We start from the raw sequence: 57,671 nt of genomic DNA, 5'->3' as shown, positions 1-57,671 counted from the left end.
GAGAAAGAGTGAAAACTTTGCTGCTGACAGATGCGCCGTCTTCTCTTTCGCTGGTGACTCGATAAGGAATGCGAACACCGGGCTTTAAATTGGGGACTTCTGCTTCGTGCCGCCAGATGTCGCGGACAATTGGATTGCTGTCAATTATGCTTTGTTTGATTTCATCGGAAATGCGCGAGTCTTTGTCTTCGCGAGTGCGACTTAGCTTAGTAGTATTGGCGGTCGTAATTTCATTCAAATTTTCGCCGTAATCAACCGTGTTGCGAGTCCCAGCAAACTCGGTAAACCAAACAACTCGCACCGAGCTTGCTGTTGGGGATTGCAGAAACGGATCGGTTAAAAGCTGAGGTTTGTTAAGGTAAGATTGCATCATGAAACCTAGCAATAGGACAATCAAAATCAAAACAGCAAAAAACCAGGGATTACCAGAATAACCTTGAGAACTTTCTACTTTATTAGGCAAAGGAGTTAACATAAGTCATTAGTCATTAGTTTGTAGGGGCGGGTTTCACCAGCAAAATAGAACTCCCAACCCAAATACATATAAACCCGCCCCCGCCAACTTTGAATTTTAAACTACCAAGGTTATCAAAAAGTTAAGAAATTAGTAAAAAATCTCACATATAACAAACCTCAACCATTTTTTGACCTCTTCTTATCTCTGAATTCTCTTTCTCTGCGCCCTCTGCGCCCTCTGCGGTTCATTAAAAAAAATCTCAAAAATGATTGAGAGTTGCGATATAACATTCTTAACACCCTTCCTTCAATCTAAAATCTAAAATCTAAAATCTAAAATCTAAAATCCCATGACTCGCCACCTTCTCAAAGCTAACTGCAAAACCGTACACTTAGGCGGTTTTTCTCCCAAGATCGAACCTGCTTTAAGGGTGGATTCGGGCGATCGCATCGATATCGAAACCTATTCAGGATATTATGTTGCTGACAAGGCGCCGCCCGAATTTCTCACCCCCGAATTTTTAGATATTTGTCAGAATTTGCCTCCCAACCGCAAAGTTGGCCCCGGGCCCCACTTGCTAACAGGCCCGATTTATGTTAACAATGCCGAACCGGGAGACGTTTTAGAAATTCACATTGAGGATGTTTACCCGAGTTTACCAGTAGGATTTAATGCAATTCGCGCCGGATGGGGAGCTTTGCCTGAATATTTCCCCGAACCTAAATTGCGGTTTATTCCGCTAGATTTAGAGCAAAAAATTGCTGAATTTCCCGCAGGTAGCGGCATTCGGATTCCCCTGCATCCTTTTTTTGGAATTATCGGCGTTGCCAATGCAGAAATCAACCGTTCTTCTATTCCTCCAGAGCGCTACGGCGGCAATATGGACAATCAGGAACTCCAACCAGGAACGCGGTTATTTTTACCTGTTTTTCTTCGCGGCGGTTTACTGTCCATCGGCGACGGACATTCGGCACAAGGAGATGGTGAAGTTGACGGTACTGCGATTGAAACTTCGATGAACGGCACTATTCAAATCATCTTACGCAAGGATTTATTTCTGATATTTCCGTTTGCGGAAACGCCCACTCATATTGTGATTATGGGATTTGGTAGAACATTAGATGAAGCGTTTGAGATGGCGGTAAAACAGACGGTTTATTGGCTGCAAAAGTTTGCAGGTTTCAAAGAAGAAGATGCTTATGTTTTCTGTTCGCTTGCGGTAAATTTTCGGATTACGCAGGCTGTCAACAATCCCCAAAAAGGAGTTCACGGAATGATGCCCAAGTGTATTTTGCCGGAGGTGAAAATTCTGGGTCACGGAGTTTGATGTGTTATAATAACACGGAAGCGACAAAAAAATTAGGATCGCGATCGCAAAAACTACACAAATTTGTCACTGCGGTGGGTCGATCGCGATCGCCCTCCTGTTTAAAATTAAGCTTAAGATAGGATAAGTTACAAATTCTACCTAAATCGACCTCAACATGAAAAACCAGACTGACGATGTTGCCAAAAAAGATTTAGTCGATCGAGCTTTTGGAAGTGCAGCAATACCCGATCCGACAGCGTGGGTGCACGAACATTATTTTCTGGCTAATTTCGCAGCTACTCTCGCCCACCTCCGAGAACATTTGTCTGATGAGAGTTGCGAAATCGGCGAGAATGGCGACTCGGGCGAGGGGATATTATCGATCGATGGTAAAATTAGAGATATTTTGAGAGCTACTTTTAGCGACGACTGCTGGCAGTATGTCGAAAGTTTATTGTGAGTTTGGTAAAATCCCTAAGTATTTGTACATTAATAACTTTAGATCGTAAATCATATTTGTTTCAAAAAAGAATGCAACTGTAGGCCCGCGATCCAAACCCTTAGATCGTCTGTCATTCCCAATTCTTCAATTTTTTAATCTCAAATCTCAAATGGTATCTGTTTCCTCCCCCAAAACTGACTCGCAACTCAGAGTGCCTGCGTGGATTTCCACTACAATTTGACGTATTTGTGATGCAGGATACTTTAGAGTCGCCGGGAATTACTGTCGCTAGGAATTTCGATCGATCGCAAAAATTCCGCACTTTCTTCCGGCAAAGCAGTATTGATAAACATCCCGCTGCCCAACTCAAACCCAGCTTGCTTGGTGACTCTGGGAATAATTGCGATATACCAGTGAAAGTATTTTGTCCCCTGTTCCGCTGTCGGCACAGAGCGGATAGTATAGTTGTAATCGGGATTGTTCAATCCGTAATAAAGCTTAACCAGTACAGTTTTCAAAGTATAAGCAAGATCCGTAATTTCCGCATCGGTAATGTCATCAAACGAAGAAGAATGCCGGCGCGGAAAAATCCAGATATGAAACGGCGAAAGTGCAGCATAAGGGATAAAAACTACAAAATGTTCGCTCTCGAAAATCACTCTTTCACCCGCCGCTAACTCATCTTCCAAAGTGCGGCAAAACAGACATTCTCCCGTGTCGTCAAAATAGCGAACTGCTGCATCAATGCGGCTGCGAAATAGGCTGGGTACAACTGGCGTAGCTGCTATCTGCGAGTGAGGATGTTCGAGAGAAGTTCCGGCACTCTCCCCGTGATTTTTGAAGATAATAATTGTTTCAATATGAGGATATTTTCTGATTTCTAAATAACGCTGGCGGTATACTAAAAGTATGTCCGTTACTTCTTCAACGCTCAACAAAGCTGTCGTCAAATCGTGTCGCGGGTGTTCGACAATTACTTCGTGAACGCCGATTCCCGCCATCGTGCGGTGAATTCCCGATGATATTCTCATCCATTCTGCTGTCGGGGAGAGGGCGGGATATTTGTTGCCAATGGCCCTGACTTTCCAGCCGGTGCGATCGCCCAAACGGCAAGTTTCTAAGGTTCCGTCTTCCTCATTTCCCACGCAAAACGGGCAATCGGCACGGTGCGGTGGCACTGCTGCTGTCCACTTTTTTTTGTTGGCGAATTGATCCGGTCTTGTCGCCCGTTCGGTGGCGATGATTACCCAATCTCTGGTAATTAGATTTTGTCTAAGTTCAGACATTTTCTTACCTTCAGTTTTCGGGTCAAATTGTCTCTTATTTTAGATACATGATTTGCGATTTGTCATCGCTTTATTGTAAAATCTTAATAAATCTTGACTTTTGAATTTCCGGCTTGTAGTCTGCTAGATACCCGAATTATTCAATAATTCTGGTGTCTAAAGTGGGTAAAGCTAATAGCAGTTTGAACAAGTGAAAAAGAATCGTAAAATCGTTGCTAAATTCAAATCATCCGCGTGGATCAGCGGTTAAATTTTCTCACCAAGCCATTCCCTCCCCCTCGCCAACAACTCGTCCAAACTTTCGATCGGCCAAAACCGCACCTTTCCATCCTGCGAACCAGTTATTAAAAACTTCCCGTCCCGACTAAAACAAATACTATAAATCGGACTTTTCAACTCCACAAAATCAGCCTCACCTTTGAGCAAATTGCCTTTATAGCCGCTAAAGTCCGCCAGTAAACTCCCCCGCAAGTCCCACAATTTGGCAGTGCCGTCTTGTGATGCAGTGGCGATCGTATCTCCTGTGCGGCTAAAACAGACACTTGTTACCGAGTCATTATGTCCGGTGAATGTTACCAAGCAGTTGCCTTGCAAGTCCCACAATTTCGCAGTTTTGTCATCTGAGGCAGTGGCGATCGCCTCTCCATTCGGGCTAAAACTGACACTCCATACCGAGTTATTATGTCCGGTGAATGTTACCTTGCAGTTGCCTTGCAAGTCCCACAATTTGGCTGTTTTGTCAGATGAGGCAGTAGCGATCGCATCTCTTGTCGGGCTAAAACTGACACTCCATACCGAGTTATTATGTCCGGTGAATGTTACCTTGCAGTTGCCTTGCAAGTCCCACAATTTGGCTGTTTTGTCAGATGAGGCAGTAGCGATCGCATCTCTTGTCGGGCTAAAACTGACACTTCTTACCCGGCCATTATGTCCGGTGAATGTTACCAAGGAGTTGCCCTGCAAGTCCCACAATTTGGCAGTTTTGTCAGATGAGGCAGTAGCGATCGCATCTCTTGTCGGGCTAAAACTGACACTATTTACCGAGTTATTATGTCCGGTGAATGTTACCAAGCAGTTACCCAGCAAGTCCCACAATTTGGCTGTTTTGTCATCTGAGGCAGTGGCGATCCTATCTCCTGTGGGGCTAAAACTGACACTCCATACCGAGTTATTATGTCCGGTGAATGTTACCAAGCAGTTACCCAGCAAGTCCCACAATTTGGCTGTTTTGTCATCTGAGGCAGTAGCGATCCTATCTCCTGTGGGGCTAAAACAGACACTTGTTACCTGATAATTATGTGCGGTGAATGTTACCAAGCAGTTGCCCTGCAAGTCCCACAATTTGGCTGTTTTGTCATCTGAGGCAGTAGCGATCGCATTTCCAGTCGGGCTAAAACTGACACTCCATACCGACTTATTATGTCCGGTGAATGTTACTAAGCAGTTACCCTGCAAGTCCCACAATTTGGCCGTTTTGTCATGTGAGGCAGTAGCGATCGCATTTCCAGTCGGGCTAAAACTGACACTATTTACCAAGTCATGATGTCCGGTGAATGTTACCAAGCAGTTGCCCTGCAAATCCCACAATTTCGCGGTGTTGTCATCTGAGGCAGTGGCGATCGCCTCTCCATTCGGGCTAAAACTGACACTCCATACCGAGTTATTATGTCCGGTGAATGTTACCAAGCAGTTGCCCTGCAAGTCCCACAATTTGGCCGTTTTGTCATATGAGGCAGTAGCGATCGCATTTCCAGTCGGGCTAAAACTGACACTCCATATCGACTTATTATGTCCGGTGAATGTTACCAAGCAGTTACCCTGCAAGTCCCACAATTTGCCTGTGCCGTCAATTGAGGCAGTAGCGATCGCATTTCCAGTCGGGCTAAAATAGACACTATTTACCGATCCCTTATGTCCGACAAACTGGTACTCTTCGCGGATTTTAGCAAGAATATTCTGCAAAACTAACAGAGGATTGGTAACGGGATATTCGGAAAGCGGCGGATTATCTGGGATCCAGTTCTTTAAATCTTCTCCTGCTTTGATAGCTGCCCGCAAGGCTTCTATTTGCTGTCCCTTCGACTGAAAAAGATTTAACGCCATGCGTCCAGCTTCTTCGATTTTGAAAACTTTCCTGAATTGTTTACGGAATTCTCTTAATGATTCATTACTTTTTTTCAGTTCTTGCAGTTCATCAGCTCGACTGGCATCTAAAAATTTATCATCCTCATCGCTTAAACGTTTCCCCACTTTCCACTGCAACGCATCCTGCAACGCTTGGCCGCGCAACAGTCGGGAAGTATCTTGACAATCTGAGGCTATCCAAGCGGCGAAGTTTTCCTGGTAGGGGCGGAGTTTTGCTAATTCTTTCTCTACCCAATCGAGGTTAAATATTTCTCGATAAATAGGGTTGTAAACTTGCAGTTGACCGTGTTTTTTAACAACTAACCCCGATAACTGTAACTCCATTTGGCCGGGACAGTTATCAGCGGCGACCCCCCCCAGCCCCCCCTTAGCAAGGGGGGGAGTAAGATTGTCTTTTTCCTCCTCTGCTAAGGGAGGATTAGAGGTATCTTTCCCAGCCCTTACTAAAGAAGAATTAGTGCTATCTTTCCCCCCCCTTAGCAAGGGGGGGTTAGGGGGGGTAATAATTTGCTGATAGATGCCGAGGAGTTGGCTGGTACGCTGTTGATTGCTGAGGATGCGATCGCGAATTGTTCCGAGGTGTTCGGGATTGTCGTTTTCTTCCCAATTGTTAATAATGTAAGCTTGTACCAGTTCGGCAATCTCAGGATTGCTGGTTTCTGCTTGTTCTAGGACAATTTTACAAAGTTTTTGAGTCAAAAAAGGCTGTCCGCCCGTCCAGTCTATAATCTCATTTAAAACCTGAATGGGACGATCGACTTTTCCTTCTAAGCCTTTCGCTAAAGGTGCAGCTTGTTCCTTAGTAAAACCTTTTAATTCAATAGCTTGACCGATATTAAAGGGCGTGCGTTTTTTATCTTGAATCAAATCTGAAGGTGTTGCGACGCCCAACAGACAAAATGTTAAGCGTTGATAAGCAGGATTTTCACCGCTCTGACCTTGATTGTGACAAGCACGAATATAAGCAAAAAAGTCATCAGTCGGAAAGTTTAAACTAAGAACGCTATCAATTTCATCAATAAAAATTACAATGTTTTGAGAAATGCGTTTCAGGAGGATAGAATCGATAAACTCTGCCAAACGATCCTGCGGTGACAGCCAATCACACTCGCTCAACCAATGTTTTAGATTGACATCCAGCGATAATTTGCGATTGAGATTTAACAAAATACTGTTGTACCACTTTTCCGGGGTAGTTAACTGAGTTCCCTTTCCAGAAAAATCTATTTCAACACAAGCTATTTCCTCTTGTTTCAGGCGATTCATCACTTGTACGCGCAAGCTGGATTTACCTGTTTTGCGCGAATTTAAAACATAACAAAACTTACCTTTTTTCAGTTCTTCATACAGTTGTTGGTCAGCTTCTCGCTCGACATAAGTTTGGGTATCAACGCCCAAAGTAGCTTCACAAATATATTTGTAAGTCATTTGTTCCCCCGATTAATTGGGATTTAGGCGAACGAAAAAATATTGCCGATACAAATCGCACCGAGGCAAACAATTATTTAGATCGACCAGCACCAATCCCATACCTTGCAATTTAAAAGTTGCGTTGGTGTCAAGTGGCACGGGCTGTGTTTCATTGACAACTTGATAGTAAGCAGTTTCTAGTTGAGGATTTTTACGGAGTTCTTCCAACTGTTCTCGTAAATGACTGATAAATGGACTTGCTTCTGTAGCAGCAATTTCCAAAAGTCTATCGAGGGAACATTGCTCTTTGCGGAGAAAAACAAAAGCTTCTTGGATCAGATAAGGATGCCCGCCAAAAATTTTCCTAAATTGCTTAAATATATCTGAATTCAACCCCTGAAGTTGATAGCACTTTGCTAAATAATCAACTTGAGCGGGAGTGAAATCGAGTAAAGTTTTAGTTAAGCCCACACCGCTAAGAGGAGAGTAGTTAATATCTAAGGAACCGTAAACATTGGTTGAGTGAACAATGATCAACCGCAATTTTTTCCAAAGTTCAGCAAATTGATTTCCCTCAAGGTGCAGTTGACTCCAACATCTCAATAATTCACAAAAATCAATTCGGAAAGATTCTTGATCAAAAACCCGATCGACATTTTTAAAAGCCAGTACCAAAGGTTGAGTCTGATTTTTTAACAAATAGTCCTCAAAGTAGGTTTGAGTATTCGTGTGTTCGTCAAACTCATCGCTATCCCAATATTCAGCTAATTTGTTTTCTAAACCCAAACTTCTACCAACTCGTTTACACAGCCATTTTAGTAATTCCTCATAACTTGAGAAAACACTACTACTTGCTTGGTTAAAATCCAAAGTAACGGCTTGATATTTATGACCTTTAGCACGCTCGATAATTCGGTTCAACAGTAAAGTTTTCCCCGTATATTTAGGTGCTTTAATCCGAATCACTGCTCCAGGTTCCAAGATTTTATCACAGCATTCAGATTCTATCGGATGACGCTCTACATAGTAAAAATTCAATTCTTCTCTATCGTCAGAGGAGATTCCCGAAGCTTTTATTAATTTATCGCTAACTAATTCACGTTTATACTGAGCAAATAGCGGGATTAATTGATCGCGCTGTCGGAAGCGTTCGCCCGGTTCATTTTTAAAACCAAATAACTCGCAGATATTTGAAATATGGTATCTGACACCCGATGAATCATTAAGTTTGAGGGATTTAGCGATCGCTTCCTCTGACTTCCCTTGCAACCACATATCTAATACCTCATGCTGTAGGGGTTTTAGCTTTTTTGGATAAATGGCGTCAAACTCTTTTTGATTCATGATCCGCATACCTGCCTTAGCGCTTTACCTACCACTCTTACTAATTTACCACAGTTGTCAGCTTCAGCCCCGATAGCCAGTTTAATTTCACAAATTTACAAACACCAGCTCATTTGTGAATATTTTTTCACAAACCCTTCTACTCCCTTGTCAAAAAAAGGGGTAATTCCCCGGCAATTGACAACTTTGTTGAATTTATTTAGCAATCAAATAATAGTAAGAAAGTTAGTTTATTATCGAAATTGTAGATATTGGAATTAACTAAATGAAAAATTTAAATCGGCTACCCCAGAACAAGAGTACATCAGCTAAAAAGGTAAATCAAGTGAAAAAATCTGACAATTCAGACACCAAGTGGTCGATCCAGGTAGTTGTAGTACCGATCGCCATCGCCCTAATTCAGTTAGCAACAACGTACATCAGCACTCAAAATACCCAACAACCGCCAAATCCACCGATCGAGCACAGGACTCCACCCTCACAATAACATCCGATGCGATCGCCCTTATTAAGCCAACTGCACATTCTGCAACTTGCAAATAGCTTTCAACACTTGCGCCAACAAGAGCGATCGCTCCATATCAATCAAATTGAATTCTGGTAAAATCTGATACAGCGTATTCCAGTTTTGTGAAGTATAGGGACACGGCTTGGCCTAAGTCCCTACGGGGAAGCTCGCGATAGGCGGGTGTACTTCATAAATGTAAAATCTAATAAGTACAAGGATTTCCCCGCGTGAGATGAATAAACTGATATCTACTTTAATGTTCCGCTGTCAAAAGATGGAATTGCTCGGTATCAATGCGATTTGCTCGATACAAAATTTCAGCTATTTCCGAAAGCGCTAACACAGAATGGGCGCGATAACCGTTAGCCTGCAATTTATCTTTGACTCCCTGTTCGTGGTCGATCAATACCACGATATCTTCCACATTTAACCCAGCAGATTTTAACTTAGCCGCGCCTTCCATCACGCTTTTGCCGCTGATCAAAATATCATCGACTACGACAATCGTTTCTCCAGCCTGAAAATGCCCCTCAATTAACTTACCTGCACCGTAAGTTTTCACCTCCTTGCGCGGGAAAATCATCGGGCGTTCCATCCGCAAAGCTAAACCCGTTGCTGTGGGTAAAGAACCGTAGGGAATTCCGGCAATGCGATCGAATTTTAAATCCTTGAGAATGTCTGCATAAGCGCTGACAATTTGATGAAAAATCTGCGGAATAGAAATTATTTTCCGCAAGTCGATGTAATATGGAAATACGGCTCCCGATGCTTGTACGTGGTCGCCAAAAACTACGCAGCCGATGTCATAAAGTTGCAATATTAAATCGCGGTGAGGTTCCGGTTGTAAAAAGCAAACATCGGGCAGCCACAGTTCGCAAGTGGGACTACCTGCGATCGCCCGCAGCCTCTGTTTATTAATACTATCCCGCAATTTCTCAATTTCTCGGCGCGGCTCTTTCCCCGCTAATAAACTTGGGGGGACTGGCAGCAATAAATCTTCACCATTCTTGCTTAAACCGGCCGCCAGTAGTTGTGCGAGGTCGTTTTCTTCTGTGATGTCATTTTCTGCGGGGATGTCTCCTTCGACTAAAATTAGGCGCTCAGGAGCTGCTTGGCGGATGCGCGCCAACATATCCGGCATTACTCCTACTTCTAAACCGACTTTTTCGGGAGTTCCCCAAGTTTGAGAGAGTCGGACTAATTGCAAGTAAAAAGGGTTGTTTGGCGTCGGGTATTCTTGCACAGCCTCCGCTGAGGGGTTGGCGGTGGCACAGAGTACAAAAACAGTTTTTCCGGCGTATAACAAAAAAGGCGCTACTTGGTCTAATCCGGCATAGGGGCTTAAAGTAATAGCGTCAACTTGCCAGTCTTGAAATACAATTTTGGCAAACACTGTGCTGGTATTTAAATCGCAGTGTTTCGCATCTAAAATTACTGGCAGGTGAGGGGGAATAATTTTTAAAATTTGTTGCAGCAATTCCCAACCGGGAATACCGAGAGATTGGTAAAAACCGAGGGTGATTTTGCAGGCACAAATTAAATCGGCTGTTTGGTCGATCGCACTTTTTAGCTTTGACAACAAATCAGTTACAAAAGTTTGAGTCTCTTCCCCAGTCATGGAAACCAGCGCGGGCAAGGTTTCCGGGTCGGGGTCGAGGGCTAAATAAAGCAAACTTTGATTGCTTTCAACAGCCGCTAACAGTTTATCGAAAAAGTTGGTTCGATCCGTCATAGTGTGTTAGGGAGGTAAGGGAAAATTAAAAAATTGCCGATCGAAGTGGGAGGGGTGTTGTGCCGGAAGAAACCGATCCCCGTTGAAATTGAAATTAAGAATCTTTTAAAATTGTAGAAGGTAAAGAGCAGGAAATTTGTAACTTTGGGAGCAGTTTCATTGGGACTGATTTTCGGGTTGGCTGCACCGGTGATTGCAGCTAACCCCAGCAAATCAATTAGTTGCGGTAAAATAACCATTGTCAGCGCGGCGATTTTATCGGCATTCCCCTGCCGCACGCGAGTTTAGCAAATGCGGATTTGCAAGGGGCAGATTTGAGAGGATCAAATTTTAGGGAAGCTAATTTATCCGGGCTTCTTGGCGGCAAGCTAATTTATTTACAAGGCGCTAATTTGAACGAAGCTAATTTAATCCAGAGCCCGTTTGACGGGGCTAATCTAAAAAATGCTAAGGTGGCAGGTGTTATTTCGGTTGAAGGTAGTATTAAATAGAAGCAGAAGCTAAACCAATGCCCGCCTTTTATTAAGGATAGTAATAAATGATCGGTACGATCGACTTTACGATTTGGGACGAGTTGCTGCAACGCTACGTTGACGATTTCGGCCGCGTCAATTATCGGGGCTGGAAAGCTGAGGGGGCGGATGTTTTGAGGGCGTGGCTGGAAAGTTTGGCGGATGTGGATTTGGCGGATTTTACTGATGCGGATGCGCGGCTGGCGTTGTGGCTGAATGCGTATAATGCGATCGCAATTTCTCAAGTTCTCGAAGTATATCCGATCGCGTCCATCCGTCCCAAAGTTTTGGGAATTCCCAACTGGCTGAGTTTTTTGGATTTTTTCACCCGTTCAAATTCGATTATTGGCGGCAAAAAGTACAGTCTCAATCAAATCGAACACGCAATTTTGCGGCCGGAATTTGCGGAACCGCGCATCCATTTTGCATTAGTTTGCGCTTCTGTCGGGTGCCCGCTGCTGCGTCGCGGGGCTTATTTCCCGGAGTCGGTGCGGACTCAACTAGAAGCAGATGCCAGCCGTTTTATTCACAATCCTGATAAGGTGCGATATGATGCCGAGAAAAAGACTCTTTATTTGAGCAAGATTTTTAAGTGGTACGGCGAGGATTTTGTAAAGGCGGCGGGTTCGGTGGCTGAGTATGTGGGCGGTTATTTGGGACCGGAGGCGGCTGTGGGTGATGGATGGGCGATCGTTTTTTTGCCTTACGACTGGAATCTGAATCAGGTTGATGGATAAAATTTGCGCCTAGGGGTAGGTGTTTTATTAAGGGGGTGATTTTTTTCGGCTGTATCAGTTGCGTAGTATGGGTTTAAGGCACTTTATGAAAAATCAGACGGACGCAAATGCTGTATTGCTTGCTGTCAAAGGTTTTGAGGTTTGTTGAAAATTTTGCCTTTTGACAAATCGGTATTAAAATGGTACTGGTATGATTAAAGTTGCAACGATCGTAAAACCCTATCAGGGATTGAAAAACGGTGGCAGTAACAGCGCATGAACTGGCAGCATATCGTTGCGATCGCCAAAAACCCCAGATCCAATAACTTTAAGTACAAAAATATGACCCAAAAACAATGGATGATTAGCCGGATGACGATATCGGAACTTAATTTAGCAGTAGATTGGGCAGCGGCAGAAGGTTGGAACCCCGGATATTATGATGCCGAATGTTTTTTTCAAACCGATCCTCAAGGATTTTTCATGGGTTATTTGAATGATGAACCTATTGCTTCAATTTCTGCCGTTGCCTATGATTCCAGTTTTGGTTTTATTGGTTTATATATTGTCAAACCTTCCTTTCGGGGCCAGGGATGGGGAGTAAAATTGTGGCAAGCCGCGATCGAATATTTAGGAACGCGAAATATTGCTTTGGATGGCGTTATTGCCCAACAGGAAAATTATCAAAAATCTGGTTTTAAATTAGCTCACCGTCACATTCGTTATCAAGGTCGAGGATTTGGAGTTATTCCTGACGAGTTGATTCCACTTTCAACCGTTCCTTGGGAAGAAATTCTAGCCTATGATTCTCAACATTTTCCTGTTCCCCGTCCGGTTTTTTTAAAGCATTGGATTCAACAACCTAAAATAATCGCTTTAGGTGTCAAACATCAGGGAAAACTAAGCGGTTATGGCGTTTTAAGAGTTTGCCGTCAGGGGTATAAAATTGGGCCATTATTTGCCGATAATGTCGGTTTTGCCGAATTATTATTGCAAGGATTAATGGCAAAAATACCCGATTTTACTGTATTTTTAGATGTGCCTGATACCAATTTAGAAGGTATTAATCTGGCTGACAAGTACGGAATGAAACCAGTTTTTGAAACTGCACGAATGTACACATTAACGCCACCAAATTTACCCATAAATCAAGTGTTTGGGGTGACAACCTTAGAACTCGGTTAAACATCAGTTAACAGCACAAGCTGATGGGCCACCATTGCCGATCGCCAAACAGTATTGCGGTGATGGTGGCTAGTACGGCTATTTTGCCAGCACTTGCTTCACCGATCGCCAACCCCTCTCATATCAAATCCGGTAGCATCGGAATTAATATAACCCGCAATCAGGACACGGCAGTGCCGTTTCCCTACAATAAATCTGGCGTAGGGAAACGGCACTGCCGTGTCCTCTATATCATTCCGGCGCAGCCGGAATTGATATCACATTTCCAGTCCGCAGGCGATCGCCAGTTCGATCGACAAAACGAAGTAATTCCGGTTGCAATTACCATAAAACCCTATGAGGGATTGAAACATCGAGGATTGTAATCCTCGACAACAAATGATTCATAGTTGCAATCAAACTAAATCCCGATCGGGGATTGAAACAAAATTCTGCGTTACTAGGAAAAGTGACAGGTTAGATGAATGCTAACCAATTAGCTATTGATCCGCCCTTAAACCTCTCCACTCAAAATCTGTTGAACCGTCAAACTTAGCTGTGGAAACATCGGAGATACGATCGCCTCTCCATCCCGAAATACCCCAACCTCAACATATTGCCCATCCTCAAGCCGCAAAACCGTCACAACTTGTTCAATTGGATCGATAACCCAATACTCTGCAATGCCCCGCGCTGCGTACTGAGCTCGTTTGCGTTGGCGAAGCCCTCGAAGAGGATCGTAATCCCGATCGCTCGCTGCCCACTCTACCCGGACTGACTACCTCCACAACAAACCGAGGAGGCAGCATATCGAAAGTGATAGTTAGCCTGGTTGCTGTCAGCGGAATGTGTTCGGGTTCCAGAATTATCAAATCGGGGTAGCGGTTGGCCGCATCTCCCGATCCTCTTCGAGGGCTTCGCCAACGCAAAACGGCAACTTGAACCTCGCAATTATGCGTTTTAATCAGTCTAAGTGGCACTAGCCCGCTGCTAGCAAGATAGAAAAATAGATAGTTAGCAATGAAATTATTAGGTTCAGATTCTGGTGGCAAAGCTATTAACTCCCCATCTATTAACTCATAGCGTTGACCCGTATCATTTGAGTAATTAAGGTACTCGTCAAAAGTTAATTTTTTAGATTGAGCTTGTACCATAAAATTACATTCCTTGATTTATTCGTTCCTTTCTGCTGGGAGTTTGTTTATGTAGAAACGGTTTCAACAGCCGAAGGATATCAATCAAAACTGCTGTGCTAGTTCAGCAGGTGTCCCAGCCTCCATCGACAATCGACCCACAAGTGACATATTAAAAACTATCACAGTTCAAATCCTCTGGAATATAAACAATGATTTCAGATAAATTTCGGCGCGAGTTGCGGGATCAAGCCAAACTCTGGCAAGCAGAAGGACTCATCGATACTTCATTCTACCAACAACTTTCGGAACGCTACCAATTCAACACACTCGAAACCGCCTCCCGCAACCGTTTCCTCAGCATTCTCATCAGTCTCGGCGGCATTCTCCTCGGTATAGGAGTCATCACCTTTGTAGCCGCAAACTGGCAAGTTTGGTCGCGCGAAGTGAGAGTTGCACTGCTGCTAAGTCTTTTCGTAGCAGTCAATGCAGCGGGTTTCTATCTGTGGCGAATTCCCCCATCCCGAAGCAAAAACTCCCATCCCAATATGCCCTTAACAAAAGGGCGAAACAAACTCCTAGGTGAAGGATTGTTGCTGTTAGGTGCTCTGATTTTAGGAGCAAATATGGCATTGATGGCGCAAATGTTCCATATTGGCGGTTCTTCCTACGGACTTTTCCTTGCTTGGGGAATCGGCGTGCTCGGAATGGCTTACAGTTTGCGGTTGACTTCCTTGGGCGTTTTGTCCGCACTTTTAATCGGTTTGGGCTATTGGCTTGCCGTGTTAGATTGGTCTTCTAAAGTCGAGTTTTCTTGGCTGGAAGTTTTGGTGCGGCAAATGCCGATCGCAGCCAGTATAATGTTTGTGCCGCTGGCTTATTGGTGTCGATCGCGTGCTATTTTTGCCATAGGTGCGATCGCGATAATTTTTTCCCTACAAGTTTCCATTGCCCAAGGGTTAAATCCAACCTGGGGTGTTGCAATTTTTTGCGCCCTACCGCCCGCTTTGCTGTGGGGATACGACGATGCAATGTGGCCGAAGGTACACAGCAGGCTGTTTCAACCTACCGCCCGCAGTTTAGCACTGCTGTTTCTCGCCGGTTTGTTTTATCTTCTTTCTTTCTACGGGTTGTGGCAAGATTCGCCGAATCCTGCGCCAACTGATCCGGATTGGGTTTTGCTGGCAAATGTGGCTGTTTTGGGCGGTTTCACGGTGTTTGAATGGCTGCGTTTGGGACGTTTGGAACTGCGGCGGCCGAAACAAAAAGGAGTGAATTTGACCACAGGTGCGATCGGAATTTTAATCCTCGCCAGCGCCTTTATACCGCTTTTTCACCTCAGTTTTACTCCCATTCCTCAATTAGCGACTTTTCTGTTCAATGTTTGCTTATTTTTGCTTGCTGTCGGCTTAATCCGAGAAGGTTTAGCATTAGGAAACCGCCAGACTTTTTGGGGAGGCATGGTATTAATTACCCTGCAAATAATCAGCAGAGTGTTTGAATACAATACAGGATTGTTGCTCAAATCTTTTGTCTTTGTTTTGTGCGGACTTGGCGTAATTGCTGCGGGTTTGTGGTTCGAGCGCCACTTCGCAAAAATCAAAGATGAATAGAAATTATTCATCTCTCTGTTCTCTAACTCTGCGCCCTCTGCGGTCTCTGTGGTTTAATCATTCCGAAACAACCCTAAACAATATAACCCATACCTAACATGAACACAAACAACATTGACTTATTAGTTGAAAATCCAGATACAACAAATCTGTTTCAGCTTCCCCCCGCGGCGAAACGCCTTCCCGCGTGGCGGCTGTGGGGTCCTTTGCTCCTGCAAATCGGACTAATTGCCGCAGTACCCGCCACCGCAGTTTACACTTTTATTACTGGCAAAACAGTTGTCCTGCAAACAGTACCGGTAGACCCTTACGATTTGCTGCGCGGATATTACCAAGTTTTGAGCTATGATATTTCCGATCGCACAAATCTCGAAAAACTCCCCGGCTGGAAAGATTTACCTGCGGAAAAAATCTCTTGTCCGCCCGGGGTTGTTTGTCAACAAACTACGCACAATCCCAAGCCAAAAACCAGTTTTTATGTAATCTTAGAAGCGCCAAAAGCGGCGACTAATTCCGGCCGCCCCCAAGCTTGGAAACCCGTCCGCGTCAGTCTCAAAAATCCCACCAATTTGCCCGCCAATCAAATCGCTATTAAAGGCAAATATAACAGTTGGCAGATGGAATACGGCTTAGAAACTTATTATATGCCAGAGGATGAAAGGGAAAAAGTCAATCAGGAGATTAGCGAAGCTCAAAGGAACCAGCGACAATCTTTTTTGGTAGAAGTAAAGGTTGACAAAACAGGCCATGCTGTGCCTGTGAGTTTGTGGGTGCGCGATCGCAATTATCGATTTTAGCCAAACAGGGCAAAAGGTCGATCGGTCTTTTGCCCTTGTTTTGAGTATTTTTGCTTAGGGATGGGGTCGAGTCCGGGCGATTCCCTCCGGGATAGCTTCGCTTCACGACATTTCAATTGCCGACAACCCAGGAGAATCTATTAAGATATATAAGACTTGCGCAAATCTTGCCAATTCAAGGGCGCAAGTCATGACTCTACTGGAGCTTCTCATGTTAGCCGAGCTAATCTCTGCCAGACGCATACTCAAGACCAAACTCCTCGAATTTTTAGGACTTCCCGAAAATTGCCCAGACAAAACAGATCACCTCGTCAGCCGAATTGTATCCGTGCTGGAAGTAAATGCAGCCGAACAAGAAAGATTTTGGGAGACATTCAAAAGTGAATTAGCCGTCGATCCCGTAGAATTAGAAGAAATACTCAAGTGTTCGCCAGCAGAACGCCAGCAGTGGATTGAACAAGGCAAACTCCCTATTCTAGAATACCGCTCTTTCCGCAAATCAGGAATCCATTTAGAATATCCCGTTCACGACAGAAGATTCATCTTAAGTCTAACGCAAACCGATATTAATAATTGGCGCAAAGAACCCAAAGGGCTGATTCAAAATAATCGCCCAACAGCCTTCCCAATCAATACAGAAAACCGCGCCGAAAACGAACAATCCCGAGGAGCTTTTAGTTCCGCTTGGGAAAAAATTATTGCCGACTGGAAAGAACAAGGTTCGGCGGAAATTTCAGCAACCTTCCAGCTAGCTTACTGGACAGTTTGGGCGTCGCGGTGGGCCAAAGAAAATCAGCTCAACAGCTTTAAAGCAATAAAATATAAGGAAGTCTACGAAACTCACCAGCAGGAATGGTATCAGCGAAAAAATCAAGCAGTCAAGTTACTGATTGAAATGCCCTACGCCATGCTTTACTTCTACCGTCCGGCGGATTCTGACAAATTATATCTCGAACTGTGCGACGACCACCAGGAAATGATGAAAGATGGCTACTATTGGGACAAGTGGGAGTTTTTCTATCAGAACCGCAAATTGGTAAATAAGTGCCGCGAATGCGTGTACTCCGAAACCAAAGATTATTACTCGCTTTACTACCTGGAAATCAAGAGCGACAAGTTTCCAGATTTTAGTTTTTCTTTCCACACGCCGTACACCATCGGCAGAAAATTTTTGCCGCATCCAGAAACGCTGCCTTATGTAGACCACGTAGAACAGGACGGCATTTTTCGCTTTGGTCGCCCCCTGCTAGAACAAGAGAAAGTTATTCACACAGAAAAGGATGTATTGCTAAAGTTTGAGGCGGCTTTGGCCGAAGCGAAAAAGTTTTTTTAGTTATGAGTAATTAGGTGGCTGTTGGGGCGGGTTTCACCAACCATAATTGCCAATGATTGAAGATATATAAAACCCGCCCCAACCCAACCGTAAATCGAAATGTACATTTTTCCGATTCTTTACGAAGTCAGAGTTCATGTAGACGATCCGTTGGGTGGGGGCGAGTTTACAAGATTGTTGGTTTTAGGCAGTTATTGTTGGTGAAACTCGCCCCTACAAAATTTGGTCGATCGCAATTGACTTGCATCCGCATCCGATCGACCTGCAAACGGATTCATCCGTGGGGTCGCCTCTAAAATCTAAAGCTAGTTGGCCCAAACGAGCCTCGCCGCCTACCCTCAAAGCAGCCAGACGCGCGATCGCATCGTAGAGCCACTGATACCGATAACTTAAATCTCTAAAAATTGTTGCCACAGTCAAAATTATGTATACCTTGCTATCGACTTAATATATTATTAAGTTATATGATAAAGATAAATAACAGAACTGAGACGATGGGAGAGCTGTAACCGCTATGGGTCGTGTGGGAGTATTGCTATTAAACTTGGGCGGGCCAGATCAAATCGAGGATGTCCGCCCTTTCCTGTTCAACTTGTTTGCTGACCCGGAAATCATTCGCATTCCGTTTCCGTGGATGCAAAAACCGCTCGCCTGGTTGATTTCGACCCTGCGCTTTCAGAAATCTCAGGAAAACTACCGCCAAATCGGGGGCGGCTCTCCTTTGCGGCGGATTACCGAAGAACAAGCCGCTTCGCTGCAAGAACTCTTGCAAAAAAAGGGACAAGATGCTCGAGTATACGTGGGGATGCGCTACTGGCATCCTTTTACCGAAGAGGCGATCGCCAAAATTAAGCGCGATCGCATCGAACACTTGACAATCTTGCCGCTGTATCCTCAATTTTCGATCAGCACCAGCGGTTCTAGCTTCCGGCAGCTAGAAGAAATGTGGGGCAAAGATCCAGCCCTCAACGAGATCGAATATACCGCTATTCCTTCTTGGTATAAGCGGCCAGGCTACATTCAGGCAATGTCGGAACTGATAGCCCAAGAACTAGACCACAATCCTCATCCCGATCGAGTTCACATCTTTTTCAGCGCCCACGGCGTCCCCCTCAGCTATGTAGAAGAGGCTGGAGACCCCTATCAGCGCGAGATACAAGATTGCACTCGTCTGATTATGGAACATTTGGATCGATCGAACGAACACACTCTAGCTTATCAAAGTCGGGTTGGCCCGGTGGAATGGCTCAAGCCTTACACCGAAGACGCCATTACCGAATTGGCAGAAAATGGAGTCCAAGATTTGTTGGTAGTTCCGATTAGTTTTGTTTCGGAACACATCGAGACTCTGCAAGAAATTGACATGGAGTATCGAGAATTAGCAGAAGAATCGGGAATTCAGAATTTCTACCGAGTGCCCGCCCTGAATACTCATCCGGTGTTTATTGAAGCCTTGGCTGATTTAGTCATCGAGTCTATCGAATCTCCCAGCGTAAAATTCTCTGATGTTATACGCCCTTCCAAGATAGTGAAAATGTACCCTCAAGAGCAGTGGGAGTGGGGTTTGACCACGGGGGCCGAAGTCTGGAACGGTCGTGTGGCGATGATTGGTTTTGTGGCACTATTGATCGAGTTAATTACGGGTCAGGGCCCGCTACACTCGATCGGCTTGCTTTAAATTGACAGTTGACAGTTGACAGTTGACTGTTGACTGTTGACTGTTGACCGCTGTTACAAATGACTAATGATATCAATCCGTTGGGATCGGAATTATTCATCTCTCTGTTCTCTTCCTGGGCGCCCTCTGCGGTCTCTGCGGTTAAATCATTCCGAAACAACTGTAAACGATATAACTAATCACAAATAACTAATCACTAACTAATCTGGATCGCGCTTGCGGCGGCGGGGATTTCCCCTATCGCCCGTTATTCCCTGACTTCTGTACCAGCGATACCACTCTTTAGAACTGCGAATTGCCAGCCACAGCAGCATCATAGCAACTAACCCTCCCTGTCGCGGGGCGTCAAAGGCAAACAAAACCAAGGAAATGCACAGAACATCTTGGAGGAAAATCACCCAAATCGGCAAACCCCGCAGCCGGTAAAGCCATCCTGCTTGTACCAGTTGCAGCACTAAAGCCAACAAACCTCCGACAACACCAATAATCCACAGCATCCAAGGGTGAGCAATAATTTCGTCGATCGAACTTACCTGAGCGATCGCAATTCCCATAATTGCTCCTACAATGGGACTGAAAATAATTTGCACAATTTGCAATACCCGCTGTCCCACAAAAGTTTTAGAAGCAAATAACTCTAACAGCGACCAACTCACCAAGATGGCGATCGCCACTGGGGGGTGAACCCCCGACAATAGAGGTATTTCCGACCAAAGTTTGTCAATCCGCAACAAACCAATTAACAGCAGGGGCAGGGCAATTCTCATACCCCCTGCCGCAGACGCAGAGAGTGCGGCTAGGAGTCCAACCATAATAATAATTCAGTTTCTAACGTCAGCTAAAGCCTCGATCTATTTCAGAATTTAATTCCCCTGGTGGCTGGCTGTGATTTGAGCGATCGAACTCAAATTGCGGCTTGAGCTTAAATATCACCCTCTATTGTAAGTGTATCTGCTTAATCGCTGCTTGGCACTGCGAGATTGTCGATCGACACAATGCCGTTTTGCGGACAGTTAACTGTTGAGTGTTGACAGAATTCAACCTGGATTGTGATTAAATTAGCTTAAGTACCAGAAGCCTTCTTCTCTCTGACAACTGACAACTAACAACTGTCAAGTGACAACTAACAACAGTCAACTGACAACAGTCAACTAACTTCTTATGTCTGATTCATTATTTGCAGATGCCAGTCGCCGATTAGAACGAGCCTTAAAATATGTGTCCCTTTCCGAGGATACGATCGAACGGCTGAAACATCCCAAATCCAGTTTAATTGTATCGATTCCCGTGCGGATGGACGACGGTTCCCTGAGAATTTTCCAAGGTTATCGGGTGCGCTACGACAATACCAGAGGCCCGTCTAAAGGAGGAGTGCGCTATCATCCCGAAGTATCCCTTGATGAAGTGCAATCCTTGGCATTTTGGATGACTTTTAAATGTGCGGTTCTCAACTTGCCCTTTGGAGGGGCCAAGGGCGGAATTACTCTCAATCCCAAGGAATTGTCCAAACTGGAATTGGAACGGTTGAGCCGGGGCTATGTCGATGCGATCGCAGATTTCATCGGCCCCGATGTCGATATTCCGGCGCCGGATGTCTACACCAATCCCATGATTATGGGTTGGATGATGGATCAGTACAATATTATTAAGCGGCAGCTTTCTCCAGCGGTTGTGACTGGTAAACCAGTGACAATTGGCGGTAGTTTGGGCCGAGATACGGCCACAGCAATGGGTGCTTTTTTTGTAGTAGAAACTATTCTACCCAAATTTCAGCTAAAGCCTCGAGATACAACTGTAGCAGTACAAGGTTTTGGTAATGCAGGTGCAGAAATAGCAGAATTGCTGTGGAAAGCAGGTTACAAAGTTGTTGCTGTCAGCGATTCCCAAGGGGGAATTTATGCTAAACAAGGGCTAGATATTCCCAGTATTCGAGGCTTTAAAAACTCTAACAAAGGTATCAAAGCTATTTACTGCGAAGGTTCTGTTTGCAATATTATCGAACACGAAATTTTAACAAATGAGCAAATTTTAGCATTAGATGTGGACGTGCTGGTTCCAGCAGCTTTGGAGAATCAAATAACTGAAGCCAATGTTAATGATGTTAAGGCTAAGTTTATTTTTGAAGTAGCTAACGGGCCGATTGATTCTGCTGCTGATTTGGTTTTAGAAACGCGGGGAATTCACGTAATTCCTGATATTTTAGTCAATGCCGGAGGCGTAACGGTTAGTTATTTTGAGTGGGTGCAAAACCGCAGCGGGCTTTATTGGACGCTGGAGGAAGTCAACCAGCGGTTGAAGCATAAAATGGTCGAAGAAACCGAGGCAATTTGGAAAATAGCTGAGGAATTGTCAGTTTCCATGAGAACTGCTGCTTACGTGTACGGGTTAAATCGACTCGGAGAAGCGATGAATGCGAAGGGAACGCGGGATTATTATGTGAACGGTTGAGGGAAGTGCGATCGGGGAAGCTCGATCGTACAATCTTACCGCAGCTATTCGAGAAAAGCGCCGTCTACGAACCGACATGGCAAAACTTGGCTTTGAATTGGGGAACTTTAGGTTTGCACGCAGGAGTTTATTTGACTGCCACTTTGCTATTGCAGAAGCGGAAAGATATTTTCAAATAAACGTTGTTTTTTCCTAATCGGCCTCCGCAGACTTTTTTTGACAAGAAGCGATTGAAAATCGCCAAGCGCAAGAGGGTAAGAGTGTAAAGACCTAGGCAATCAACGCAGCCACACACGCCACTCGAAAACCGATGCCCATGTTGACATCGTCCGGCGCACAGTGGTTACGATTAGCCGATCCGCAATCACACGGCTGGCTGTACCACGAACCGCCGCGCAGCAGCCGATCATTGTTTGTTCCTGTTTTCCAAGAACTTCCGTCAGTCGGTGCACCATCATAATTGTCATGCCATTTATCGCTGCACCATTCCCAAACATTCCCGTGCATATCGTACAACCCAAAAGCATTGGGGGGAAAACTCCCCACAGGTGTGGAATAGTTTACGTCATAGTTGACTAATTCTAGAGAACTGGTTTCCCCAAGATGGAATGGGGTTGTTGTACCCGCACGGCAGGCGTATTCCCATTCGGCTTCACTCAGTAAGCGATATGTTTTCCCAGTTGTTTGCGACAGTTTCTCACAAAATTTGACAGCATCATACCAGGATACTTGTTCTACAGGACGTTTTTTACTACCTTTACAGTTACAGTACGATGGGTTGTTTCCCATGACTGCTTCCCACTGTGCTTGGGTGATGGCGTATTTCCCTGCATAAAATGTCGGTACTGTGACTCGATGCTGCAGAATTCGATCGCTACTTCTAACTCCTTGGTTGTCAGGGGGACCCATCGTAAATGTGCCGCCGGGAATCTTTACCATTTCTAAGCTGACACCGCGCCCTAGGTTTTCACTAAAGTATTCGGCTTGTCGCTGTTCTGTTTTGATGGTTTTTCCCCAGTGGTTGAGTGTGATGACTTGGAATTGAAAGGTCTCTGTTGGACTTAGTTTTGCGTCGGCCATGATTTTATTTGGTCTTGGTGGTTGTGCAGCAACACACGCAACCCGAAAACCGCTGAGGAACTCCCAATGGACCGGCGCATCGTAGCTACGAAAAGCCGATCGGCAATCCCTCAGATCGTTGCCCCACGAACCGCCGCGCCCCATCCGATAATTGTTTCCTGATTCCCAAGAACTTCCGTCAGTCGGTGCACCATTATAATTGTCAAGCCATTTATCGCTGCACCATTCCCAAACATTCCCGTGCATATCGTACAACCCAAAAGCATTGGGGGGAAAACTCCCCACATCTGTGGATTCGTTTCCGTTATAGTTGACTAATTCTGGGGTAATCGTTTCCCCAAAATGAAATGGGGTTGTTGTACCCGCACGACAGGCGTATTCCCATTCGGCTTCACTCAGTAAGCGATATGTTTTCCCAGTTGTTTCCGACAGTTTCTCACAAAATTCGACAGCATCATACCAGCATACATCTTCTACAGGACGTTTTTCACCTTTAAAGTACGATGGGTTAATGTTTCCCATGACTGCTTCCCACTGTGCTTGGGTGATGGCGTATTTCCCTACATAAAAAGCTGGTACTGTGACTTGATGCTGCGGGCTTTCGTCATCCTCTCGTCCTGCTTCGTCGTTGGGGGAACCCATCATAAATGTGCCGCCGGGAATGTAAACCATTTCCAGTATAATTCCGTGTCCTAAGTCTTCCGGAAAAAAGCGAGCAAATGACTTACGACGGCTGCTTTCTTGTCCATACGAATCGACTGTGATGACATCAAATTCAAATGTAGGAAGATAGTCTTGGGGGAAATTGGGTTTAATCTTTAAGTCATCTCTATCTTTCAGCAGTGCATAGGCAGCAAATTTTACCGGGATTGACTCATCCCGCAATGCTTGAATTATCAAATTTAACCCTGCTTCTCCATATTTCAGCGCTTCGGAAAGTGCGGCGATTCTAGCTTCGATCGCGGGCGAGGCTAAGCGGCTTTTAAGGCCGGGGATGCCTCCGAGTACCGCAGCACCTATCGGGGGTGGATTTTGACCGCCGAGGACGGCATCGTATTCTCTAGGTTCCTTTTGGTGGTTTGACATGATTTCAACCAGGGACTTTTGCTAGTTGATCCGGCTGCAATGGAGGCATCGCCAGCAACTCATCAACTGAGAAAGGTTGGGGCTGAGGAATTGCAGCTTAAGCGTCCATGAGTTCTTTTATTTTATCAAAAATCAAAACAGCTTCTGCTTCTGAGTCAGTTAGTTTTTCGTAAAAATAAGGTATGGAGAACCAATGCTCAAAAGCAATCTCTAACAAACCGTTAGTTGCTAACAGCACTTGCCAGTACCGAGAATATCTGCCATCCACTATCTCAAATAACGGGGCTGGATTGTGTATGGGATAATAAGTATACCGTTCGTCGCAAATATAGTATGATAAATTACCTTGCCATTCAGATATAGCATAGACAATATACTCTTTATCTAGTATCAGTTTAACTTCAGTTTCTTTGGTGATGTCTAACGGTGGATTTAGGTAGTTTTCCGGTAGATAAGCCCCTTTGTTGGCAATGCAGCAAATCTTCATATTCTAAAAAACAGGCTAGTTTTAATTGTACGATCGGGCTTTTATATCATTTCCGTTTAATTCAGAATTGTATCTGATGAAGTTCTGTAGATACCGTAGGGTGCGTCGCTGTCTATAATCTGCGGATCGGCTTGAAAATCTCGTAGCGACGCACCATACAAATATTTAATTTACCAAATCGTTTAAGGAAAGCTTCAGGAGGTCGCACAATGCTTTCGTCTGTTCTAGATACAGCTTTGGAATATGTCTACCTGCTTCCCAATTTTTCACCGTCATTACAGTCACGCCCAATTCATCAGCAACTTGCTGCTGCGTCAAAGAAAGCGATTGGCGTCGCTGTTTGAGTTTTTCCCCCACACTACTCATTAACTATCCAATTTCAGAATTCCTGTGGTTAAGTTGACTTAACCACAAATTGTCCGTAGTATGAGAGGAGAACATCACATTCGTCAGAAAGCCAGTGCGTCCCGGCTACCAACCTATCAGCACTGGCTCTGGCTCCCATACGTAATGGAGACAAGTTAATTATGCCTTACAAAGAACGACTTTATCCTTGGGTACTGGTTCGTTTGCTGCCCAAAATGCAGCGGTTGACAGTTGGTCAGTTCCGCAGTCGATCGGATGCGGACGGTCATCTAGAGATTCTCCGTCGCTTGGTTCCTAGCGGGAAATTCGCAGTGATATTTAACCCCGACCTGCTAGAGTCCCAGCAAGCTGACACTTGCGACAGAACATTCGATCGCTAATTTTCAAAGAATCCCTTCCCCGACACGGGGAGGGAGTTACAATTAGTCGTTGGGTGGGGGCGGGTTTACTAGATTATTGATTTTAGGCAATTATGGTTGGTAAAACCCGCCTCTACGATTTTTTGTTGACCTGCAATTAAACATAAAAAAAATCCCCCATTTGGGGGATTTCTTTCAAGGCTATTACATAGCCTTAGTCTCCGGCATCAAACACTTATCAGAATCGCAGCCCGCCGGCCCCGAATCCATCATTTCACCTAAGTCATAACGGCTCAAAGCCGCGTGAAAAACATCAATTTCGCGGCGGGCTAAAGTCTCTTCCACCATCTTGGTGTAAATTTCCTTACTCACTGGTTCAAAGGGCAAACGCGGGAAAGTTTCAAGAGCATCAAACCGAGCTAAAAGCGCTGCGGAAATGTAGCCTTCGTCGTCGCGAATCGCTTCATAAATCCGCGTACCCAAACTTTCAACTTCATTTTCCCGCAATTCAATGGTGGCCGAAGTGTTATGTCTGACATAGAACTTTTGCACCTGCATATAAAAGTCCATTTGTGCCGCCGCTGAGAATTTGTTAATGTCAATTTCATCAGCACCGGGTAAATCAGCCCAACTTACCGCAACGGGTATTTCTACCAGCCATTCCGTGCAGCGTTCGTCGAAGGGATTGTTCAGCAAATTGCCGTTTTCATCTTTGTCAGATTGAGACGGAATCACGTTGTATCCGTAGTCGATGCAGGCGAGGGCTACGGGGTCGTTTTTGCCGAAAGTGATTCGGCGAATAAAACGCTGGGCTTTCGGCGGATGCCAGCCGGGGGAAGCACCTGTCAGCAGAGATTTAGTACCCGATGGTTGAACGGTTGTGCAGCGATTTGGGCGTTTTAAGGAATGGCGATCGCAATAATCCCATACTACCCGATTCACAATCTCGCGCCAACCACTCAAATACTCTTCTTCCCGCTGTTTAAAGGCAATTCCCTGCGCCGTTTGCGGGCGGCCTTCCACCCACCAGCGCAGCCACTCAACGCCAAAAGCATGAACGAAGAAATCGAACAATCCCGTGAAAGATACGCCGACAATCGGGTCTAGTTCGCGGCTGTATTGATAGCGCGGTTCAAGAAATTTGTGATTGAGAAGTACCGCGACAGATAGAGCCGCAGCCCTGAAAGCTTCCTCCTGTTCTTTGAAATTGTAAGGGTCAATTTGATTGAGGTGAACCTCAGAAAGATTACAGTGGAAATTAGAGCCGATGATTTCCAGTTTTGTTACCCTAAAGGCTTTTTATCCTCTAGTTCTACAGATTCCATTTTACCTGTAGCTCGGCGTACTTTTTCATTTACTGTAGTTGTAAATGCCCCGCACTCTTGCCAGGATTATATTCTTCAATTAAGAAGGTTCACCCGGTACGCTCTACGGTGGTAAAGGATTTTTAATTCCCTTACTTACCTCGGAGTTAACATCTCAGTCTTCTCCGATTTTGCGAAGTTTTTTACGTGAGGCAAAATTACTTACCACACGGGTTTAAGCCCACACGGACTAACCGATGCTCTAACTCGCCAGCAGTCATATTAGGATGGCGTTCCTGCAACCACTCTTTAGCTTTTCCTTCGTCGTAAGCTTTCAAAAACTCACTTCTAAGACTCGGTGTTGAAAGCAAATCAACGTTAGAACGAGCTACAGCTTCGCCGGCCCATTGAATCGCACCTTCGCCGCTGTAATACTGTTTGCGGACAGCATCAATACATTCTTCTAGTGTAGGTTTGGTATGGAAAACGCGCGTATGGTTGGCCATCCGAAGGGCATCGCGTTCTGGATCTATTCTCCAGTTGCCGCTTTCATCTTGTTGCCACAAATTATTTTTAGCATTTGCTCCGAGTTCGTCATCAGCATAAAACTGACGCATTCCGGCCGATCTTCTAATATTGCCAGCAACAATTGTGACCGCCGCTTCATCTATCAACACGCAGCATTCAACTGAATTTAACTGTCGCCCTAAAGCTTTATTCAAAATTGCGGCGCAGCGCTGATAAAGGTCGGGCAATTTCACCGGATTTGCTACTCCGCCAAAACCTTTTAAAGGTTCTCCCACCGGGCGAACGTCGCTCAAATCGATGAATACTTGAATTTCTCCTGCAAATCTTTCATCTGTGGATAATTCCAGCAAAGTTTGATAGGAGTTTACCCAACCTTGGCGAGAATCTCCGACATAAATAGTTGCGGTTTTTTCTGCTATTTTTACTTCTGTTTCTTGACGGCGCGACTCAGCGGTAGTAGAGCCGATTTCACCTTGCATTGTTACGGTTAAGCGGTTGCTAATCGGTGGCAGTTGGTTGATATATTGTGGTTCCAAAACTGCGCCGGTGCCGCAGCCCATCATCGCCAAATCCATCAACAAGCCAAATGCCCGCCAGTCGAGAATATTTGTTGAGGAGCAATTATATGCGCCGGAAAAATTCTCTGGTTGCTCGATCCACTTGCTGCCGCCTACCCACAGCCAGCGGCCTGAAGCTAGGGTTTTGAGCTGGTTTTGCATCCGGTGCAGCAGTTGTGTTTCTTCGGGGGTGAGGTTTCCCAGCTTTTGCAGCCCCTTGACTGTTCGATCGCACACTTGGGCCCAAGTCTCCCTTCCCGTCTCGGTACGGCGGCTGTAAGTCCTGAAAAATACTGGATTGGCTGCGGGTGCTGTTTCGGGGAAATCGGACAGGTTGCGTTTCTCGCTGGCACTCGATCGCTCTAATTCTCGAACCATAGGTTGTGTACTGACGTGTCGGAATATATCAACAGACTATGAATATACAACAGGATTCAGATTTAGGGTAAAAGGTTAATATATTTGACAATTTGCACTAGATATGGGGCACAGAAGTGTACGAGCTCGATCGGGCGATCGCCCCAAAACTTGACGAAAAAACCCGATTTCTTCCAGAAACCGGGTGAAGCGCAAATCTTGTCAATTGTCAATCCTTTGTCAATAAAAACTCAATATTGGGTAACAGCGGGTCTTGAACAACCCCCACGCCGTTAAATCCCCAACGTTCGAGCAGCTTTTTTACCTGAGAACCGGAAATCGATTCTACTCCGAATCGATCGGCAACATCAGCAGCGTGGGCGTTGAGATAGCTCAGAGCATCATAGTCTTCGCGGAACATCAGCAGGAAACTAACTGCCGCATCTGGATTGGGACAAGCGCTGATATATTTGCCGTCAGCACGAGAACGCAGCAAGTAAAAAACTTGAGATAACATTTTATCTTGTTTGTCAAAATAATAGATTAACTCAAATTGGGAATTGGGAATTGGGAATTGGGAATGGAAATTGGGAATGGAAATTGGGAATGGGGAATTGAGAATTGCCCGATCGCAATTGCAGTGCGAGCTTCTAGATCGCGATCTAGAAGCTCGCACTGCAAAATAATTACGACTGCTCAACCGGACTCGATCGCCGATCGGACTTCACCATTTAAATCAAAGTCAGCGCCAAACCTTTAAATCCCCTGCCGTCGCCAATTTGACCGACGATCGAAGCTTGACCGGTCGTTAAATTAATATTGTACAAGCTCGAAACTCCGGCAACTTCGATCGCAGCCAAAGCCGTCTCGTTACCGCCAACACTCCTGAGATCAAAGCCGAGAACAGTACCAGCATCAATTCCCAAAGATCCGATCGTATTCAACACTCCATTATTCGGCGGATCTTGCCGCACCAAAACGTCTAAATTGGTGTCAATTACAAACAGCGTTGTCGAAGTGGCCCCGGCAAAATTATTCACATAGGCAGCCCCCGCACCTGCGGGAGAATTGCCAAAATTGCGATCGCCAGCCCGGTAAGCCAAATTCCCGTCGAGTTGAATTCCCCCCGTCAGCGTGTCAGCATCCACGATTCCCCCGGTATCCGGGTTGAGGCGGGCGTTTTGACCGGCTTGATTGACAAACCGAATTCGATCGACTGTCGGATTGAAATCAAAACCCGCAGCCCCCGGAGTCAGGGGAACAGCAAACTGCCCGCTACCGACTTGACTTGCAGCCCCAGTCACCGGATCGATCGCGTACAAGCGATTGGTAGAACCCACACCGTAAAGCACACCGTTAGCGGGGCGAAAATCAATCCCCAGCAAACTTTCTCCCGGCTGCAACCCCGTAACTGCCGCATCGCTGAGAATCGCCCGCGGTGCCGCCTCGTTAAAACCGACAATTGTTTCAGCGCCATTTCTGACAGTTAAGGCGTAAGCTGTAGGCAAAGGCAAAGCCAAACCGCTAATCTGTCTCCCGTCGGCAATTTGACCCGCAAAGGAAGCTTGACCGGTCGTCAAATTGATATTGTACAAGCCCGAAACGCCCCCAACTTCCAGCGCCGCCACCGCGACATCGCGGCCGCCAATACTTCTGATATCAAAGCCGAGAATGCTAGTGGCATCAACTCCCAAAGATCCGATCGTATTCAACACTCCATTATTCGGCGGATCTTGCCTCACCAAAACGTCAGAATTGCTGTCAATTACAAACAGCGTCGTCGAAGTCGCGCCCGCAAAGTTGTTCGTGTACGCAGCCGCCGCAGCCCCCGGAGTTGACCCAAAATTGCGATCGCCCGCGCGGTAAGCCAAATTCCCGTCGAGTTGAATACCCCCCGCCAGCGTGTCAGAATCGACAATTGCGCCGTTATCCGGGTTGAGGCGGGCGTTTTGACCGGCTTGATTGACAAACCGAATTCGATCGACTGTCGGATTGAAATCAAAACCCGCAGCCCCTGGAGTCAACTCAACAGCAAACGGCCCGCTGCCGACTTGACTTGCTTCTCCGGTTTTCGGATTAATTGTATACAAGCGATTGGTAGAACCCACACCGTAAAGCACACCGTTAGCCGGCCGATAATCAATTCCCAGCAAACTTTCTCCCGCTTGCAATCCAGTTACGGGCAAATCTGTGATGACACTTCCCGGATTGGAAAGACTAAAACCGACAATCCGATTAGCAGGAGTTAAAGCATAAGCCGTTGTCCGCGCTGGAGGCGGGGGGTTGGGAACAACGCTGCCAATATTATTAGTGAAACTTGCCTGGTTAATCGAACTTTGTCTCACCCCTCTGAGAGTAGCGAAAAATTCTCCTGTTACCCGGTCTTGAATAACAGTATCGTTTCCAGCTTCCAGAATATTCAAATCGCTAAAACTGACACCTTCGCCCAAACCGATTAAATCTGTACCGACTGCAAAATCGGCGATCGCATCCGCATTTGCCAAACTAACACCGCCGCTGGTACGGAAAGGGTCAGCCTCAGCGTAGCGCCTCAAAACAAATAGGTCTGCCCCGTCTCCGCCTATCAGGATATCAGTATCTCGATCGCCCGACAAAACATCATTGCCAGAGTTTCCAGAGATGGAATCGCTGCCTTTTCCGCCCACTAAAAAATCGCTACCTTCTCCGCCGTTAATAGTATCGTTCTCTAAATCTCCAAAAAGCGAATCTTGACCCGAATTTCCATCAATTAAGTCGCTTTGCTTCCCTCCATAAATGCTGTCATTACCAGAGTTTCCCGCAATAGTGTCATTGCCCATCAAACCAAAAATCAGGTCATCTTCTGAAGTTCCTGCTAGCAAATTTGCTTGCGCGGTGTCTCTAATTTCTGCCATGCTCTAATCACCCTCTAAATTTGATACTCCCGTTACCTTTCGGCAAGGGAATTCTCAGTACAAAATTTTCCAAGTTCGCACTATCGGCTAATTCGACTAAAATATTTTAGGCATGAGAAGCCGATTTTATGATATATTATACGCAGCTAGAATGATAAATAAATCCGCCTCCAGAGATATATAAAATCGCCTTAGATACAGATATACCCGCCTATATTTGATAGTTGGCAGTATAACCAGGGGCGCCGACAGTGCAACTGCAAACCCCCAAGCTGAACTTTTTAGCAGTGCGAACTTATGAAATCTTGTACTGCGTTCATGAGTAATATACGCTGAATCTCTAATTTTGGATCTGTCCAGTCAGAAATTATTTTTCAACTTGAATCTTAAAGCCTCCGAAGGTGGGCTTTGTGTGTGTAGCCGCGACCATCGATCGGTATAAAGTGCGTAATAAATGCGGATTTGGCATCATAAGTTGAACAGTCGTTTTCAGACGACTTAAGCTTTCAGGCAGGGGTTTAAACCCCTGCCTGAATCGGAGTTTCACAACCTATCCCCATTGATGTAAATTTCCCCTGTAGTCGGTTCCTCAGCAGCCGCCAACATCCGCAGCAAAGTAGTTTTGCCGGCACCGTTGGGGCCGATGAGTCCGCATACTTCGCCGGCTGCTACTTGCAAATCGATGTCATTGACTGCTATATGGCGATCGAATTGTTTCGTCAGCCCGCGAGTTTCTATTGCTAGTTGTTTTGCCATGTTTGGAGGGTGAATGAAATTTTATCGCAATACGGTTCAGTTAACACTGTTAATTCCCCGGAGATCCCCCTAAATCCCCCTTAAGAAGGGGGACTTTGAGCAACTTCTTGTTCCCCCCTTTTTAAGGGGGGCTAGGGGGGATCGGTCTTATCTGAACCGTATTGAGTTTTATCGGTGTATTCCTGGCATGGAAATAGAAGTCTACAACTAGCCTAGCCCGTTCTTCAATGAATTGTCAGCCCCGTTCTGAAATTAAAAATTCAAACGCTTTTATATCTGCTATGCCCGAAGCCCACGAGCATCTAATTTACCTAAGAAAGGCTATATATCAAGTCTGCACGGAAAATTTCTCTGGATCGATATCCCAATTTACCCAGCGAATTGCCTCCCTAGCAGATGTCAGGTTAGGCGGCACTCTCAAAGCGTGAATGAATCCCGTACTCGGACAAGTCATTTTTAACAAACAAATCGGCTCGACATCGGCGTTATATATTTGTAATAGTGCATATTCCTGCCAACTATCTATTTGTTCTGCTGACAACTCTTGACAAATGCGATCGTAACCAATTCCTTCAATTAACACTCGCCGAAGTTCGGCATTCTCTTCTGTTAAAAGCCATTGGGATTGCCATTGATTTGGGTGGACTTTGCCGTATTCTTCAGGCAATCTGACACCGTGATAATAGTAAAATTTCCATCCGTCCGCAAACTCGATCGCAGGTTCTGCTTCTGCGTGCAAGCGGTTTTGACTGTCAAAGCGAAGGTGGCGGGGGCGATCGCACACCGCGCAAAACTTTTCAAAGGTAAATATCCAACCGCAATCCTCGAAAAGCAGCTTTTGGCAGCGAAGTATTTCTTGTGCCTTTTGGGAAAGATTTACGCCTAATGAAGAGATATACCATTCAGTCAAATAGATTTCCTTAAAGAAAGTCGTGGGGGTTTCAGGGTATTTCAGACCCTCCAAATAATCGGGAAAAACATTCCCCATCGTTCGTTCCGATCGCGCATATTCCTCAACCAATTCGTACATTAGCGAAATCAGTGTGCTGTCTGCTTCGGGCTCGATCGTCATGCGATCGAGCTCATACTCCCACACGCCCGGACTTGTAAAGTCTCTCACAATCGATTGGGACATCCATTTCCTGTCTAGCTTTTCCCCCGATCTATTCCTGTCCCATTTGTCTGAGCAGTTTGGTGAATGGTCGCCTTTGGGCAAGTTGAAGATTTGGAGAAAAGCGTCGCGGGGACTGCTGCAAATAATAACTTCGGGTTCTTCTAGGCTAATAGTGGCATAGGCAACTTTGATGGCTTCTGTGGCTTTTTGAGCATCAATTGGCTTAGTCGAGAGAGTAAGACGTTTCTGTGCGAGTTCGCCTAACACGCATATAGCGGTAATTTGATTGTTTTCGAGATCGAGTGTTGTCAGATTGGTGAGCGATCGCAAGGCGCAGATATCGGTAATTTCATTGCCCCTGAGATCCAGTGTGGTCAGATTGGTGAGCGAGCCGAGGAAGCTGATGTCGGTAATTCTATTACTGCACAGATCCAGTGTGGTCAGATTGGTGAGCGAGTCGAGGAAGCTGATATCGGTAATTCTATTGTGGTTGAGATCGAGTGTTGTGAGATTGGTGAGCAAGCCGACAAAGCTGATGTCGGTAATTCGAGTGCCGCCGAGATGCAGTGTGGTCAGATTGGTGAGCGAGCCGAGGAAGCTGATCTCGGTAATTCTATTGCTCTTGAGCTCGAGTGTGGTCAGATTGGTGAGCGAGCCGAGGAAGCTGATGTCGGTAATTTGATTGTAGCTGAGATTCAGTGTGGTCAGATTGGTGAGCGAGCTGAGGAAACTGAAGTCGGTAATTTTCTTGCTGTAGAGAGACAGTGTTGTCAGATTGGTGAGCGAGCCGAGGAAGCTGATGTCGGTAATTTTGCCCCAGATATTCAGTGTGGTCAGATTGGTGAGCGAGCCGAGGAAGCTGAAGTCGGTAATTTGATTGCTGTAGAGAGACAGTGTTGTCAGATTGGTGAGCGAACTGAGGGAGCTGATGTCGGTAATTTGATTTTTGCTGAGATCGAGTGTGGTCAGATGGGTGAGCGAGCCGAGGAAGCTGATGTCGGTAATTCTATTGTGGGAGAGATGCAGTGTGGTCAGATGGGTGAGCGAGCCGAGGGAGCTGATGTCGGTAATTTGATTCCTGTTGAGATCCAGTTCTGTCATGCTTAAAAGTATCCGCTCCGCTGCTTGTGCGTCATCAGTGCCAGCCTTTTTTAACAACACTTTAACTGTGTGCCTTGCCTCTTCTGAAAGACTGTCAATATACCTGCACCAGTCCGCAAAGCGGCTAAAAATCATTGGTTCGTTTGGTTGTTCTTCTGACATAAAACACTCCTAGATGGGGAATGGGGCATCGGGAATGGGGAATGGGAATACCGTTAACTTTTGACTTCGCCTGCCGCTACTTGCAAATCGATGTCATTGACTGCTATATTGCGATCGAATTGTTTCGCGCTCCCGCGAGTTTCTATTGCTAGTTGTTGTGCCATGTTTTGAGGGGTGAGAGAATTTTTATCGGTGCATCTCTGGCATGAACAGAACTATAGTTATTTCCTCGCTTTTGCATAATTACCCGATCGTATTATAGCTGGTGAGATGAGAATTGGTTGGGTGATGGTGCGATCGCACTTTTATGGTAGTTTATCGCGCAGTAAAAGCCAAGTGTTGAGTTTTTCATCTAAAACATATTTATCAGTATCAGAAAGTGCTGCAATAACTTTCAATCGATTTTTAAGTTTTCTTAACTCGCGAATTTCTGCAATAGGTAGCGTTTTCCAATTAGCTGCCTTTTTTTCGACATCTTCCTGCGACTCTTTGATGTTATCCCAAAACCATTCTAAAATTAAGTTAACATCAAGTACAGGATGATCGGAAATTACTTCCTGTTTTTCTATCATCGCAGCCCGCAACATCATTGAGGAAATCGTAAAAGACTCGCCACTACCTGGTTTTTTCCGATCGGCATCACCGGCCTTGCGATCGTAAATTGCGATCGCGACTTCTGCCCATTTGCGATCGCACAAACCGGAACCATTTTCACCTTTTCGAGCCTTGGCCGAGGCAACATCGGCTAATAATAGCCAGTTAAACCCTTGTGGTTGGGTGGTTTGACCTGAAAATATGTTGTTCGCCCAAATCAGTACAGATTCGGCATTTTGTTCGAGAATGCGATCGAGGGATATTGTCGTAGGAGATTGAGTCATAATTTATCTACTCCACATATTCGATATCAGCATTATTTGTATCAACTCCTTGCTGCCTAAAGGCTGCAATTCCTACTTCTAAGCTCTCTGAATTAGGTCTAAAATGCCCGCTGTGATTGCTGATTGTTAGCAAAATATACAAACCGTTGGTGCCGACAATCTCGGCTTCTCCCGCCGCCAAAACAGGCTGACCGCGAGTTATAACCGTATGGTAAATTTCATTGTTAACATCTAAAAATTTCGGAATTATAAGGAGTTCTAGGTTGGTTGTCACTGCCCATTTGACAGTACCTTCATTAATTATATCGTCAAATCCTGCTTCTCCCACTTTAATGGGTCTGATACCTAACTGATCTGCCGATCGAATTTCATCATTTAGCGTCGCGGGGGACTGATTGGAAAAGCGAGGGCTAGGAACATTATTTGAAAATGATTGTGTCACAACAGAATTTAACGAGAATCAAATTTATAGTCAAATATGATTCTATCACTTCAAATCTTCCAGCTTAATCCGAGGATCGACAGCTTTCAGCAGCAAGTCCGCCAACAAATTCCCCACAATCAACATAGTTGCACCCATCATCAAACTTGCCATTACTAAATACAAATCTTGATTGTTCACCGCCTCCAAAGTCAGCTTTCCCAAACCCGGCCAATTAAAGAAAAATTCCGCAATAAACGCACCGCTCAACAAACTAGCAAACTCAAAACCCAACAGCGTCACTAACGGATTAATCGCATTCCGCAGAGCGTGAATGTAAATTACTCGATTGTCGGGTAAACCTTTAGCGCGTGCGGTGCGGATGTAATCTTGACGCAGCACGTCCAATAATTGTCCGCGCATCAATCTTTGCAAGCCTGCAAAACCAGTAACGCTGAGGGCGACTGTTGGCAAGATTAAGTGCCAGCAGTAATCGAGGATTTGACCCCACCAAGGTAAGTCTGCATGGTCGATGCTGGTCATTCCTCCGACGGGGAAAAGAGGGGAAGTATTTTGAGCAAAAAATAGCAGCAGCAAGGCTGTGATAAAGCTGGGAAATCCCTGTGCGGTGTAGCTGACTACTTGCAAAACTCGATCGACAGTTTTATTCTGATTGACGGCCGCGACAATTCCCAAAGGAAGCGCGATCGCCCAAGTTACAATCAAAGATGCGATCGCCATCAATAACGTCGCCGGTACCCGTTCCCACAGCAGCGAAGCTACCGATCGCTGATACACAAAACTCGTGCCAAAATTCCCCCGCGTCACAATTTGTTGCAGCCACAGCCAATACTGCACAATAGCTGGTTTATCTAAGCCGAACTGCTGTTCGAGTTGCTTGAGTGTCTCCGGCGAAATCTTCGGATTTTGGCTCAAAGTATCCAAGTAATTTCCCGGTGCTAGCTCAATAATTGCAAAACAAAGAGCCGATGCCAAAAATAGGGTTAAAAGTGCCTGCAACAGTCGCTTGACAACATAAGTAAATGTCTCGCCACCAAACAGAGAACTCAACCCTCGCCAATTTCGATTCAATTTAATAGAAGTCATACGATTTTAGATTTTAGATTTTAGATTTTAGAATTGAAGAATTGTGAATGATATTAATTCCGGTTGCATCGGAATGATTTAACCACAGAGAACGCAGAGATCGCAGAGGAAGAGAAGAGAGAGATAAATGATTCCGATGCAAACGGAAAGGATATTATTTGTCAACAGTCAACAGTCAACAGTCAACAGTCAACAGTCAACAGTCAACAGTTAACCGTTAACTAACTAATATTCAACTAGCGTGACGATCGGCACATCCGGCAATTTCTGCCTGCCGCCCAAAGCCTGCAATTCGATGATAAAAGCAAAACCGACAAGCTCGCAGCCAGCTTGCTCCAACAATTTAGCCGTCGCCGCCGCCGTTCCGCCAGTGGCGATTAAATCGTCCACAATCAGCACCCGGCTGCCCGATGCCATCGCATCTCGGTGCATCTCCAGCCGATCGACACCGTACTCCAACTCGTACTCAGCAAAATAAACTTCCGCAGGCAGTTTCCCCGGTTTGCGAACAGGAATAAAGCCTATTCCCATTTTATAAGCCAAAGGCGCGCCAAAGATGAAGCCCCGGGATTCCATGCCCACCACATAGTCAGCAGACATTTCAGAGCATTTTTCGGCTAAGCTGTCAATGGTGTAGCTCAGCCCTTGCGGGTCGCGCAGCAAAGTTGTAATGTCTCGAAACAGAATTCCCGGCTTTGGGAAATCAGGAATGTCGCGAATCAGAGATTTGAGATCCATAAGCTTGCAGATCGGGGTTGAGGGTAACGAGGCATCAAAAATGGTACAATAATAACGTCAAAACTTAAAAATTTAAAAATAAAAATTAAAACTAAGAACTTCTTTAATTTTTATTTTTAAATTGCTTAATCCTTTGCGTACTATGTAAACAAATGTCATAATTCCCTAACAACAGGGTTGAATATCACGATTTGTCACCCTATGATCTAAAGTCAAAAATCTAATATCTAAAATCCAATGATCAAGTTGGCAGCACGAGTGGGTGAGGTTCCTCCTTCCATAACCTTGGCGATCGCAGCTAAGGCTAAAGCCATGAAGGCCGAAGGGATAGATGTCTGTAGTTTGAGTACGGGAGAACCCGACTTTGATACTCCCGAACACATTAAAGCAGCGGCAAAGCAAGCTTTAGACGAGGGGAAGACTAAGTACGGCCCTGTGACAGGGGAACCGCAGTTAAAAGCTGCGATCGCCCGCAAACTCCGATCCGAGAACAATCTCAACTATCAACCGGAAAATATCATTGTCACCAACGGCGGCAAGCATTCCCTCTACAACCTGATGATGGCTCTGATCGAGCCGGGAGATGAAGTAATTATTCCGGCTCCTTACTGGCTGAGCTACCCCGAAATGGTCAAACTCGCAAGCGGCAAGCCCGTAATTGTACGGACAGATGCTTCTACAGGATATAAAATTACACCGGAACAACTGAATCGAGCGATTACTCCCAAAACCAAGTTATTTGTGCTGAATTCGCCTTCTAACCCGACGGGAATGGTTTACACTCGATCGGAAATCAAAGCGCTGGCCGAGGTGATAGTCGATCGAGATATTTTAGTCGTTTCTGACGAGATTTACGAAAAAATTATATATGACGGCGCCCAACACGTCAGCATCGGTTCCCTAGGCAAAGAAATCTTCGATCGCACCCTGATCAGCAGCGGTTTTGCCAAAGCTTACTCGATGACAGGCTGGCGAGTCGGTTATTTGGCCGGGCCGGTCGAATTAATCAAAGCCACCAGCACCATTCAAGGTCACAGTACCTCAAACGTGTGTACCTTTGCACAGTACGGCGCGATCGCAGCTTTGGAAAGCAGCCAAGAGTCTGTTGAAACCATGCGATTAGCTTTTGCCGATCGGCGTGAGGTAATATTTGAATTGCTCGATGCTATCCCCGGAATTAGCTGCATCAAACCAGACGGCGCTTTCTATATGTTTGTCAACATCAGCAAAACAGGAATGAATTCTCTGGAATTTTCCGATGCTTTCTTAGAACAGCAGCAAGTAGCAGTTATTCCGGGGATTGCTTTTGGCGCAGACGACCACATTCGCTTGTCTTACGCCACCGATTTAGGCACAATTAAAAAAGCTGTCGAAAGGCTCGATAAATTTGTCCGACAAATCTAAAGATTAGTCTGTTGACTGTTGACTGTTGACTGTTGACTGTTGACGGTTAACGGTTAACTGTTCACAACTGACAACTGACAACCAACAACTGACCAATAACTAAAGCTGTTTCGTCATAATTTCCTTCAGCAAATCCAGCCCCTTCTTAACTCGCCGAGAAACAGTCACCGCACTAATACCCAAGCGTTCGGCTGTTTCCTTCTGCGTCAAATCGTAGAGAAAAACAAACTCCAATATTTCGCGAGTCCGTTGTTCCAACATAGCCAAAGCTTGCTGTACGCGAATTCGATCCTCTTGCGCCAACTGAAAACTCCGATACTTGCTATCGGGCACCAATTCTCCCAGACAAGTAGCCCCCTCATCTTCATCTTGCACCGGCGCGTCCAAACTCAGAGGCGATCGGTTGAGATGGGCCAACTTAATTTCTTGCCATTCTTGTACAGAAACCTCAAGAACTGCTGCTACTTCAGCATCCGTAGGTTTGCGGTTGAACTGCACCTGCAAATCCTTGATCGCTGCGACAGATTTGCGTTCCAGCGACAGCCAGTGGCGGGGAAATCGCACAGAAGGGCTTTTGTCCCGCAAGTAGTGTTGAATTTCGCCCCGAATGTAGGGAATTGCAAAGGAACTAAAAGCGTGTCCCTTGGACATATCAAATCGCTCGATCGCCCGTATCAACCCAATACACCCGACTTGCAGCAAATCGTCGTAGTTTTCACCGCACTGGTTGATCCAGTGGTAAACTTCTTTTCTCACCAGCCCAATATTCAGTTTAACTAACTGATTGCGGACTTCATTCGATCGAGAAAGTTGGTACTCGCGCAACAAGTGCAAATTTTCGCTTTTTAGCTCGTTCGGGGTTGTGGTAGACATGGTGGCATAAGGGTTGATAGAGCAGAGGACTGACGTTGCTTCAGATTTAGTTTCCAATCTAGTCTAAAAAAATTTACCTTTAGGTAGTGTAATCCTAGCACTTCATAGCTGTGACCGCGAACACACCTGTCGAGCTTTGGGAATGCGCAGCGATTTGGCGGGAGCATCCGAAGGTAGAAGGCAGAATCACGAATTTTACAGGATTTTTTTTGACACCCGATTGTAATCTGAAAGCGGTTTGAAAGCAATACTTTTATTAATTAAAAATCTTAACTTAATAACTGACAACCCATAACAATTTAATCATAAATTTAGTCATTAGTCAACAGTCTTAAGTTATGTTGCTCGAGACTGTTGGCTAATGAAGGGCGAGGATTACCTTTACGGCAAAAAACTGCTCGAGTTCGATCGATCCAGAAAGCAAATTTTACGACACAGAAGGCTCAATGCGAGCGTAAAACAAACCCCGAATTTTCACGTCCAGAGCTGGTCTAGCTCCCAAATCAGTATCAGAAGGCTGCGTGCTCTCAAAAATCCCGCCAACTTCGCCAGTGGCGCTGTTGACTTTAGCAACTTGGAGAGAAATTTTGCCCGCTTTGGTGCGGGTGTCAGCCACCTTAACATTAGCTCGCACACGTTTGGAATTGTCAGAAGCCGGAAGCGCTACAGCATTGTCATAGCCAGTCGATACCCCGCGACCTTTAGGGTCTAAAAAGCCTGCGCTGCGGTAAGAAGGAACGTTAAATTCCCCTCTCAAATCGGTGGAAGTATTGATAGCAACCACTCCCGGATCGGAACTAGCCACCAGCTCTTTAATAGTGAACAAGAAAGGTACTTGCTCTCCGCCCGGTAACTGAATCGTAATTGCTTGAAAGTCCAAGCCGTCCTCTTCTTTGAAAGTCAGAGTTCCGTCAGTACCGACCTTGAGCGTACCTTGAACTTGGTCAATGCTCGACGTGAACCGCGTCAGCAATTTACCAGGCACAAATTCCGCCTCTTGGCGTTTGTTTGCTGGTTCTTCCTTCACAAAATAAGTTGTGGGCTGCAAACACAAACCAGTCAGTTTATAGGTGCCGCCAGCTTCGAGGGCGATCGATCCCCGAGAAGTTTCTGCCAAGCTAGGGCAGTTATTAGCCAATCCAGTACCTCTAATCTCGTCGTAGGTGAGCAACTCGGTAGTCGCCACCGTCGTGTCAGGAGCAGAAGAACAAGCAACCAGCGCACTCATGCAAAATGCTAAAAGTGCAACAATTAAAGCACGATATTTCATTGCCAACCTCAATCTCCAACATCGGATTATATTAAGAAAAAGCCGTAGTTCGAGCAAAATATAATTGCCCGCCGGCAGGCGCTAGCCAGCGCTTCGGACAGCATTTAGATCCAGATAGCTCGCTTCACGGACACCGGCATTGACTCAAAAAATCGAGCTAGTGAGCCGTGAAAATAAGCAAGAACTTTTGATTTCTCAAAAGGGAAGGATCGCAGCCCAATACACATCGTACGACGGGTCGTGCTCTTTTCCTGACTTGGACTGCAAATTAATATTGCGATCGTCAACCTACTTAAGTTACTTTGCTTATGACCCCGAATGGCGATCGCGACTAGCTCGATTAGTCGGCTGACCAAAAGGCTGGGGACAAACGCCTTGTAGATTTCAAAGGAAGCAGCGGTATGGACAACGGCAAAGATTTAGAGTCAGGAAAGTTGCAGTCTCAACTGCAATCGCTGACAGAGGCGCTTCGGACTTTAGCCGAAAGTTGTCAGGGAGACAGTCTGCTGCTTTTGGCTTTGCTGCGGACGCTGGAAGCTTCGCACCAGGAAATTCGGGACGGTTTGTTTCAAGCGTCTTTTCCCGACAACCGCCAAGCACTTTACAAACTGCTCAGGAATATTGAAGCCAATGGCGGCTGGCCTTACATCCAGCGCATGAAACTTCGATCGCTCTTGGGGTACGCCCAACAATTATCTCCCCTAGAAGATTCTCCGGCCGAATCGCCTGAAGACTCGGCCGAGACGGAGCAAGGCCTTAAATAGTTTTGAGTTATGAGTTTGTGAGTTTTAAATTAACTCAAAACTCATAACTAGCTCGCGCGATCGCCTCTAACCTAAAATCCGAAAGGTGTAGGAAGTACGGGTATCGGGCTCGGCAGCACCGTAGGGAATATCGGCGTCTGGCCGGGCATTGGCAAAAGTCCGGGAGTAGGCGTCGGGGCGATCGAACTAATTGACAGCAGAGGCGAATCAGGCACGGTAACAGTCGGCGCAGTCGGAATCCTCGAAGCAGTAGGCGTCGGAGTCGGTGCTGCTGTCGGAGTCGGAGTCGGTGCTGCTGTCGGAGTTGGAGTTGGAGTCGGTGCTGCTGTCGGAGTTGGAGTTGGAGTTGGAGTCGGAGTCGGAGTTGGAGTCGGAGTCGGAGTTGGAGTTGGAGTTGGAGTCGGAGTTGGAGTCGGAGTCGGAGTTGGAGTCGGAGTTGGAGTCGGAGTCGGAGTCGGAGTCGGAGTCGGAGTCGGAGTCGGAGTCGGAGTCGGAGTCGGAGTCGGAGTCGGAGTCGGCGTCGCAGTTGGATCTGTAATTGTGGTTGTAACTGTAGTTGTAACTGTAGTTGTGGTTGGTCTGACGGGAACCGTCCCAGTCACAGCGCTAAAATCATTCGCCTCGATCAGCGCCGCCGGAGTGTCGGTCAAAATTGCTAAAAGCTTGCCGTCAAGCGTCGTAATTACTGTATCCCTCTGGTTTGCACCGTTACCTTGCCGAACTTGCAGTTGAGCAAAAGATAAATTGCTCGGCAGTCCAAAAAAATCCTCGGCGTCATTGTAATCAGTAATTAAAACCAAACTGCCGGGGCCGGCTCCCAATCCAAATACATCGCTGCCACTGCCGCCAGTCAGAGTATCCGAACCCTCACCTCCGATCAGAGAATCATTACCCTCTGCACCAAATAAATTGTCATTGCCGAAACTGCCCAAAATTGTATCGTCGCCGATACCTCCGGCCAAGGAGTCATCGCCAAAACCGCCGTCGAGAACATCATTACCTTTGCCGCCAAACAGGAAGTCATTACCTTCATCTCCCAGTACCGAGTCGTCGCCTTCATCGCCGCGAATCGTATCGGAACCGCTGCCGCCAAAAGCTGTATCGTCAGCCTTACCGCCGAATATTTGGTCGTTTCCGAAGTCTCCAAACAGCGAATCGTTGCCGGCATTGCCGTACAAAGTGTCGTCGCCGTCGCTGGCGGTAAAGTAATCGTTGCCGTCACCGCCAAACAGTTGATCCCTGCCACTACCGCCGTTGAGAGAATCGTTCCCGAAATTCCCGTAGAGAAAGTCGTCATCAGCATTCCCGAACACCGAATCGTCGCCGTCATTCCCTGTGAGCGTGTCGTTGCCAGTACCGCCGGCAATCACATCAAAGCCTGCGTTGCCACGAACTAAGTCGTCCCCTGCATCTCCCAACACGCTGTCATTCCCGTCGTTGCCTTCGAGGATGTCGTTGCCCAAACCGCCGGGAATCGAGTCGTCGCCGTTCCCGCCGGAAGCAAAATCGCGCCCTTGGTTGCCAATGAGTTCGTCATTTCCTTCACCCCCAAACAGCGAATCGGCTCCGTCACCTCCAAGAAGCTGGTCGTTGCCGGCGTCGCCCTCTAGGGTGTCATCTCCTCCCGCACCCAGGAGCGTGTCATCGCCATCTAAGGCGCGAATTCGATCGCTCAGCGGAGTTCCTAGAATAAAGTCGTTGCTGTCTGTGCCGATCAGGTTTGCCATACGGGATACACCGGTCCTCAATAAAATAAATTGTTTGAAATTATGTTAATCGCCTTCGTGACAAGGGATTGCTGCTTGCCTAGGTTAGCATAATTGAGATTTTGGCAATCTGGCGAAGGGGCGCTGGAAGTTTTGTCAGTGTCGGGAGTTGCGATCGTCAAATTGTTTGTAGTAACTCACATCTTGCACCATTCTCAAGAACAGGCAAGATGCCTGTTCCACAAAAGATAAATTTTCTCGCTTCACAGGCATCTTGCCTGTTCATAAAAGGCTAATTGAGAATGGTGCAATATCTCAGTAGTAAGGAATGCAAGTCCTCACTACAAACATCCATCGCCGATCGTCAACTAAAATTAATATTTTGATTAAAAACCAAATAACCGCATCCATATTGGAATAGTGAATAATAAACTAACACAGCCCATGCCGATCGCAGTTACGGCTAATTCGCGATCGAGATTGAAAGCTTCTGCCAGCAATGTAGTACCAAAAGCAGGAGGCATTGCCATTTGCAGCACTAGCACAAGTCGCGGCGCGCCCGCGATCCCCAAAAACGTTAATCCCGTGCCAATTACCAAGGGAACTAACAGCATTTTAATCGCCAGACAAGCCAAAACTGGTTTGAGGTTGTGCAAGGAATTCAACTTGCTCAACTGCATCCCGATCGTAATTAAAGATAAAGTAATTACAGTCCAAGCGCCTGTTGTTAACAATTCTGCGATTTGTGCCGACAGCGGCAAGCTGCGCGAGACAAATCCGAAACCAAAAGCCCACAATGCCGGATTCATAAAAATTGCCCGCAGGGGAGTTAACCAATTCTGACGGCGATCGCTTTTACCGCAGTGAGAAGCAATAGCAATTCCCACTATATTAATTGCCATGGTAGTGCCTAGCAAGTCGTAAAACAACGCCCAGGCAAAGTGTTCCGATCCTAATAAGGACAAGGTGATGGGAATGCCTAAAAAACCCGTATTACCCACCATCGTTGCCAATAAGAAGCTGCCTTGAGCGGGCAAACTCCAAGCGCTGGTGTGTTCCGGGCTATTTTGGGCGATCGGATTAAGAGTCTTGAAACGTTCCTCGCCGACACCGAAATTTATCAAAATCCCAGCGAGTCCTCCACCTGCTAGAATTGCCGCCCAAGCTATCAGGGGCGCCATCCAAATAGCGCCCGACAAATTGGCGCTGCGGATAAAAGCAACAATGCTCAATGGCGTGCCAAAGAAGAAAAGAAACTTGGCTAAATATGTAGAATAGCTTCTCGGTAACAGGCGGCCGAGAAAAAATCCCAACGCCACCCATCCGATCGTATTTAGATAAAGTTTGAGCAGCGGATTTTCTAAATAAAGCATGATTGACTAAATATTTACTAAACGACTTACGCAGATCAACTACTTTTGCCAAAAAAGCCCACCTTTAGCCCAATACGGTTCAGTTAAAAATATTTATTCCTCGGAGATCCCCCTAAATCCCCCTTAAGAAGGGGGACTTTGAATAAGTTCTTGTCCCCCCCTTTTTTAGGGGGGCTAGGGGGGATCGAGCTTAACTGAATTGTATTTACTTTTAGCCTACCGCCGCAGTTTTCCCTGGCAGCGCAGCGCTAAATATTAATGCTTATTCAGCTTCGCAGATAATTTTCCACACAGGCCTTGACATCCACAGAAGCGCGTGTCATGATTAAGTTGATGAGTACATCAACATTGGTGACAACTATGGCACGGCAAGCAAAACAATCATCTCAAGTCAAAAGTTCCAGCAGCCAAGCAGCCTCCAATACTCGCACCAAATTTACCCTCTACAATTTTGCCGGAAACGAAAAGGCATTCTATTTAGTCGATCGCATTAATTTAGAAAGAAAGCCCGGTGATATCCCCGAAAAGTCGATCGCCCACAGCATCATCATCATCGATCGTTCCGGCTCAATGTATTCTGACTTAAAACCGCTAAAAGAAACCCTGATCAAGCTTTTGACCTTAGACGAATACAACAATTACCAGCTAATTGTCAGCCTAATTTCTTATGCTGACAATGGGGACGTAATTTGTCACTTCCAGCGAATTCCCATTCAAGAAGTGATGAAGTTTGACTCTCAATACATCAAAGAAATTCAAAAAATACGCACGGCTGGCAGTACCTGCATATCCCAGTCGATGCAACTCGCTAAATCTCTGGTGAAAGCAGGAGAAGTGACAGCGATTAATTTGCACACAGACGGCTATGCCAATGACCCCAGTCCCAATTCCGAAGCTGCAAAATTAGGGGAAATTTGCGAAGAACTCAAAGAGATGGATGTGTTTGCCAACACGATATCCTATGCCTCTGCTGACTTCAAACTGCTCTCCAAAATCGCCAACACATTATCGGGAAATTGCATCCGCGCTGGCGAAGTCAAAATGGTTTATGATGCTCTTTACGACAGCACCAAACTGTTAGGGAGTTCCGTTGCACCTGCGCTGGAAGAACCGTTAATCAAGGAATATGATTATCAAGTTTTTGTTTCCAAAAGCGGCAAGAAAATCAACGGTTCATCGAGCACGCTGAAAATCTGCGGGCTGAAAGCAGACGATCGCGGACTGTTTTACAAATATCAGAAAGTCGCGAAAGATGAGTATGACAAACTAGATGTTCCCGTTGCTCAAACTGATGAGTCGGTGTTGGCTTTTGCGAAAGCTAACCTCGCTGACGGTAATTTAAATACGGCTAAGTATGCGCTGGCGAGCACCTTCGACGCTACTTTGACGGAAAAACACGCTAAAGCTTTGACAAATGCCCAAATAGCCGAGTTTACGGAAGATTTGGAACAGGCTGTTTTTGCGCCTGATGTGTTGCAAAATCATGAAATTGGCGATCGGGTAAAAGTCAGCGATAAAATTTCCCTGCTGGAGTTAATCAAGATATTGGAGGAAAACAGCAACACCATCATCATCAACTTGAAACACTTGCAAGAAAATTATCAGCGAAAAGGTTTGAAGCGAATTGAGGGAAAGCGAGACGAAAACGGCAACCTTGTCAAGCCTTGGCTGAAAACTGAATTCTTAGACGGTGGCGAATACGTGCAAATGGGTTCATTTGCCATCAATCAAAATACCGCTACCATCAATATGCTGATTACCCGAAAAGCTAAGCTGGTAAAAGTTGAGGATGAAACTTTAATCGCAGAAGTGGCGGGAATTCTAGTTACAGACCTCAATACTTTCAACAATTATACCGTTGTCAGCGACGGCGAAGTTAATATTAAATCGCTGCGAACCAAAATCAGCAGCAAACCAGTGTTTGATTTGCTCAACAAATGCGGTGTCCTTGAAAAAGACGGTTCGCCCGTGCAAGAATTTGACTTCCGTTCAGAGTACGATATAAAGTTAGAAACTTTGCCACTCGTGCCTTTTGACGGGCGTTACGGCAGCCTTGACGGAGTGTTTGAGGAACTCGCAGAAATCAAAATTCTCTCCAGCATTCTCTCGGCTCATTTGAAGGAGGAATCCGAGGCTTACACTGCGGAACAATTGGAAGAATTGAAACAGCATTATCTGTCAAAAAGCCTTTACATCAACTTTCCGACGACGACGGAATACACAGATTTAAAAAGTGCGATCGCCAACGGTTCAGTAGATTCGCGAGTCAGCTACAAAATCGACATCGGCAGCAAAAACATCCTCAACTTCGGCAAATTGCACTCTGCTAACAAATTTCTCGATCGCCTTTATGAAGTTTACCACAAAAACACGGGCGAAAAGCTAGCAAAACCGACATTTGACATCACCTTAGATGAGCCTGTTGTCTTCGGACACAAAACGCTGTCATCCCGAACCAAAATCACCAAAGTTGACGACTTGATGAAACTGATTTTCGATGAGTTTCTGGGGTTGGAGGATAACGGAATTGTTAGCGCTACTTTAGCCAAAGTGGGTGCAGATAGTTTGCTGCGCCTTTTGCAAGCGAAATGGCAGGGAGAAGATGTCAAGCGAGAGGAGTTTGTCGCTGCTTTAGCTAATGCGAATGAGCGACTGGAAGCTTATGCTGAAAAAGTGTACAGAGAAAAAGTTTCACCGCTGGTTTTCTATATCGGTTCTACCGGACTTATCCCGGATGAAATGGAGGCAAAAGCGGCGACTGCTGAGGAAATTAATTCTGAATACGGCAACTTGCAATTTTCTAAAGATGAGCAAGAGGGGATGTTTTTTGAAGTGGGAGACTGCATCATTAGCGTGTATGCTAAGAATGAGTATTTCACAGTAGGGAAGTAGGAATTAGGGAGCGTGGGCATTATTTGCCCACCTTGCTCAAATATGGCGCATTGAAATTAACCGCAAAGGCGCAGCAGTGGCGACTAGGAAATAGGTAGATGGAACCAGTGTTAGGTTGCCAAGACGAAAGGAGCGGAATCGTTGGGGTTTGTAACTTTCCTTTGGTGTTGCTGTTGCGAAAGTTTATCCTATGGTAGGATAGAGAACAACGCTCTCTAAAAAATCTAGTAGCCAAATTCTCTGCAATTAGGTTACAATGATATTACGCGAATTCTCAGACGGAGGGCAAACCAATGACACAAACATTATCAATGTCTGTTCTCTATCAAAAACTCTCGCAGCTCGGTTTCTCAAAACCTTTCGTTAAAGAAAAAGGTTTGCCCAGTTGGTGGAATGAAGAACTAGACAATAAACCCGTCGCCGTCCTAGAGGGTGCTGGTCATATTGCCCAACGTCTGCACCTAGACCTCAAGAGTCTTTTAGCCGAGAATCAAAAGCCTCAGTTTAAGCCCTTACCCCAAACCAAGTTCAAGTACCATCAACAGGATCAAGCAGACGTACCTGATGTTGCCCATCAACTTGCCTCACGGGTTGCGGAAGTCGTAGCTGATACTATAAAGCTCGAATTTCAGCCCATCCCATCCGACCCTCATCAAGTTCGTTCAGAGATAGTTGCCAAACATCCTCAAGTCACTTTAGACAGCTTGCTCGATTACTGTTGGGAACATGGTATTGCTGTTGTCTATTTTAAGGATTACCCTCAAAATACCCGCAAGATTACAGGTATGATCCAATGGCAATGTGATTATCCCGTGATTGTTTTGAGTAGTAGTCATACTAACCCAGCATGGTTAGCTTTTCATCTTGCCCATGAAATGGGTCATCTTGCCCTTGGTCATATTAAAGAAGGTATTTTGATTGATGATATTAAGCAAGACTCTGATGATCGAGAAGAAAGAGATAGCAATCAGTTTGCAGTGACACTGCTAGTCAATAGTTTTGATAACTCCCTCGGAAATAAAAAATTTAACAATGCAGAAGACCTAAAGAATAAAATTATTCAACTTCTTAAAAGTGACTCAACTATTGATCCATGTGCATTAGCTTTAAATTATAGCTGGTATAATAAAGATTTTAAATTGTCTATGCGATGTGTAAAGTTAATCCATCCTGGTAAAGAAGGGGACAAGACTATTAACAAATTTTTAGAGAAGCATCTAAATTGGGAGGAATTAAGTGACGATAAGGCTGATTACTTAGACCAAATTTTAGGAGAATAGCTTTGTCTGCTTGTATCTATTGCATTGATAATGACATCATCAAAAAGCTTGCTACATTCCAGCTATTCGATAAGACTCTTCAATTATTTGATGCTAGTTATGACCAAGTTAATATCCTAGAGACAGCAAAACATAAATTTGAAAGCGATTGGGAAAAATTTAAAAGAGGTAGAAGTCGAAAAACAGAAGATCCTTTTATTAATTATGAACAAGTTCTTTACCTGACTAACACTTTGGCAAACATATGTCCAGCAGATGTTGTTGACCAAGAAATTTTTATCCAATTATCCCCTATTGAAAATATCGATCAAGGTGAAGCCATTCTCACAAGTCATGCTATACAAATTATCCAAAAAGATAAATCTGCTCAGATTTTTACTGGAGATAAAAGATTCATCAAAGCCTTAGCAAAAGTTAACTTACCTATCATTCAAGAATCTCTCAATCATAGATTATGGTGCTTAGAGCAACTTGTTCTCAGAAATATTGAAGCCGATGGCTTTGAGACTATTAGGGCTCTCATTGTTCCTGTTAGAGAATGTGATACAGCAATTAAGAGTGTTTTTGGTTCAGGGCTTCAATCAACACGTGAGAACTCCCTAGCTACTTTAAAAAATTATATTGAGGAGTGTCGGCAGGAGGCAGGTAATCTACTAAATCCTTACAAGTAGATTTAAGTGTGATACGCTTGCCTTAGTCCTGGCTTAAAACAGAATTTCCTCATCTTCATCTTCCACCGTCTTAAGGGCATCTTGAGGATGTCAAGTTGAACTCGCAATCTGCCTAGCAGCTTCTCGCAGCCGCTCCATATCGCGCATCGGTGGTATACCAAAGAGCCGCTTGTACTCTCGGTTGAAGTGCGAGGAATCGTCATAACCCACACGGTAAGCAGCACTGGTAGCGTCAAGGTTTTGCCCCAGCATCAGACGGCGAGCTTCCTGGAGCCGCAGTTGCTTCTGGAACTGCAAAGGACTCATGGCAGTGACAGACTTGAAGTGATGGTGGAAGCTCGATACACTCATTCCAAGCTCTCGTGCGATGCTTTCAATCCGCAGCGGCTGGTTAAAGTCTTTACGAAGTCGATCGACTGCTCTAGCAATTTGGTGGGTAGAGCCACCCAGAACTGCAATATGACGCAGCCGACCACCTTGCTCTCCCATCAGGAGTCGGTAAATGATTTCCCGCTTAATCAGCGGTGCCAGAACATTTGCTTCAGCAGGGGAATCTAGAAGCCTGACGAGCCTCACCACAGCGTCCAAAAGATTTGCATCCAACGGACTTACGTCAATCGCTTTCACATCAGCACCCCTTTGTGGTGAGGGCTCGCCCGCCTCAACCATGACTGAACCGACAAGTGTGGGGTCGAGATCGAGGCGAAGGCTAAGGTACGGTAGCGCCTTAGACGCTTCAAGAATTTGGCTGGCAATCGGCATTTCGATCGTAGCCAGCAAATAATGCATCGGGTCGTACTGATAGCGATCGCAGCCCAGAAGCACTTCTTTGCTGCCCTGAGCGATCGCACAAAAGGCAGGGATAGAGACACTGTGAACGCATTCCGAAGGTGAGGAGGAGCGGTTGAAGTGCAATCCTTTGAGCGGCTCAATCGTCCCATCATGACGAATCGCCCGTGCAATCCGCTCAGTTAGTTCGTCTCTGTGGGCTTGCGCTCTGTCTGCCTCGCGCTTTGCCTGCGGGTCGTTCATTAACTCCATATCGGGCTTTTCACTCGGTTTTGCAGCGTTCATTTCTAAGTTTGCAGAATTGTACAACAATCTTAGACGATCGTTCTATTGCTTGCCCTTGAGAATCCTTAGAATCAAGCTAAAGCAATGAAAAACGATTCCGGCGAATTGCAAGCGTCTGGATTTTTATACAAGAGAAAACTCAGGTTTGATTGGGCAAAAGACTCGCCGACTGACAACCAAAACGGCATCAAGGCGAACCTTGCTTCTTAAAAAATTCATCCCTATTGATAGAGCAGGCGCTAAGTGCTCCATCTCTACAATTGGAGTAGCCAAAGGAATTCAAACGATGAACATCAAACGAAGTGGCGCAAAGCCTTCTGCCAAGGAACCAGCCGAGTATTTTACCGGCACTGTCCAGGGCGTTCGATCGCAAAAGGGTTTGTTTGCTGCTTACACTGAATCGACAGGACAAAAATGAAACTGCTCACCGCAACGGTCATATCGCTTTCTCTGCTCGCTTAATGTCGCCCTTGATTCCACATTCTAGCCCTTTGGTGTAGTGCGGCTATATTATATTGATGTTACGTTGGGCTAATTTGAGGTGAACGCCTGATATAGATGTTAGCCAATGCTCGTGAAGGAGCGAATTTAAAATGACTAAATCTGTTAGTGAAGACTACCAAATCAGGACAATACTTAGCATAGCCGACAAAAATGGCTTCATTTTGGACGCAGACAACTTAAATATTAACAAATCCGGAATGGACTTCATAACTACGTTTGCTACTGCCAAAGAGGATAATACCAAATGGGTATTGCGATTTCCCAGAAGACTTGATGTTGTTGAGCGTATGTATTATGAAAGAGAAGTTCTTGAACTGGTTAAAAGCCAAGTCGATGTGAGCGTTCCCGTCTGGAAAATTGTTTCGGATGAACTCGTTGCCTATCCGCTATTAAAGGGAATTCCTGCCGGAACCATAGATCCAGATATCGGCGATTATGTATGGTACATCGATCCGAAGTCCCCGCCTGCTGTATACATTTCTTCGGTGGCAAAAACACTGGCGCAACTTCACAGAACACACATTGAGGTAGTGAAACAATTCAGTATCCGAGTTCAAACAGTCGATCGAGTGCGCCAATCTATGGCAGAGAATATGGAGAAGACCAGAGAACTGCTTGGTGTTTCTGATACACGCTGGGCACGTTGGCAGGACTGGATTGCCAATGATGCCTTGTGGCCTGGGCATTCGGCTTTGATTCACGGAGACTTTCACCCCGGTCATACGCTTGTGGACAAAGACGGAAATTTGATGGGACTAATCGATTGGACAGAAGCCGCAGTAAGCGATCCTGCCAAGGATTTCGTCTGTTTCTATGCCATCTTCGGTGAGCAAGTTCTCCAGGATGTGCTTGAGCATTACCAAACTGCTGGTGGGATCGTATGGTCTTATATGAAGGAACACATCATAGAACTTTGGAATGCTAATCCCGTGGAATACGCCTTATTCGCCTTGCTAACTGGAAAGGAAGAACATATAGCCGGGGCTCGATCCTCTTTAGCTTGGAGTGGATGATATTGGTTCAATACGGGTGGCCGCCGAGATACCTGCAAATTGGGACAGGTTGTAAATAAATATTGCAGAGAAGCGCCTTCAGTGGGTGCAGACCGTTAGAAGAGTCAGCGCGAAAAACAAAGACTTGTCCAGGGATTGTTTGAGAATTTTGCAAGGAGAATCATGGACGATAATCAAGAACAGAACGATTTGAGTAGGGACGAAGAAACACTGCTCGACGAACTCGGTATTGTCGGTGCTGCTCGCCGCAAATTCTTGGGGCAAAGTATGGCTGCTGCACTCGGCACCTTCGCCTTCCACCTGCTGGCTAAAGAGGAGGCCTTTGCCACGCTCGCCGCTGCGCCCGACGCCGTGTTCGCCCCGACCCCTGGGGCTGAAAACGCCGTTAAGGTTCTTTTGAAAATCAACGGCTCGACTCAACGTCTGGAAGTGGATTCGCGCACGGCGCTGCTCGACACCCTGCGCGAAAGACTTGGATTGACCGGCACCAAAAAAGGATGCGATCAAGGACAGTGCGGCGCTTGTACCGTGATCGTTGACGGGCGCCGCGTGCTTTCTTGTCTGACACTTGCCGCTAGCTGCGAGGGGAAAGAGGTGACGACCATCGAAGGGCTCGCTGACGGCGACAATCTTCATCCGATGCAGGCGGCGTTCATCAAACACGACGGCTTCCAGTGCGGCTACTGCACGCCGGGGCAGATATGTTCGGCGGTGGCGCTGCTGCAGGAAGCCAAAAACGGCGACGCTAGTCACGTCACTAACAATTTGCGGACGATCGCCCAAAATTTAAAACTCTCTGATGAAGAAATCAGAGAACGCATGAGCGGCAACATTTGCCGTTGCGGCGCGTATCCGGGAATCGTTGCGGCAATCAGAGAAGTTCATTCCGGGCGCGAAACAGCCCAGGCCTGGCATTTCGCAACTGATGAAGAAATTGCCGTGGCCTTAAATCAGGAGGGCAAAGCCGATGAAATCGTTTAAATATTCCAGCGCAACCGACGCAGCAAGCGCCGTTCGCACTGTTTCCGCTAATCAAACAGCAAAGTTTCTCGCAGGCGGGACAAATTTGGTTGATTTGATGAAAGAATACGTCGAGCGTCCCAGCGAACTTGTTGACATCTCAGGTTTGAATCTGGCGGAAATTCGATCGACCTCGAACGGAATTTCTATTGGCGCGTTAGCCAAAAATACCGACACGGCTAACCATCCGCTCGTCCGGCAAAATTACCCGCTTCTGTCAATGGCGATTTTAGCCGGTGCCTCCGCGCAGCTTCGCAATATGGCGACCAACGGGGGAAATTTAATGCAGCGCACCCGTTGCCAGTATTTTTACGACATCGCTATGCCGTGCAACAAACGCGATCCCGGCAGCGGATGCGGAGCGCTTCAGGGACTCAATCGCATTCATGCCATTTTTGGCTACAGCGATCGATGCGTGGCGACTTACCCTGGCGATATGGCGAATGCGCTTTATGCGCTTGATGCAGTAGTGAGGATTCGCGGCACGAACGGGCAAGAACGCACAATCTCGATCCAAGATTTCCATCGCTTGCCGGGCAACACGCCTGAAAAAGATCACAATCTTCAGCATGGGGAATTGATCGTTGGCATGGAAATGCCGAAGAATAACTTCGCTAACAAGTCTTATTACCTAAAAGTTCGCGATCGCGCTTCCTATGCTTTCGCACTGCTTGCCGTGGCTGCAGCTTTAGAAACAAGCGGCAACACCATCAAACAGGCACGCGTTGTTTTGGGAGGCGTCGCGCATAAACCTTGGCGTTCACCCGAAGCCGAAAGAGTTTTGATCGGCAAACCTGCAACGGAAGAAACTTTTCAGGCTGCTGCCGAAGCGGCTCTGAAAGATGCGAAACCGCTCGAACATAACGGTTATAAAGTCGAACTCGGAAAACGTGCCATTGTTCTGGCTTTGCAGCGAGCGATGACTGGCGGTGCGGTGTAATTAGGGAGGATAAACGAAATGGCAAGATACATCGGAAAAGAAATGAGCCGCGTGGACGGCGTTGCAAAAGTTACCGGCAAGGCTAAATACGCTGCGGAATTCAAGGTTCCCAATCTCGCCTACGGTTTTATCGTGACGAGCACGATCGCCAAAGGCACGATCAGATCGATCGATACGGCGGAAGCGAGCCGTGCGCCGGGAGTGATTAACATCCTCACCCACGAAAATTACCCGAAGCCGGCGGCGCAGGCAGCTCCGGAACTCAAGCCGGAGATCAACAGAGATGAGCCTGATAAATCGTTTCGCGCCCTGCAATCGAATCAGATTTTCTTCAACATGCAGCCGATCGCGCTCGTGCTGGCTGAGACATTCGAGCAGGCGCGCAATGCCGCGCGCCTCGTAAAGGCGACTTACAACGAAGAAAAGCCGATGACAGATCTGGAGAGTTCGTTGGACAAGGCTTTTCTTCCAACTCCCGAAAGCGCCGTAAAACCGCGAGGCAATCCTGTCGAAGCTTTAAAATCTGCGCCCGTGAAAATCGAAGCCGAATATACGATTCCGATCGAGCATCACAACCCGATGGAGCCGCACGCCGCGATCGCTTTCTGGGAAAACGATAAGCTGACGATCTTCGATAAAACCCAGGGTGTTTATGTGGTTCGCGAGCATTTGGCGACGAGCTTTAACATTCCCGCAGAAAACGTTCACGTGATTTCCCCGTTCGTCGGCGGAGCGTTCGGTGCTTCTCTGAGACCGAATTATTATCCGGCGCTGACGGCAATGGCGGCGCGCGTTATCAAGCGTCCCGTGAAGGTGGTTTATACCAGGCAGCAAATGTTTACCGGACACGGGTATCGTTCGCACACCTGGCAGAAAGTTTCGCTCGGGGCCGAAAGAAACGGCAAGTTGACGGCGATCGTTCATGACTCCAGGAATAACTCGTCAACTTTCCAAGAATGGGTGGAAAATACGACGACTTTTTCGCGCCCGCTTTATGCTTGCCCTAACGTAGATACAAAGCAGCAAATCGTTAGAACCGACTTGGCGAGTCCTACCTCGATGCGTGCTCCGGGCGCTGTTTCGGGAATGTTTGCGATCGAATCCGCGATGGACGAACTGGCTTACGCGCTGAAAATCGACCCGCTCGAATTAAGGCTGATAAATTTCACCGATGTCGATCAAGATAGCGGGAAACCCTACTCAAGCAAGGCTTTGCGCGAGTGTTACCGACTCGGCGCCGAAAAGTTCGGCTGGAAAAATCGCAATTCTGAGCCGCGTTCCATGCGGGATGGACGGCTTCTGGTCGGTTGGGGAATGGCGACTGGAGTTTGGGGCGCGTTTCAGCGACCTGCATCGGCGAAAATTACCTTGAAGTCTGACGGCACCGCGCACGTCGCGAGCGCCACGGCGGACATCGGGCCGGGAACGTACACGGTAATGACTTCGATCGCCGCCGAATACCTCGGTTTGTCCGCCGAAAAGGTCAAGTTTGAACTCGGGGACACTAATTTTCCGCCCGCTCCGGTGCAGGGTGGTTCATTTACCACAGCGAGCGTCGGCTCGGCGATTTATGAATCGGCACAAAACATCAGACGGAAACTGCTAGAGTTGGCTAATAAAGATGCGGATTCGCCTTTTTTGACGGCGAAAATCGAAGATGTCGAGATGCTTGACGGAAAGCTGCAAATCAAAGATGATTCGTCGCGATCGATAAATATTTCTGAGTTAATGCGGCGGAACAATCTGACCGAGCTTGTTGACATCCACGAAGCCAAACCCTCGCCGGAAAGAGAAAAATACGCCACCGGCGCGCATGGCGCACAATTCGTGGAAGTCAAAGTTGACCCGGATGTCGGGACTGTCCAGGTCACGCGCGCAATTGAAGTGACCGCCTGCGGCAAGATCATGAATCCGAAAACTTCGCACAGCCAGGAAATCGGCGGCGTTGTGTGGGGCATTGGTATGGCGCTGCAAGAGGCCACTGAAATCGACCACCGTTACGGGCGGATCATGAATCCGAATTTGCAGCACTATCACGTGCCGGTTAATGCCGATATCTTGGAGATCGAAACGATATTCGTTGAGGAGGACGATAAAATCGTCAACCCGCTCGGTGTCAAGGGCATGGGCGAACTCGGCATGGTCGGCATCCCGGCGGCGATCGCCAACGCTGTTTTTCATGCCACCGGCAAACGCATCAGGGACCTGCCGATTACCCCGGACAAGCTGCTGTGAGTGAGGTCATTGGATGAATGATATCGATTCCGGTTGCACCGTCAGTCAACAATAATTCCGGCGCAGCCGAAATTGATATGAGATACAAAAATTTTTAGGCTGACCAATGAAAGAAATACACGATATTATGGCTGCTTTAGAGCAAGTAAAAGACACCACGAAAAAGGTAGCCTTGGCAACTTTAGTTAAAGTGGAAGGTTCAACTTATCGCCGTCCTGGTGCGCGAATGTTGATGAGTGCAGATGGCTTGATAGTAGGTGCAATTAGCGGTGGCTGTTTGGAAAGTGATGTATTTGAGAAAGCACAGCAGGTAATGAACACTGGTAGTCCTTGTGTGGTTAAGTATGACTCCACCTCCGAGGAAGATTTAATTTGGGGATTGGGGCTTGGCTGTCAAGGCATTGCTTATGTTTTGATTGAATCGTTGCCAGTAAACGAGCCAAACCAAATTAGTTTTGTCCACAAATGCCTTGATGCTCGGTTTGAGAGTGCTATTGCAACTGTATTTAATATAGAGGGTGAAAGCAAATCTCAAATAGGCGATCGCTTGCTACTAAATTCAGATATCATCAACCACATCAGCGATGAGGAATTAGCAGTAGCGGTTTTAAGGGATACACAAGCAGCACTTCAACACAAAACCTCGGTAGGGAAACAATATCAGTTAATAGGCGGGAAAGTTGAAGTTTTTATTCAAGTCATTGGGCCGCCACTGTCGCTGGTAATTTTGGGTGCTGGGTATGACGTTCTTCCCGTTGTTCGCTTTGGCAAACAGTTAGGATGGCATATTACTGTAGTTGATAACCGCCAACGGGAAGCAAGCCGAAAGCGTTTTCAAGAAGCAGATCGAGTTAAATTTTGTTCTCCTGATGATGTATTAAAAAAAATCGAGATAGATGAGCGTACTGTTGCTGTAGTTATGACTCATAATTATTTAGACGACCTGGAATTGCTGAGAGTGTTATTGCCTTCTGGCTTAAAATACTTAGGTGTACTTGGCCCTAAGAAAAGGACAGCCCGATTATTGCAAGAACTACAACAAGAAGGAGTTATCCCGACTCCACAACAGCAACAAAATTTATATAGTCCGGTGGGACTCGACATTGGGGCAGATAATTCCGAAGAGATTGCTCTGGCGATTATCGCCGAAATTCAAGCAGTAACAGCAAAGCATCAAGGCGGTTTTTTAAGAAATCGCACTGTACCAATTCACGATTCAATCAATAGTCAACAATCAAAAAATTAATGACTAATATAGCGGTTCTCAAGAAAGTGAGGTATGCCCAATGCCCAATGCCCAATGCCCAATGCCCAATGCCCAATGCCCAAT

51 protein-coding genes and 5 pseudogenes (1 of these 56 running past the window's edge) are annotated in these 57,671 nt (G+C 46.1%); 27 read left to right on the top strand and 29 right to left on the bottom strand.

Going from position 1 to position 57,671, the window contains the following annotated elements; genetic code table 11:
• Positions 1-475: the start of a purple acid phosphatase family protein gene (locus QUA02_RS07120; RefSeq protein WP_333026318.1), read on the bottom strand. The gene continues 1,349 nt to the left of window position 1, outside the view; only the first 475 of its 1,824 coding nucleotides appear in the window; it begins with the start codon at positions 473-475; the stop codon falls past the left edge of the window.
• A gap of 331 nt (positions 476-806) precedes the next feature.
• Here QUA02_RS07120 and QUA02_RS07115 point away from each other — a divergent pair, with 331 nt between their 5' ends.
• Complete coding sequence (locus QUA02_RS07115) at positions 807-1,784, top strand: acetamidase/formamidase family protein (protein ID WP_333026317.1); 978 nt, start codon at positions 807-809, stop codon at positions 1,782-1,784.
• 157 nt (positions 1,785-1,941) lie between these two features.
• Positions 1,942-2,226, top strand: a complete 285-nt coding sequence (locus tag QUA02_RS07110) for a hypothetical protein (RefSeq protein ID WP_333026316.1) — start codon at positions 1,942-1,944, stop codon at positions 2,224-2,226.
• A gap of 245 nt (positions 2,227-2,471) precedes the next feature.
• Here QUA02_RS07110 and galT read toward each other — a convergent pair whose 3' ends face one another.
• The 3 genes from galT to QUA02_RS07095 all read right to left on the bottom strand — a co-directional run bounded on the left by galT (position 2,472) and on the right by QUA02_RS07095 (position 8,393).
• Complete coding sequence (gene galT / locus QUA02_RS07105) at positions 2,472-3,494, bottom strand: galactose-1-phosphate uridylyltransferase (RefSeq protein ID WP_333026315.1); 1,023 nt, start codon at positions 3,492-3,494, stop codon at positions 2,472-2,474.
• Positions 3,495-3,740: 246 nt separating this feature from the next.
• The gene (locus QUA02_RS07100; RefSeq protein ID WP_333026314.1) at positions 3,741-7,067 is read right to left on the bottom strand and encodes an AAA-like domain-containing protein; all 3,327 of its coding nucleotides are present in this window, start codon (positions 7,065-7,067) and stop codon (positions 3,741-3,743) included.
• Positions 7,068-7,079: 12 nt separating this feature from the next.
• On the bottom strand, positions 7,080-8,393 hold the full coding sequence (locus QUA02_RS07095; RefSeq protein ID WP_333026313.1) for an AAA-like domain-containing protein: 1,314 nt from the start codon (positions 8,391-8,393) through the stop codon (positions 7,080-7,082).
• A gap of 265 nt (positions 8,394-8,658) precedes the next feature.
• On the opposite strand from QUA02_RS07095, the gene QUA02_RS07090 reads away from it, so the two are divergent.
• Entirely contained in the window at positions 8,659-8,880 is a 222-nt protein-coding gene (locus QUA02_RS07090) for a hypothetical protein (RefSeq protein WP_333026311.1), read from the top strand.
• A gap of 274 nt (positions 8,881-9,154) precedes the next feature.
• On the opposite strand, the gene QUA02_RS07085 is transcribed toward QUA02_RS07090, so the two are convergent.
• Entirely contained in the window at positions 9,155-10,633 is a 1,479-nt protein-coding gene (locus QUA02_RS07085) for a bifunctional orotidine-5'-phosphate decarboxylase/orotate phosphoribosyltransferase (protein WP_333026310.1), read from the bottom strand.
• 144 nt (positions 10,634-10,777) lie between these two features.
• Between QUA02_RS07085 and QUA02_RS07080 the strand changes: the two genes are divergently transcribed.
• The 5 genes from QUA02_RS07080 (at position 10,778) to QUA02_RS07060 (ending at position 13,411) form a co-directional block, all read left to right on the top strand.
• On the top strand, positions 10,778-10,921 hold the full coding sequence (locus QUA02_RS07080; protein ID WP_333026308.1) for a hypothetical protein: 144 nt from the start codon (positions 10,778-10,780) through the stop codon (positions 10,919-10,921).
• Between the two features lie 11 nt (positions 10,922-10,932).
• Positions 10,933-11,124 carry a pentapeptide repeat-containing protein gene (locus QUA02_RS07075; protein WP_333026305.1) on the top strand — a complete coding sequence of 64 codons (192 nt, stop codon included), beginning with the start codon at positions 10,933-10,935 and terminating at the stop codon, positions 11,122-11,124.
• A 47-nt stretch (positions 11,125-11,171) separates the two neighbouring features.
• Entirely contained in the window at positions 11,172-11,882 is a 711-nt protein-coding gene (locus QUA02_RS07070) for a DUF547 domain-containing protein (RefSeq protein WP_333026303.1), read from the top strand.
• A 321-nt stretch (positions 11,883-12,203) separates the two neighbouring features.
• Entirely contained in the window at positions 12,204-13,046 is an 843-nt protein-coding gene (locus tag QUA02_RS07065) for a GNAT family N-acetyltransferase (RefSeq protein WP_333026302.1), read from the top strand.
• 23 nt (positions 13,047-13,069) lie between these two features.
• Positions 13,070-13,411, top strand: a complete 342-nt coding sequence (locus QUA02_RS07060) for a hypothetical protein (RefSeq protein ID WP_333026300.1) — start codon at positions 13,070-13,072, stop codon at positions 13,409-13,411.
• A gap of 128 nt (positions 13,412-13,539) precedes the next feature.
• Here the strand turns inward: QUA02_RS07060 and QUA02_RS07055 are convergent, their stop codons facing one another.
• Both QUA02_RS07055 and QUA02_RS07050 read right to left on the bottom strand, forming a co-directional pair.
• A complete protein-coding gene (locus QUA02_RS07055) occupies positions 13,540-13,692 on the bottom strand; it encodes a hypothetical protein (RefSeq protein ID WP_333026389.1) in 153 nt (50 codons plus the stop codon).
• Positions 13,679-14,179, bottom strand: a complete 501-nt coding sequence (locus QUA02_RS07050; RefSeq protein ID WP_333026299.1) for a Uma2 family endonuclease — start codon at positions 14,177-14,179, stop codon at positions 13,679-13,681. The genes QUA02_RS07055 and QUA02_RS07050 overlap by 14 nt, the downstream gene beginning before the upstream one ends.
• 191 nt (positions 14,180-14,370) lie before the next feature.
• On the opposite strand from QUA02_RS07050, the gene QUA02_RS07045 reads away from it, so the two are divergent.
• The 3 genes from QUA02_RS07045 (at position 14,371) to QUA02_RS07035 (ending at position 17,901) form a co-directional block, all read left to right on the top strand.
• Complete coding sequence (locus QUA02_RS07045) at positions 14,371-15,771, top strand: DUF2157 domain-containing protein (RefSeq protein WP_333026298.1); 1,401 nt, start codon at positions 14,371-14,373, stop codon at positions 15,769-15,771.
• Positions 15,772-15,869: 98 nt separating this feature from the next.
• Positions 15,870-16,568: a GDYXXLXY domain-containing protein gene (locus tag QUA02_RS07040; protein WP_333026297.1), complete on the top strand. Its 699-nt coding sequence runs from the start codon at positions 15,870-15,872 to the stop codon at positions 16,566-16,568.
• 190 nt (positions 16,569-16,758) lie between these two features.
• Positions 16,759-17,901 (top strand): hypothetical protein, encoded by a 1,143-nt coding sequence (locus QUA02_RS07035; RefSeq protein ID WP_333026295.1) that lies wholly within the window; start codon positions 16,759-16,761, stop codon positions 17,899-17,901.
• Between the two features lie 297 nt (positions 17,902-18,198).
• Here the strand turns inward: QUA02_RS07035 and QUA02_RS07030 are convergent.
• Positions 18,199-18,315 (bottom strand): annotated as a pseudogene (locus tag QUA02_RS07030) (SAM-dependent methyltransferase); the annotation flags it as partial.
• Between the two features lie 100 nt (positions 18,316-18,415).
• On the opposite strand from QUA02_RS07030, the gene hemH reads away from it, so the two are divergent.
• Positions 18,416-19,579: a ferrochelatase gene (gene hemH / locus QUA02_RS07025; RefSeq protein WP_333026294.1), complete on the top strand. Its 1,164-nt coding sequence runs from the start codon at positions 18,416-18,418 to the stop codon at positions 19,577-19,579.
• A gap of 200 nt (positions 19,580-19,779) precedes the next feature.
• Here the strand turns inward: hemH and QUA02_RS07020 are convergent, their stop codons facing one another.
• A complete protein-coding gene (locus QUA02_RS07020) occupies positions 19,780-20,391 on the bottom strand; it encodes a DUF4126 domain-containing protein (protein WP_333026293.1) in 612 nt (203 codons plus the stop codon).
• A gap of 349 nt (positions 20,392-20,740) precedes the next feature.
• On the opposite strand from QUA02_RS07020, the gene QUA02_RS07015 reads away from it, so the two are divergent.
• Both QUA02_RS07015 and QUA02_RS07010 read left to right on the top strand, forming a co-directional pair.
• The gene (locus QUA02_RS07015) at positions 20,741-22,027 is read left to right on the top strand and encodes a Glu/Leu/Phe/Val family dehydrogenase (RefSeq protein WP_333026291.1); all 1,287 of its coding nucleotides are present in this window, start codon (positions 20,741-20,743) and stop codon (positions 22,025-22,027) included.
• A complete protein-coding gene (locus tag QUA02_RS07010) occupies positions 22,024-22,206 on the top strand; it encodes a hypothetical protein (protein ID WP_333026394.1) in 183 nt (60 codons plus the stop codon). The genes QUA02_RS07015 and QUA02_RS07010 overlap by 4 nt, the downstream gene beginning before the upstream one ends.
• Positions 22,207-22,297: 91 nt before the next feature.
• Here QUA02_RS07010 and QUA02_RS07005 read toward each other — a convergent pair whose 3' ends face one another.
• The 3 genes from QUA02_RS07005 to QUA02_RS06995 all read right to left on the bottom strand — a co-directional run bounded on the left by QUA02_RS07005 (position 22,298) and on the right by QUA02_RS06995 (position 25,046).
• Positions 22,298-24,193, bottom strand: a complete 1,896-nt coding sequence (locus QUA02_RS07005) for a formylglycine-generating enzyme family protein (RefSeq protein ID WP_333026289.1) — start codon at positions 24,191-24,193, stop codon at positions 22,298-22,300.
• Positions 24,194-24,290: 97 nt separating this feature from the next.
• Positions 24,291-24,680: a hypothetical protein gene (locus QUA02_RS07000; protein WP_333026288.1), complete on the bottom strand. Its 390-nt coding sequence runs from the start codon at positions 24,678-24,680 to the stop codon at positions 24,291-24,293.
• Between the two features lie 165 nt (positions 24,681-24,845).
• Complete coding sequence (locus QUA02_RS06995; protein WP_333026287.1) at positions 24,846-25,046, bottom strand: helix-turn-helix transcriptional regulator; 201 nt, start codon at positions 25,044-25,046, stop codon at positions 24,846-24,848.
• A 161-nt stretch (positions 25,047-25,207) separates the two neighbouring features.
• On the opposite strand from QUA02_RS06995, the gene QUA02_RS06990 reads away from it, so the two are divergent.
• Positions 25,208-25,426: a hypothetical protein gene (locus tag QUA02_RS06990; RefSeq protein WP_333026286.1), complete on the top strand. Its 219-nt coding sequence runs from the start codon at positions 25,208-25,210 to the stop codon at positions 25,424-25,426.
• A gap of 183 nt (positions 25,427-25,609) precedes the next feature.
• Here QUA02_RS06990 and nrdJ (QUA02_RS06985) read toward each other — a convergent pair whose 3' ends face one another.
• The 12 genes and pseudogenes from nrdJ (QUA02_RS06985) to QUA02_RS06935 all read right to left on the bottom strand — a co-directional run bounded on the left by nrdJ (QUA02_RS06985) (position 25,610) and on the right by QUA02_RS06935 (position 37,322).
• The gene (nrdJ, locus tag QUA02_RS06985; RefSeq protein ID WP_445305150.1) at positions 25,610-26,626 is read right to left on the bottom strand and encodes a ribonucleoside-triphosphate reductase, adenosylcobalamin-dependent; all 1,017 of its coding nucleotides are present in this window, start codon (positions 26,624-26,626) and stop codon (positions 25,610-25,612) included.
• Between the two features lie 301 nt (positions 26,627-26,927).
• Positions 26,928-28,172 (bottom strand): ribonucleoside-triphosphate reductase, adenosylcobalamin-dependent, encoded by a 1,245-nt coding sequence (gene nrdJ, locus QUA02_RS06980; RefSeq protein WP_333026285.1) that lies wholly within the window; start codon positions 28,170-28,172, stop codon positions 26,928-26,930.
• 208 nt (positions 28,173-28,380) lie between these two features.
• A complete protein-coding gene (locus QUA02_RS06975) occupies positions 28,381-28,668 on the bottom strand; it encodes a hypothetical protein (protein ID WP_333026284.1) in 288 nt (95 codons plus the stop codon).
• A 214-nt stretch (positions 28,669-28,882) separates the two neighbouring features.
• Complete coding sequence (locus QUA02_RS06970; protein WP_333026282.1) at positions 28,883-31,045, bottom strand: DUF4394 domain-containing protein; 2,163 nt, start codon at positions 31,043-31,045, stop codon at positions 28,883-28,885.
• Positions 31,046-31,591: 546 nt separating this feature from the next.
• Positions 31,592-31,801 (bottom strand): annotated as a pseudogene (locus QUA02_RS06965) (ATP-binding cassette domain-containing protein); the annotation flags it as partial.
• Positions 31,802-32,129: 328 nt separating this feature from the next.
• A pseudogene (locus tag QUA02_RS33580) lies at positions 32,130-32,705 on the bottom strand (DUF6745 domain-containing protein); the annotation flags it as partial.
• Positions 32,706-33,194: 489 nt separating this feature from the next.
• Positions 33,195-34,016 (bottom strand): annotated as a pseudogene (locus QUA02_RS33575) (leucine-rich repeat domain-containing protein); the annotation flags it as partial.
• Between the two features lie 224 nt (positions 34,017-34,240).
• Positions 34,241-34,342 (bottom strand): annotated as a pseudogene (locus QUA02_RS06955) (ABC transporter ATP-binding protein); the annotation flags it as partial.
• Positions 34,343-34,483: 141 nt separating this feature from the next.
• Positions 34,484-35,056, bottom strand: coding sequence for a hypothetical protein (locus QUA02_RS06950; protein WP_333026279.1), 573 nt, complete (start codon positions 35,054-35,056; stop codon positions 34,484-34,486).
• Between the two features lie 7 nt (positions 35,057-35,063).
• Complete coding sequence (locus tag QUA02_RS06945) at positions 35,064-35,498, bottom strand: hypothetical protein (protein WP_333026278.1); 435 nt, start codon at positions 35,496-35,498, stop codon at positions 35,064-35,066.
• A gap of 45 nt (positions 35,499-35,543) precedes the next feature.
• The gene (locus tag QUA02_RS06940) at positions 35,544-36,584 is read right to left on the bottom strand and encodes an ABC transporter permease (protein ID WP_333026276.1); all 1,041 of its coding nucleotides are present in this window, start codon (positions 36,582-36,584) and stop codon (positions 35,544-35,546) included.
• Positions 36,585-36,809: 225 nt separating this feature from the next.
• Positions 36,810-37,322, bottom strand: coding sequence for an adenine phosphoribosyltransferase (locus QUA02_RS06935; RefSeq protein WP_333026274.1), 513 nt, complete (start codon positions 37,320-37,322; stop codon positions 36,810-36,812).
• Between the two features lie 237 nt (positions 37,323-37,559).
• Between QUA02_RS06935 and QUA02_RS06930 the strand changes: the two genes are divergently transcribed.
• Entirely contained in the window at positions 37,560-38,726 is a 1,167-nt protein-coding gene (locus QUA02_RS06930; protein ID WP_333026272.1) for a pyridoxal phosphate-dependent aminotransferase, read from the top strand.
• A 99-nt stretch (positions 38,727-38,825) separates the two neighbouring features.
• On the opposite strand, the gene QUA02_RS06925 is transcribed toward QUA02_RS06930, so the two are convergent.
• Together QUA02_RS06925 and QUA02_RS06920 are read right to left on the bottom strand one after the other, a co-directional pair.
• The gene (locus tag QUA02_RS06925; protein ID WP_333026271.1) at positions 38,826-39,599 is read right to left on the bottom strand and encodes an RNA polymerase sigma factor SigF; all 774 of its coding nucleotides are present in this window, start codon (positions 39,597-39,599) and stop codon (positions 38,826-38,828) included.
• Between the two features lie 427 nt (positions 39,600-40,026).
• On the bottom strand, positions 40,027-40,869 hold the full coding sequence (locus tag QUA02_RS06920) for a photosystem II manganese-stabilizing polypeptide (protein WP_333026270.1): 843 nt from the start codon (positions 40,867-40,869) through the stop codon (positions 40,027-40,029).
• A gap of 401 nt (positions 40,870-41,270) precedes the next feature.
• On the opposite strand from QUA02_RS06920, the gene QUA02_RS06915 reads away from it, so the two are divergent.
• Positions 41,271-41,633, top strand: coding sequence for a hypothetical protein (locus tag QUA02_RS06915; RefSeq protein ID WP_333026268.1), 363 nt, complete (start codon positions 41,271-41,273; stop codon positions 41,631-41,633).
• Between the two features lie 71 nt (positions 41,634-41,704).
• Here QUA02_RS06915 and QUA02_RS06910 read toward each other — a convergent pair whose 3' ends face one another.
• The gene (locus QUA02_RS06910; protein ID WP_333026267.1) at positions 41,705-43,360 is read right to left on the bottom strand and encodes a calcium-binding protein; all 1,656 of its coding nucleotides are present in this window, start codon (positions 43,358-43,360) and stop codon (positions 41,705-41,707) included.
• Positions 43,361-43,725: 365 nt separating this feature from the next.
• On the bottom strand, positions 43,726-44,712 hold the full coding sequence (locus tag QUA02_RS06905) for an AEC family transporter (protein ID WP_333026265.1): 987 nt from the start codon (positions 44,710-44,712) through the stop codon (positions 43,726-43,728).
• Positions 44,713-45,072: 360 nt separating this feature from the next.
• Between QUA02_RS06905 and QUA02_RS06900 the strand changes: the two genes are divergently transcribed.
• The 3 genes from QUA02_RS06900 to QUA02_RS06890 all read left to right on the top strand — a co-directional run bounded on the left by QUA02_RS06900 (position 45,073) and on the right by QUA02_RS06890 (position 49,555).
• Positions 45,073-47,604 carry a vWA domain-containing protein gene (locus QUA02_RS06900; protein ID WP_333026264.1) on the top strand — a complete coding sequence of 844 codons (2,532 nt, stop codon included), beginning with the start codon at positions 45,073-45,075 and terminating at the stop codon, positions 47,602-47,604.
• A gap of 293 nt (positions 47,605-47,897) precedes the next feature.
• Positions 47,898-48,884: an ImmA/IrrE family metallo-endopeptidase gene (locus QUA02_RS06895; RefSeq protein ID WP_333026263.1), complete on the top strand. Its 987-nt coding sequence runs from the start codon at positions 47,898-47,900 to the stop codon at positions 48,882-48,884.
• 2 nt (positions 48,885-48,886) lie between these two features.
• A complete protein-coding gene (locus tag QUA02_RS06890) occupies positions 48,887-49,555 on the top strand; it encodes a hypothetical protein (protein WP_333026262.1) in 669 nt (222 codons plus the stop codon).
• A gap of 90 nt (positions 49,556-49,645) precedes the next feature.
• Here QUA02_RS06890 and QUA02_RS06885 read toward each other — a convergent pair whose 3' ends face one another.
• A complete protein-coding gene (locus QUA02_RS06885; protein WP_333026260.1) occupies positions 49,646-50,629 on the bottom strand; it encodes an AraC family transcriptional regulator in 984 nt (327 codons plus the stop codon).
• A gap of 84 nt (positions 50,630-50,713) precedes the next feature.
• On the opposite strand from QUA02_RS06885, the gene QUA02_RS06880 reads away from it, so the two are divergent.
• The 7 genes from QUA02_RS06880 (at position 50,714) to QUA02_RS06850 (ending at position 57,587) form a co-directional block, all read left to right on the top strand.
• Positions 50,714-50,839 (top strand): hypothetical protein, encoded by a 126-nt coding sequence (locus tag QUA02_RS06880; RefSeq protein WP_333026259.1) that lies wholly within the window; start codon positions 50,714-50,716, stop codon positions 50,837-50,839.
• A gap of 76 nt (positions 50,840-50,915) precedes the next feature.
• A complete protein-coding gene (locus tag QUA02_RS06875) occupies positions 50,916-51,047 on the top strand; it encodes a hypothetical protein (RefSeq protein WP_333026257.1) in 132 nt (43 codons plus the stop codon).
• Positions 51,048-51,222: 175 nt separating this feature from the next.
• Positions 51,223-52,146, top strand: a complete 924-nt coding sequence (locus QUA02_RS06870) for a macrolide 2'-phosphotransferase (protein ID WP_333026253.1) — start codon at positions 51,223-51,225, stop codon at positions 52,144-52,146.
• Positions 52,147-52,308: 162 nt separating this feature from the next.
• Positions 52,309-53,127 carry a 2Fe-2S iron-sulfur cluster-binding protein gene (locus tag QUA02_RS06865; RefSeq protein ID WP_333026252.1) on the top strand — a complete coding sequence of 273 codons (819 nt, stop codon included), beginning with the start codon at positions 52,309-52,311 and terminating at the stop codon, positions 53,125-53,127.
• Positions 53,114-54,106: an FAD binding domain-containing protein gene (locus tag QUA02_RS06860; RefSeq protein ID WP_333026250.1), complete on the top strand. Its 993-nt coding sequence runs from the start codon at positions 53,114-53,116 to the stop codon at positions 54,104-54,106. Before QUA02_RS06865 ends, QUA02_RS06860 begins: the two co-directional genes overlap by 14 nt.
• Positions 54,107-54,124: 18 nt before the next feature.
• Complete coding sequence (locus QUA02_RS06855; protein WP_333026249.1) at positions 54,125-56,341, top strand: xanthine dehydrogenase family protein molybdopterin-binding subunit; 2,217 nt, start codon at positions 54,125-54,127, stop codon at positions 56,339-56,341.
• A 106-nt stretch (positions 56,342-56,447) separates the two neighbouring features.
• Positions 56,448-57,587, top strand: coding sequence for an XdhC family protein (locus QUA02_RS06850; protein ID WP_333026248.1), 1,140 nt, complete (start codon positions 56,448-56,450; stop codon positions 57,585-57,587).
• Positions 57,588-57,671 lie beyond the last annotated feature (84 nt).

The sequence above is a fragment of the Microcoleus pseudofavosus SVA1_A4 genome, from assembly GCF_036700565.1.
In the GTDB taxonomy this organism is placed as follows: Bacteria; Cyanobacteriota; Cyanobacteriia; order Cyanobacteriales; family Microcoleaceae; genus Microcoleus.
This window is presented reverse-complemented; position numbering and strand designations above follow the sequence as displayed.

Excerpts from the sequence above, each read along its gene's own strand:
- QUA02_RS07115 (WP_333026317.1), top strand. The coding sequence starts at position 807 with ATGACTCGCCACCTTCTCAAAGCTAACTGCAAAACCGTACACTTAGGC.
- QUA02_RS07110 (WP_333026316.1), top strand. The coding sequence starts at position 1,942 with ATGAAAAACCAGACTGACGATGTTGCCAAAAAAGATTTAGTCGATCGA.
- galT (WP_333026315.1), bottom strand. The coding sequence starts at position 3,494 with ATGTCTGAACTTAGACAAAATCTAATTACCAGAGATTGGGTAATCATC.
- QUA02_RS07100 (WP_333026314.1), bottom strand. The coding sequence starts at position 7,067 with ATGACTTACAAATATATTTGTGAAGCTACTTTGGGCGTTGATACCCAA.
- QUA02_RS07095 (WP_333026313.1), bottom strand. The coding sequence starts at position 8,393 with ATGAATCAAAAAGAGTTTGACGCCATTTATCCAAAAAAGCTAAAACCC.
- QUA02_RS07090 (WP_333026311.1), top strand. The coding sequence starts at position 8,659 with ATGAAAAATTTAAATCGGCTACCCCAGAACAAGAGTACATCAGCTAAA.
- QUA02_RS07085 (WP_333026310.1), bottom strand. The coding sequence starts at position 10,633 with ATGACGGATCGAACCAACTTTTTCGATAAACTGTTAGCGGCTGTTGAA.
- QUA02_RS07070 (WP_333026303.1), top strand. The coding sequence starts at position 11,172 with ATGATCGGTACGATCGACTTTACGATTTGGGACGAGTTGCTGCAACGC.
- QUA02_RS07065 (WP_333026302.1), top strand. The coding sequence starts at position 12,204 with ATGACCCAAAAACAATGGATGATTAGCCGGATGACGATATCGGAACTT.
- QUA02_RS07060 (WP_333026300.1), top strand. The coding sequence starts at position 13,070 with ATGGGCCACCATTGCCGATCGCCAAACAGTATTGCGGTGATGGTGGCT.
- QUA02_RS07050 (WP_333026299.1), bottom strand. The coding sequence starts at position 14,179 with ATGGTACAAGCTCAATCTAAAAAATTAACTTTTGACGAGTACCTTAAT.
- QUA02_RS07045 (WP_333026298.1), top strand. The coding sequence starts at position 14,371 with ATGATTTCAGATAAATTTCGGCGCGAGTTGCGGGATCAAGCCAAACTC.
- QUA02_RS07040 (WP_333026297.1), top strand. The coding sequence starts at position 15,870 with ATGAACACAAACAACATTGACTTATTAGTTGAAAATCCAGATACAACA.
- QUA02_RS07035 (WP_333026295.1), top strand. The coding sequence starts at position 16,759 with ATGACTCTACTGGAGCTTCTCATGTTAGCCGAGCTAATCTCTGCCAGA.
- hemH (WP_333026294.1), top strand. The coding sequence starts at position 18,416 with ATGGGTCGTGTGGGAGTATTGCTATTAAACTTGGGCGGGCCAGATCAA.
- QUA02_RS07020 (WP_333026293.1), bottom strand. The coding sequence starts at position 20,391 with ATGGTTGGACTCCTAGCCGCACTCTCTGCGTCTGCGGCAGGGGGTATG.
- QUA02_RS07015 (WP_333026291.1), top strand. The coding sequence starts at position 20,741 with ATGTCTGATTCATTATTTGCAGATGCCAGTCGCCGATTAGAACGAGCC.
- QUA02_RS07005 (WP_333026289.1), bottom strand. The coding sequence starts at position 24,193 with ATGTCAAACCACCAAAAGGAACCTAGAGAATACGATGCCGTCCTCGGC.
- QUA02_RS07000 (WP_333026288.1), bottom strand. The coding sequence starts at position 24,680 with ATGAAGATTTGCTGCATTGCCAACAAAGGGGCTTATCTACCGGAAAAC.
- QUA02_RS06995 (WP_333026287.1), bottom strand. The coding sequence starts at position 25,046 with ATGAGTAGTGTGGGGGAAAAACTCAAACAGCGACGCCAATCGCTTTCT.
- QUA02_RS06990 (WP_333026286.1), top strand. The coding sequence starts at position 25,208 with ATGCCTTACAAAGAACGACTTTATCCTTGGGTACTGGTTCGTTTGCTG.
- nrdJ (WP_333026285.1), bottom strand. The coding sequence starts at position 28,172 with ATGGTTCGAGAATTAGAGCGATCGAGTGCCAGCGAGAAACGCAACCTG.
- QUA02_RS06975 (WP_333026284.1), bottom strand. The coding sequence starts at position 28,668 with ATGTTATCTCAAGTTTTTTACTTGCTGCGTTCTCGTGCTGACGGCAAA.
- QUA02_RS06970 (WP_333026282.1), bottom strand. The coding sequence starts at position 31,045 with ATGGCAGAAATTAGAGACACCGCGCAAGCAAATTTGCTAGCAGGAACT.
- QUA02_RS06950 (WP_333026279.1), bottom strand. The coding sequence starts at position 35,056 with ATGACTCAATCTCCTACGACAATATCCCTCGATCGCATTCTCGAACAA.
- QUA02_RS06940 (WP_333026276.1), bottom strand. The coding sequence starts at position 36,584 with ATGACTTCTATTAAATTGAATCGAAATTGGCGAGGGTTGAGTTCTCTG.
- QUA02_RS06935 (WP_333026274.1), bottom strand. The coding sequence starts at position 37,322 with ATGGATCTCAAATCTCTGATTCGCGACATTCCTGATTTCCCAAAGCCG.
- QUA02_RS06930 (WP_333026272.1), top strand. The coding sequence starts at position 37,560 with ATGATCAAGTTGGCAGCACGAGTGGGTGAGGTTCCTCCTTCCATAACC.
- QUA02_RS06925 (WP_333026271.1), bottom strand. The coding sequence starts at position 39,599 with ATGTCTACCACAACCCCGAACGAGCTAAAAAGCGAAAATTTGCACTTG.
- QUA02_RS06920 (WP_333026270.1), bottom strand. The coding sequence starts at position 40,869 with ATGAAATATCGTGCTTTAATTGTTGCACTTTTAGCATTTTGCATGAGT.
- QUA02_RS06915 (WP_333026268.1), top strand. The coding sequence starts at position 41,271 with ATGGACAACGGCAAAGATTTAGAGTCAGGAAAGTTGCAGTCTCAACTG.
- QUA02_RS06910 (WP_333026267.1), bottom strand. The coding sequence starts at position 43,360 with ATGGCAAACCTGATCGGCACAGACAGCAACGACTTTATTCTAGGAACT.
- QUA02_RS06905 (WP_333026265.1), bottom strand. The coding sequence starts at position 44,712 with ATGCTTTATTTAGAAAATCCGCTGCTCAAACTTTATCTAAATACGATC.
- QUA02_RS06900 (WP_333026264.1), top strand. The coding sequence starts at position 45,073 with ATGGCACGGCAAGCAAAACAATCATCTCAAGTCAAAAGTTCCAGCAGC.
- QUA02_RS06895 (WP_333026263.1), top strand. The coding sequence starts at position 47,898 with ATGACACAAACATTATCAATGTCTGTTCTCTATCAAAAACTCTCGCAG.
- QUA02_RS06885 (WP_333026260.1), bottom strand. The coding sequence starts at position 50,629 with ATGAACGCTGCAAAACCGAGTGAAAAGCCCGATATGGAGTTAATGAAC.
- QUA02_RS06880 (WP_333026259.1), top strand. The coding sequence starts at position 50,714 with ATGAAAAACGATTCCGGCGAATTGCAAGCGTCTGGATTTTTATACAAG.
- QUA02_RS06875 (WP_333026257.1), top strand. The coding sequence starts at position 50,916 with ATGAACATCAAACGAAGTGGCGCAAAGCCTTCTGCCAAGGAACCAGCC.
- QUA02_RS06870 (WP_333026253.1), top strand. The coding sequence starts at position 51,223 with ATGACTAAATCTGTTAGTGAAGACTACCAAATCAGGACAATACTTAGC.
- QUA02_RS06865 (WP_333026252.1), top strand. The coding sequence starts at position 52,309 with ATGGACGATAATCAAGAACAGAACGATTTGAGTAGGGACGAAGAAACA.
- QUA02_RS06860 (WP_333026250.1), top strand. The coding sequence starts at position 53,114 with ATGAAATCGTTTAAATATTCCAGCGCAACCGACGCAGCAAGCGCCGTT.
- QUA02_RS06855 (WP_333026249.1), top strand. The coding sequence starts at position 54,125 with ATGGCAAGATACATCGGAAAAGAAATGAGCCGCGTGGACGGCGTTGCA.
- QUA02_RS06850 (WP_333026248.1), top strand. The coding sequence starts at position 56,448 with ATGAAAGAAATACACGATATTATGGCTGCTTTAGAGCAAGTAAAAGAC.